Source organism: Streptomyces sp. NPDC001137, from assembly GCF_040298885.1.
Taxonomy (GTDB): Bacteria; Actinomycetota; Actinomycetes; order Streptomycetales; family Streptomycetaceae; genus Streptomyces.
Map to the genome: position 1 here is coordinate 1 of NZ_JBEPBA010000041.1, position 56,159 is coordinate 56,159.

Annotated in this window: 51 protein-coding genes and 1 pseudogene (1 of these 52 running past the window's edge); 27 read left to right on the plus strand and 25 right to left on the minus strand. The window is 71.9% G+C overall.

Annotated elements, in window-relative coordinates; genetic code table 11:
- The 4 genes and pseudogenes from ABT254_RS43870 to ABT254_RS43885 form a co-directional block, all read left to right on the plus strand.
- Positions 1 to 280 (plus strand): annotated as a pseudogene (locus ABT254_RS43870) (aldo/keto reductase); the annotation flags it as partial.
- A complete protein-coding gene (locus tag ABT254_RS43875) occupies positions 271 to 993 on the plus strand; it encodes a FadR/GntR family transcriptional regulator (protein WP_351483320.1) in 723 nt (240 codons plus the stop codon). The pseudogene ABT254_RS43870 and the gene ABT254_RS43875, both read left to right, overlap by 10 nt.
- A 281-nt stretch (positions 994 to 1,274) precedes the next feature.
- Positions 1,275 to 2,072 carry a FadR/GntR family transcriptional regulator gene (locus tag ABT254_RS43880; RefSeq protein ID WP_351483321.1) on the plus strand — a complete coding sequence of 266 codons (798 nt, stop codon included), beginning with the start codon at positions 1,275 to 1,277 and terminating at the stop codon, positions 2,070 to 2,072.
- A 186-nt stretch (positions 2,073 to 2,258) separates the two neighbouring features.
- Positions 2,259 to 2,981 carry a hypothetical protein gene (locus ABT254_RS43885; protein WP_351483322.1) on the plus strand — a complete coding sequence of 241 codons (723 nt, stop codon included), beginning with the start codon at positions 2,259 to 2,261 and terminating at the stop codon, positions 2,979 to 2,981.
- 18 nt (positions 2,982 to 2,999) lie between these two features.
- Here the strand turns inward: ABT254_RS43885 and exaC are convergent, their stop codons facing one another.
- The 8 genes from exaC to xylB form a co-directional block, all read right to left on the minus strand.
- Positions 3,000 to 4,523 (minus strand): acetaldehyde dehydrogenase ExaC, encoded by a 1,524-nt coding sequence (gene exaC / locus ABT254_RS43890; RefSeq protein WP_351483323.1) that lies wholly within the window; start codon positions 4,521 to 4,523, stop codon positions 3,000 to 3,002.
- A 305-nt stretch (positions 4,524 to 4,828) separates the two neighbouring features.
- The gene (locus ABT254_RS43895; protein WP_351483324.1) at positions 4,829 to 6,160 is read right to left on the minus strand and encodes a GAF domain-containing protein; all 1,332 of its coding nucleotides are present in this window, start codon (positions 6,158 to 6,160) and stop codon (positions 4,829 to 4,831) included.
- 111 nt (positions 6,161 to 6,271) lie between these two features.
- On the minus strand, positions 6,272 to 6,871 hold the full coding sequence (locus tag ABT254_RS43900) for an N-acetylmuramoyl-L-alanine amidase (RefSeq protein ID WP_351483325.1): 600 nt from the start codon (positions 6,869 to 6,871) through the stop codon (positions 6,272 to 6,274).
- Positions 6,872 to 6,902: 31 nt separating this feature from the next.
- The gene (locus ABT254_RS43905; RefSeq protein ID WP_351483326.1) at positions 6,903 to 7,916 is read right to left on the minus strand and encodes an acetamidase/formamidase family protein; all 1,014 of its coding nucleotides are present in this window, start codon (positions 7,914 to 7,916) and stop codon (positions 6,903 to 6,905) included.
- A complete protein-coding gene (locus ABT254_RS43910; protein WP_351483327.1) occupies positions 7,913 to 9,403 on the minus strand; it encodes an APC family permease in 1,491 nt (496 codons plus the stop codon). Before ABT254_RS43910 ends, ABT254_RS43905 begins: the two co-directional genes overlap by 4 nt.
- Before the next feature lie 184 nt (positions 9,404 to 9,587).
- Entirely contained in the window at positions 9,588 to 10,130 is a 543-nt protein-coding gene (locus tag ABT254_RS43915) for a nitrobindin family protein (RefSeq protein WP_351483328.1), read from the minus strand.
- A gap of 122 nt (positions 10,131 to 10,252) precedes the next feature.
- Positions 10,253 to 11,461, minus strand: a complete 1,209-nt coding sequence (locus ABT254_RS43920) for an ROK family protein (protein ID WP_351483329.1) — start codon at positions 11,459 to 11,461, stop codon at positions 10,253 to 10,255.
- Between the two features lie 10 nt (positions 11,462 to 11,471).
- Positions 11,472 to 12,914, minus strand: coding sequence for a xylulokinase (xylB, locus tag ABT254_RS43925; RefSeq protein WP_351483330.1), 1,443 nt, complete (start codon positions 12,912 to 12,914; stop codon positions 11,472 to 11,474).
- A gap of 194 nt (positions 12,915 to 13,108) precedes the next feature.
- Here xylB and xylA point away from each other — a divergent pair, with 194 nt between their 5' ends.
- The 9 genes from xylA to ABT254_RS43970 all read left to right on the plus strand — a co-directional run bounded on the left by xylA (position 13,109) and on the right by ABT254_RS43970 (position 24,756).
- On the plus strand, positions 13,109 to 14,275 hold the full coding sequence (xylA, locus tag ABT254_RS43930; RefSeq protein ID WP_351483331.1) for a xylose isomerase: 1,167 nt from the start codon (positions 13,109 to 13,111) through the stop codon (positions 14,273 to 14,275).
- Between the two features lie 168 nt (positions 14,276 to 14,443).
- Entirely contained in the window at positions 14,444 to 14,857 is a 414-nt protein-coding gene (locus ABT254_RS43935) for a hypothetical protein (protein WP_351483332.1), read from the plus strand.
- Between the two features lie 106 nt (positions 14,858 to 14,963).
- Positions 14,964 to 15,284, plus strand: a complete 321-nt coding sequence (locus ABT254_RS43940; RefSeq protein WP_351483333.1) for a DUF6191 domain-containing protein — start codon at positions 14,964 to 14,966, stop codon at positions 15,282 to 15,284.
- Positions 15,285 to 15,632: 348 nt separating this feature from the next.
- A complete protein-coding gene (locus ABT254_RS43945) occupies positions 15,633 to 17,240 on the plus strand; it encodes a hypothetical protein (protein ID WP_351483334.1) in 1,608 nt (535 codons plus the stop codon).
- Between the two features lie 8 nt (positions 17,241 to 17,248).
- Complete coding sequence (locus tag ABT254_RS43950) at positions 17,249 to 19,018, plus strand: FHA domain-containing protein (protein ID WP_351483335.1); 1,770 nt, start codon at positions 17,249 to 17,251, stop codon at positions 19,016 to 19,018.
- Positions 19,015 to 20,580, plus strand: coding sequence for a serine/threonine-protein kinase (locus ABT254_RS43955; RefSeq protein ID WP_351483336.1), 1,566 nt, complete (start codon positions 19,015 to 19,017; stop codon positions 20,578 to 20,580). The genes ABT254_RS43950 and ABT254_RS43955 overlap by 4 nt, the downstream gene beginning before the upstream one ends.
- Positions 20,581 to 20,636: 56 nt before the next feature.
- Positions 20,637 to 22,256: a hypothetical protein gene (locus ABT254_RS43960; protein WP_351483337.1), complete on the plus strand. Its 1,620-nt coding sequence runs from the start codon at positions 20,637 to 20,639 to the stop codon at positions 22,254 to 22,256.
- A 97-nt stretch (positions 22,257 to 22,353) separates the two neighbouring features.
- Positions 22,354 to 22,923, plus strand: coding sequence for a PadR family transcriptional regulator (locus ABT254_RS43965; RefSeq protein WP_351483338.1), 570 nt, complete (start codon positions 22,354 to 22,356; stop codon positions 22,921 to 22,923).
- 108 nt (positions 22,924 to 23,031) lie between these two features.
- Positions 23,032 to 24,756: an acyl-CoA dehydrogenase family protein gene (locus tag ABT254_RS43970; RefSeq protein ID WP_351483339.1), complete on the plus strand. Its 1,725-nt coding sequence runs from the start codon at positions 23,032 to 23,034 to the stop codon at positions 24,754 to 24,756.
- A gap of 118 nt (positions 24,757 to 24,874) precedes the next feature.
- Here ABT254_RS43970 and ABT254_RS43975 read toward each other — a convergent pair whose 3' ends face one another.
- On the minus strand, positions 24,875 to 26,143 hold the full coding sequence (locus ABT254_RS43975) for an SWF or SNF family helicase (RefSeq protein WP_351483340.1): 1,269 nt from the start codon (positions 26,141 to 26,143) through the stop codon (positions 24,875 to 24,877).
- Positions 26,140 to 29,004 (minus strand): SCO1167/SCO6262 family helicase, encoded by a 2,865-nt coding sequence (locus tag ABT254_RS43980; protein ID WP_351483341.1) that lies wholly within the window; start codon positions 29,002 to 29,004, stop codon positions 26,140 to 26,142. Before ABT254_RS43980 ends, ABT254_RS43975 begins: the two co-directional genes overlap by 4 nt.
- A gap of 248 nt (positions 29,005 to 29,252) precedes the next feature.
- Here ABT254_RS43980 and ABT254_RS43985 point away from each other — a divergent pair, with 248 nt between their 5' ends.
- Both ABT254_RS43985 and ABT254_RS43990 read left to right on the plus strand, forming a co-directional pair.
- Positions 29,253 to 30,305, plus strand: coding sequence for a fatty acid desaturase family protein (locus tag ABT254_RS43985; protein WP_351483342.1), 1,053 nt, complete (start codon positions 29,253 to 29,255; stop codon positions 30,303 to 30,305).
- A gap of 131 nt (positions 30,306 to 30,436) precedes the next feature.
- On the plus strand, positions 30,437 to 30,619 hold the full coding sequence (locus ABT254_RS43990; RefSeq protein WP_030931554.1) for a tail-anchor membrane protein: 183 nt from the start codon (positions 30,437 to 30,439) through the stop codon (positions 30,617 to 30,619).
- 4 nt (positions 30,620 to 30,623) lie between these two features.
- On the opposite strand, the gene ABT254_RS43995 is transcribed toward ABT254_RS43990, so the two are convergent.
- From ABT254_RS43995 to ABT254_RS44005, 3 genes are all read right to left on the minus strand, one after another.
- Positions 30,624 to 32,015, minus strand: a complete 1,392-nt coding sequence (locus ABT254_RS43995; protein ID WP_351483343.1) for a tannase/feruloyl esterase family alpha/beta hydrolase — start codon at positions 32,013 to 32,015, stop codon at positions 30,624 to 30,626.
- 428 nt (positions 32,016 to 32,443) lie between these two features.
- Positions 32,444 to 33,307 carry a hypothetical protein gene (locus ABT254_RS44000; RefSeq protein WP_351483344.1) on the minus strand — a complete coding sequence of 288 codons (864 nt, stop codon included), beginning with the start codon at positions 33,305 to 33,307 and terminating at the stop codon, positions 32,444 to 32,446.
- A gap of 136 nt (positions 33,308 to 33,443) precedes the next feature.
- The gene (locus ABT254_RS44005) at positions 33,444 to 33,740 is read right to left on the minus strand and encodes a hypothetical protein (protein WP_351483345.1); all 297 of its coding nucleotides are present in this window, start codon (positions 33,738 to 33,740) and stop codon (positions 33,444 to 33,446) included.
- A gap of 99 nt (positions 33,741 to 33,839) precedes the next feature.
- On the opposite strand from ABT254_RS44005, the gene ABT254_RS44010 reads away from it, so the two are divergent.
- On the plus strand, positions 33,840 to 34,736 hold the full coding sequence (locus tag ABT254_RS44010; RefSeq protein WP_351483346.1) for an oxygenase MpaB family protein: 897 nt from the start codon (positions 33,840 to 33,842) through the stop codon (positions 34,734 to 34,736).
- Here the strand turns inward: ABT254_RS44010 and ABT254_RS44015 are convergent.
- Positions 34,722 to 35,246 carry a PadR family transcriptional regulator gene (locus ABT254_RS44015; protein ID WP_351483347.1) on the minus strand — a complete coding sequence of 175 codons (525 nt, stop codon included), beginning with the start codon at positions 35,244 to 35,246 and terminating at the stop codon, positions 34,722 to 34,724. The two genes, ABT254_RS44010 and ABT254_RS44015, sit on opposite strands and share 15 nt — an antisense overlap.
- A 123-nt stretch (positions 35,247 to 35,369) precedes the next feature.
- Between ABT254_RS44015 and ABT254_RS44020 the strand changes: the two genes are divergently transcribed.
- Positions 35,370 to 36,125, plus strand: coding sequence for an alpha/beta fold hydrolase (locus ABT254_RS44020; protein WP_351483348.1), 756 nt, complete (start codon positions 35,370 to 35,372; stop codon positions 36,123 to 36,125).
- A 3-nt stretch (positions 36,126 to 36,128) separates the two neighbouring features.
- On the opposite strand, the gene ABT254_RS44025 is transcribed toward ABT254_RS44020, so the two are convergent.
- A complete protein-coding gene (locus ABT254_RS44025; protein ID WP_351483349.1) occupies positions 36,129 to 36,728 on the minus strand; it encodes a class I SAM-dependent methyltransferase in 600 nt (199 codons plus the stop codon).
- 153 nt (positions 36,729 to 36,881) lie between these two features.
- Here ABT254_RS44025 and ABT254_RS44030 point away from each other — a divergent pair, with 153 nt between their 5' ends.
- The 5 genes from ABT254_RS44030 (at position 36,882) to ABT254_RS44050 (ending at position 41,760) form a co-directional block, all read left to right on the plus strand.
- Positions 36,882 to 37,658: an MHYT domain-containing protein gene (locus ABT254_RS44030; RefSeq protein ID WP_351483350.1), complete on the plus strand. Its 777-nt coding sequence runs from the start codon at positions 36,882 to 36,884 to the stop codon at positions 37,656 to 37,658.
- Positions 37,659 to 37,701: 43 nt separating this feature from the next.
- On the plus strand, positions 37,702 to 40,221 hold the full coding sequence (locus tag ABT254_RS44035; RefSeq protein WP_351483351.1) for a sensor histidine kinase: 2,520 nt from the start codon (positions 37,702 to 37,704) through the stop codon (positions 40,219 to 40,221).
- Positions 40,218 to 40,655 (plus strand): roadblock/LC7 domain-containing protein, encoded by a 438-nt coding sequence (locus ABT254_RS44040; protein WP_351483352.1) that lies wholly within the window; start codon positions 40,218 to 40,220, stop codon positions 40,653 to 40,655. The genes ABT254_RS44035 and ABT254_RS44040 overlap by 4 nt, the downstream gene beginning before the upstream one ends.
- A 22-nt stretch (positions 40,656 to 40,677) precedes the next feature.
- On the plus strand, positions 40,678 to 41,091 hold the full coding sequence (locus ABT254_RS44045) for a DUF742 domain-containing protein (RefSeq protein ID WP_351483353.1): 414 nt from the start codon (positions 40,678 to 40,680) through the stop codon (positions 41,089 to 41,091).
- A 63-nt stretch (positions 41,092 to 41,154) separates the two neighbouring features.
- Positions 41,155 to 41,760, plus strand: coding sequence for an ATP/GTP-binding protein (locus ABT254_RS44050; protein ID WP_115914234.1), 606 nt, complete (start codon positions 41,155 to 41,157; stop codon positions 41,758 to 41,760).
- Positions 41,761 to 41,785: 25 nt separating this feature from the next.
- Here the strand turns inward: ABT254_RS44050 and ABT254_RS44055 are convergent, their stop codons facing one another.
- On the minus strand, positions 41,786 to 42,214 hold the full coding sequence (locus tag ABT254_RS44055) for a PPOX class F420-dependent oxidoreductase (protein WP_351483354.1): 429 nt from the start codon (positions 42,212 to 42,214) through the stop codon (positions 41,786 to 41,788).
- A gap of 93 nt (positions 42,215 to 42,307) precedes the next feature.
- Between ABT254_RS44055 and ABT254_RS44060 the strand changes: the two genes are divergently transcribed.
- Positions 42,308 to 42,721 carry a roadblock/LC7 domain-containing protein gene (locus tag ABT254_RS44060; protein WP_351483355.1) on the plus strand — a complete coding sequence of 138 codons (414 nt, stop codon included), beginning with the start codon at positions 42,308 to 42,310 and terminating at the stop codon, positions 42,719 to 42,721.
- 126 nt (positions 42,722 to 42,847) lie between these two features.
- A complete protein-coding gene (locus ABT254_RS44065; RefSeq protein ID WP_351483356.1) occupies positions 42,848 to 43,903 on the plus strand; it encodes a DUF6397 family protein in 1,056 nt (351 codons plus the stop codon).
- 1 nt (position 43,904) lies between these two features.
- Here the strand turns inward: ABT254_RS44065 and ABT254_RS44070 are convergent, their stop codons facing one another.
- Entirely contained in the window at positions 43,905 to 44,771 is an 867-nt protein-coding gene (locus ABT254_RS44070) for an acyl-CoA thioesterase (protein WP_351483357.1), read from the minus strand.
- A gap of 31 nt (positions 44,772 to 44,802) precedes the next feature.
- Positions 44,803 to 47,316: a DEAD/DEAH box helicase gene (locus ABT254_RS44075; protein ID WP_351483358.1), complete on the minus strand. Its 2,514-nt coding sequence runs from the start codon at positions 47,314 to 47,316 to the stop codon at positions 44,803 to 44,805.
- A gap of 145 nt (positions 47,317 to 47,461) precedes the next feature.
- Between ABT254_RS44075 and ABT254_RS44080 the strand changes: the two genes are divergently transcribed.
- Positions 47,462 to 48,256, plus strand: a complete 795-nt coding sequence (locus tag ABT254_RS44080; protein WP_351483359.1) for a metal-dependent hydrolase — start codon at positions 47,462 to 47,464, stop codon at positions 48,254 to 48,256.
- Positions 48,257 to 48,318: 62 nt separating this feature from the next.
- Here ABT254_RS44080 and ABT254_RS44085 read toward each other — a convergent pair whose 3' ends face one another.
- The 5 genes from ABT254_RS44085 to ABT254_RS44105 all read right to left on the minus strand — a co-directional run bounded on the left by ABT254_RS44085 (position 48,319) and on the right by ABT254_RS44105 (position 51,124).
- Positions 48,319 to 48,798 carry a carboxymuconolactone decarboxylase family protein gene (locus ABT254_RS44085; protein ID WP_351483360.1) on the minus strand — a complete coding sequence of 160 codons (480 nt, stop codon included), beginning with the start codon at positions 48,796 to 48,798 and terminating at the stop codon, positions 48,319 to 48,321.
- A gap of 94 nt (positions 48,799 to 48,892) precedes the next feature.
- Positions 48,893 to 49,147 (minus strand): type B 50S ribosomal protein L31, encoded by a 255-nt coding sequence (locus ABT254_RS44090; protein ID WP_275774518.1) that lies wholly within the window; start codon positions 49,145 to 49,147, stop codon positions 48,893 to 48,895.
- 28 nt (positions 49,148 to 49,175) lie between these two features.
- The gene (locus ABT254_RS44095; protein WP_266952019.1) at positions 49,176 to 49,646 is read right to left on the minus strand and encodes a DUF5709 domain-containing protein; all 471 of its coding nucleotides are present in this window, start codon (positions 49,644 to 49,646) and stop codon (positions 49,176 to 49,178) included.
- A 247-nt stretch (positions 49,647 to 49,893) separates the two neighbouring features.
- Entirely contained in the window at positions 49,894 to 50,538 is a 645-nt protein-coding gene (locus ABT254_RS44100; protein WP_351483361.1) for a cupin domain-containing protein, read from the minus strand.
- The gene (locus ABT254_RS44105; protein ID WP_351483362.1) at positions 50,525 to 51,124 is read right to left on the minus strand and encodes an RNA polymerase sigma factor; all 600 of its coding nucleotides are present in this window, start codon (positions 51,122 to 51,124) and stop codon (positions 50,525 to 50,527) included. Before ABT254_RS44105 ends, ABT254_RS44100 begins: the two co-directional genes overlap by 14 nt.
- Positions 51,125 to 51,228: 104 nt before the next feature.
- On the opposite strand from ABT254_RS44105, the gene ABT254_RS44110 reads away from it, so the two are divergent.
- On the plus strand, positions 51,229 to 51,735 hold the full coding sequence (locus ABT254_RS44110; RefSeq protein WP_351483363.1) for a COG4315 family predicted lipoprotein: 507 nt from the start codon (positions 51,229 to 51,231) through the stop codon (positions 51,733 to 51,735).
- A 48-nt stretch (positions 51,736 to 51,783) separates the two neighbouring features.
- Here the strand turns inward: ABT254_RS44110 and ABT254_RS44115 are convergent, their stop codons facing one another.
- Together ABT254_RS44115 and ABT254_RS44120 are read right to left on the minus strand one after the other, a co-directional pair.
- Entirely contained in the window at positions 51,784 to 53,565 is a 1,782-nt protein-coding gene (locus ABT254_RS44115; RefSeq protein WP_351483364.1) for an ABC transporter ATP-binding protein, read from the minus strand.
- Entirely contained in the window at positions 53,562 to 55,367 is a 1,806-nt protein-coding gene (locus ABT254_RS44120) for an ABC transporter ATP-binding protein (RefSeq protein ID WP_351483365.1), read from the minus strand. The genes ABT254_RS44115 and ABT254_RS44120 overlap by 4 nt, the downstream gene beginning before the upstream one ends.
- A 133-nt stretch (positions 55,368 to 55,500) precedes the next feature.
- Here ABT254_RS44120 and ABT254_RS44125 point away from each other — a divergent pair, with 133 nt between their 5' ends.
- Positions 55,501 to 56,159, plus strand: the 5' portion of a protein-coding gene (locus tag ABT254_RS44125) for a L,D-transpeptidase family protein (protein WP_351483366.1). Its footprint extends 79 nt past the window's final position; the window shows 659 of its 738 coding nt (coding positions 1–659); the start codon lies at positions 55,501 to 55,503; the stop codon falls past the right edge of the window.

The following is a 56,159-nucleotide window of genomic DNA, read 5'->3' on the forward strand; positions in this document are numbered from 1 at the left end:
CGCCCCGACAGAGCTCGTGCAGCGGGCATCGGCCATCGCCGAGGTCTGCGAGGCCCACGGCACCACCCTGCCCGCCGCCGCCATCGCCTTCCCCTACACGCATCCCAGTATCATCAACGTCACCCTCGGCATGCGGACTGCGGAACAGGTCGGACGAAACGTGCAACTCCATGATCAGCGCGTCCCGGACGCCCTCTGGGACGATCTCCGCGCTCAGGGGCTGATCAGGTCGGACGTGCTCGCGGGGCACGGTGGCGGGAGGGATGCGCGGTGTCTCTGACGGACAAGGCCATCGAGCAGATCCGGGAGCTGATCCGCACCGGCGCGCTGCCGCCGGGCTCGAAGCTCCCCCCGGAGCCGGACCTGGCCGCCCAGCTGGGGCTGTCCCGCAACCTCGCTCGCGAAGCGGTCAAGGCACTGGCCGTCGCCCGCGTCCTGGAGGTCCGGCGCGGCGACGGCACATATGTGACCAGCCTGCAGCCGAGCCTGCTCCTGGAGGGGCTCGGTGGTGCGGTGGAACTGCTGCAGGGCGACTCGGTGGCCCTGCAGGACCTCATGGAGGTACGGCGGCTCCTCGAGCCGCTCGCCACGGCCCTTGCCGCGACCCGGATCTCCGATGCCCAACTGGCCGAAGTCAAGAAGCACTTGGACGCGATGCGCGAGGCCAGCGACGACGTCGAACAGCTCAACGCGCACGACGCAGCCTTCCACCGCGCCGTCGTCTCGGCCACGGGCAACGAGACCCTCCTCACCCTCCTGGAAGGGATCTCCGGCCGCACCCTGCGCGCCCGTATCTGGCGCGGTCTGGTCGACGACAAGGCCGCGGGCCGCACCCTCGCCGAGCACGAGGCGATCTTCAACGCCCTGGCCACCCGCGACGCGGCCCTCAGCCAGGCCGCCGCACTGCTGCACGTGAGCAACACCGAACAGTGGCTGCGGGAACACCTGCGCTCGGGCGAACCCCTCCCCTTTGGGACGGCAACACGGAAGTGACGGTGCCCGGGCGATGGTGCCGCACCTGTCCCGGACCGAAAAATTAGCCGCCTTATCAGGTCTTCCCTCAAGTGGGTGGGCGACTTTTCTTACCGAGAATTGATGGCGGGCGCGGGCGATGGAAGGCGGTAAGTCCAGAAAATCGGGTATACCGGGTTCTTGGTTGACGGGGCCGGGGGTCGACCCTCGGATGAGTACGACTCATGTGTCTCTGCGGTATGATGCCCTTGGCTCCGCAGCGATCAGTCGCTGTCTCAGAAGTCACCCTGGAGGCAGAACCGATGAACGACACGCCCGCAACCGAAGCGGTCTTGCCGGAGCAGGCCGCTTCTGCCGTGCCGCCGGCGGCGAACGGTGCGGGTGAACAGCGCGAGTACCGCCCCGGCTACGAGATCGTGGCGGAGCAGATCCTCGAGTTCATCGCCGAAGCACGTCTGGAGGCGGGCGACCGGCTCCCCACCGAGAACGACCTGGCCCAGACGCTGAACACCAGCAGGGCGGTGGTGCGGGAGGCCGTGAAGATCCTCTCCGCGCTGGGGAGGGTGCGGGCCCACAAGGGGCGCGGGCTGTTCGTCGCGGACGACGAGGGGATGCTCGTCACCAGCCGGTGGGGAGGGTTCTTCCGTCCCGTCGACCTCGACCACGTCCTCATGCTGTTCGAGTTCCGCAGGGTGCAGGAGATGTCCGCGAGCAGCCTGGCGGCCACTCGTGCCACACCGGCCGAGCTGCGCACCATCGAGGTCGCCATGCAGCAGTGCCGCCACGGATTCGAGCACGGTCAGGTGGACGTGTTCAACCAGGGGGACGAGGACTTCCACGGGGCCGTCGCAACCGCGTCGCACAATACGTTCCTCGTCAGCGCCGTGCGCGACGCACGGCGTCTGCAGCGGCAGTCCAGTGCCATCGGTATTCACGACACCTTCAGCGCGGGTACGCAGCTCGCGGTCGAGGAGCACGAGGCCATCTACCGGGCCATCCGTGACGGTCGTCCCGACGAGGCCGCCGAGGCCACCGCCGTACACCTCGACCGGACGCTGGAGGACTACCGGCGGGAGATCCAGCGCCGCCTGTTCGGATAACCGCCCCCACCCGCGCAGTTCACTCTCAGAGGTGCTGTTCAAGGAGCTCACCTAGGATCTGCCCGGCGCGGCCGGCAAGCCCGCCTCCTCCATCCGGCACGCGGGCGGCGACTGGGTCGACTCCGTCACCGGCTACGACAGCGGGGATGTGAGCATGAGCGTCGGGACCAGACCGAGGAAAGGGCCATGGCGAAAGAGCGAGTGACGGTGTGCCTCCCCCCGTGCGACCCGGGGGACGTCGTCGAGGCCATCGGCGCGGCCATGGCCCGGTACGACTACAACCGTGACGACGGAGTCGGCGACCCGGACGACGAGACCTGGTGGGACTCCTGGCAGATCGACGGCCGGGGCTGCGAGTTCCTGGTCCTCCCCGGGCACGAGGACGATCCGCGCCTCGTCCGAAGTGCCAAGTCCCTGACCGGAGAGCCGCGCGACGTTCCGCCTTCACTGTGCGACGGCGGGCCACGCGCGCTGCTGGACCTTGAAACGCCGCGTGCGCAGGCGGCCTCAGAAGCACGCCGAGCCTTCGAAGCGTGGCAGGACTTCTCCGCCGCCTACCCGCCGACCCGGCCGTCGAGCCATTTCTGGGCCAGGCACTACGCCGATCCCGAGGGCTACCCGCGGGCACAGCTCCTGGAGGACTACCGCACCCAGCCGGCCATTGTGGCGCTCAGGGACGACCCCGAGCTCCGGGAGCTGATCGGCGGCGACCCGGCCGCCCGCCTGACCGGTGACGTCGAAGCGTACGCACGGGCGGCCGCCGACGAAGCCCTCCCCTCCAACGCCCTGCTGACCCTGGACGGCCGCTGGCTGGACGTCGCGAACGCCGAGCGGCGTCGCTACTTCAACGACTACCTGGACGCACTACCGGCCGACGCGTACATCGTTCGCGTGCTGTACCACGGCTGAGGTTCGCGTCCGCCCCCTCTAGAAGAACCCGAGTTTCTTCGGGCCGTATGACACCAGAATGTTCTTCGTCTGCTGGTAGTGCTCCAGCATCATCTTGTGCGTCTCGCGCCCGATCCCGGACTGCTTGTAGCCGCCGAAGGCCGCGTGCGCCGGATAGGCGTGGTAGCAGTTCGTCCAGACGCGGCCCGCCTGGATCGCCCGGCCCGCCCGGTAGGCGGTGTTGATGTCCCGCGTCCACACACCCGCACCGAGGCCGTACAGCGTGTCGTTGGCGATCTTGATGGCGTCGTCGAAGTCGTCGAAGGACGTCACGGAGACGACCGGGCCGAAGATCTCCTCCTGGAAGATCCGCATGCGGTTGTCGCCCTCGAAGATGGTGGGCTGGACGTAGTAGCCGCCCTTCAACTCGCCGTCGTACTCGATGCGTTCACCGCCCGTGAGGACCCGGGCGCCTTCCTGACGGCCGATGTCGAGGTACGAGAGGATCTTCTCCAACTGGTCGTTGGAGGCCTGGGCGCCGATCATCGTGTCGGTGTCGAGGGGGTGACCGGGCTTGATCAGCTCGGTGCGGGCGACCGCCGCCTCGAGGAACTCGGCGTAGTTGCCGCGCTGCACGAGCGCCCGGGACGGACAGGTGCACACCTCGCCCTGGTTGAGCGCGAACATGGTGAAGCCCTCGAGGGCCTTGTCCCGGAAGTCGTCGTTGTGCGCCCAGACGTCGTCGAAGAAGATGTTGGGCGACTTGCCGCCGAGCTCCAGGGTGACCGGCTTGATGTTCTCCGAGGCGTACTGCATGATCAGCCGCCCCGTCGTGGTCTCACCGGTGAACGCCACCTTCGCCACCCGCGGGCTGGACGCGAGCGGTTTGCCCGCCTCCACGCCGAAGCCGTTGACGATGTTCACCACACCCGGCGGCAGCAGGTCCGCGATCAGGCTCATCCAGTAGTGGATCGAGGCCGGGGTCTGCTCGGCGGGCTTGATGACGACCGCATTGCCCGCGGCGAGGGCCGGGGCGAGCTTCCACACCGCCATCAGGATCGGGAAGTTCCACGGGATGATCTGCGCGACGACGCCGAGCGGCTCGTGGAAGTGGTACGCCACCGTGTCGTCGTCGACCTCGCCGAGTGAGCCCTCCTGCGCACGGATCGCACCCGCGAAGTAGCGGAAGTGGTCGATGGCGAGGGGGATGTCGGCGGCCAGCGTCTCACGTACCGGCTTGCCGTTCTCCCAGCTCTCGGCGACCGCCAGCTTCTCCAGGTTCGCCTCCATCCGGTCGGCGATCTTCAGCAGGATGCCGGAGCGTTCGGTCACCGACGTGCGGCCCCACCCGGGGGCTGCCGCGTGCGCCGCGTCCAGCGCCCGCTCCACGTCCTCCGCCGTGCCGCGCGCGATCTCCGTGAACGGCCGCCCGTTCACCGGCGACGGGTTCTCGAAGTACTGCCCGCGGGCCGGCGGCACGTACTCGCCCCCGATGAAGTGGTCATAGCGCGCCTGGTAGGAGACGATCGCGCCCTCGGTGCCGGGCGCCGCGTAACGGGTCATGCTGGTCTGCCTCCCTCGAAGCGCTGCCCGCCGTTGGGCAGCTCCCGTCGGGAGGCTAGGCACGGCGACGTTGCAACTACGTTGCCGCGAGCACCGGGGGATCCACGCCGGGCTACGCCGATGCGACTCCCTGGCGGCCGGTGCGGCGGGCTCGCAGGCGAGCTCAGGCGGCTTGGGCGGTTGGCGTGGCGGTGGTCAGCGCCGGGGGTTGGGAGTGCTACGGCACCGTGGTTCCTCGGCGCTCGGTGTGGCCGGTTCGTTCTCAGTGTGCCGAGGCGGCCTCGGGTGGCTGTCGGGGCGGGTGGTCACCGCCGTGGGCCGGCAGTGCTGCGGCGGCGTGGTTCTCCGCCGATCGGTGCCGTCAACTCACCCTCCAGTGCGGCCAGTCGGGCTCTGACCGTCGCCGTCGGCCGGACCGCGGCGAGAGCGCGCCACACGTCGAGGTCGTCCTCGCCCCACGGCGCGTGCGCCCAGTCGGCCAGCAGGTCGGGGTCGCGGCGGGCGATCAGCGCCGTGCGCAGGGCGTCGGCGAGCCGGTGCCTGAGCCGCACCACCGCCGGGGCCTGGGAGCCGGGCAGCAGCGGACCCGCGTACGCCGTCGCGGCCGCCGTGACCGCGCCGGTCTCCAGGCGCCGCTCGACGACCGCCACGTCGCACTCGACGGGCACGGTCAGCCGGTAGGGCCGCGAGGCCAGCAGCCCCGGGCCCAGGAGCCTGCGCAGCCTGGCCAGTTCGGCGCGGAGCGTCACCGGCGTCACCGACTCGTCCTCGTACAGAGCGCACAGCAGCTCGTCTCCGGTCAGTCCCTCCGGGTGACGGGCCAGCAGGACGAGGATCTCGCTGTGCCGGCGGCTGAGTCTGAGCCTGCGCCTGCCGGTGAGAAGGTGCGCCTCGTCCCGGCCCAGCGCCGTCAGCTCGGGGACGTCGGCGGCGGGCCGCTCCGGGGTGAGCAGCGCCAGCTGGGACTCGGCGGCGCGTGCGACCGCCTGTACGAAGCCCAGGCTGTGCGGATGCGCGAGACCGTCACCGCCGGTGATGTCCACGGCGCCGAGCACCCGCCCGGTGCGCGGATCGTGCACCGGAGCCGCCGCACACGTCCAGGGCTGCACCTGCCGGATGAAGTGCTCGGCCGCGAAGACCTGCACCGGCCGGTCGACTGCGACCGCGGTCCCCGGCGCGTTGGTGCCCATCGCCGTCTCCGCCCAGCGGGCACCCGGAACGAAGTTCATCCGCCCCGCGTCCCGCCGGGTGGCCGGGTGCCCCTCGACCCACAGCAGCCTGCCGTTGGCGTCGCACACCGCGAGCAGATGCTCCCCGTCGGCCGCGAACGTCCCCATCAGCTCACGGAACAGTGGCATCACCCGCGCCAGCGGATGCTCGGCCCGATAGGCGCCGAGGTCTCCGTCCGCCAGCTCCACGCTCGCCGTGCCGTCGGGCCCCACGCCGGCCCGGGCGGAGCGCCGCCACGACTCGGCCACCACCGCACGCACCGGACGCGTCACCGTGCCCGCCTCGGTGAACGTCTCGTGCGCGCGACGCAGCATCCGCGCATGCTCGGCAGGGTCGGCCCCCGGCTCCAGGGCCACCCACGGATCGGTCAACTCGGCCTCCCCGAAAGGTGTTGCGGCTGAGGACATCGTCACTCCCGGTGCCCGCGCCGACAACCGTTTCGACCAGGCCACCCGAATGACGGCCCGCCCACCCGGCCCAACGGTCCCTCCGCCGGGGCCAACCCTCTCCCGCGGCGGTCAGCCGAGGCCGACGAGCCTCATGTAGCGCGTCCAGTCCCAGTGGGGCCCGGGGTCGGTGTGGTCCGTCCCCGGCACCTCGTAGTGCCCGATGATGTGGTCCCGGTCCTTCGGGATGCCGTACTTGGTGCAGATCGCCGCGGTGAGTCTGGCCGACTGTCCGTACAGGGCGTCGGTGAAGAATGCGGGCCGGTCCACCCAGCCCTCGTGTTCGATACCGATGCTGCGCGTGTTGTAGTTCCAGTCGCCCGCATGCCAGGCGATGTCGGCCTCCCGCACGCACTGCGCCACATGCCCGTCCGCCGAGCGCACCAGGTAGTGCGCGGTCACCTTCTTCTCCGGGTTACGGAAGATGGTGAGCGTCTTGGCGTACGTCTCCTGCGTGACATGGATGATCACGCAGTCGAGGGGATAGGACGCGGGGCGGTCCGACGCCGTGTAGTTGGACCTGCTCGCCGGCTGCCACTCGGCGCCCGGGTAGTCGACGGTCTGGTCCTGTGCCCCGGCCCGCGCGTCGTGAAGCGACGCGTACGGGACGGCGGCCAGGGCGGCGCCCTTCAGGAACCGCCGTCTGGATGTACTGGGTCCTGCCCGTTCCATGAAGCCGTGCCTTTCGATCCGTGGGGGAGGCTCAGCCCCGCAAAGTCGTCGCGATCTCGCGCAGCTGTGCGTGCACGCCGCGATGAGTCTCGCGCGCGGGCAGCCACTGTTTGCGGATCTTGGCCACGCAGGTGTAGTTGGTGTCGCACACATTGGCCAGCGGTGACTCGACCGCCTGGGTCGCGAACTGGTAGGCGTCCAGCTCACTGAAGCCGTAGTCGCGCACCAGCCACTGCACCAGGTCGAGCTGCGATATCCGGAAGGCGTCCTCCAGCGGGCGGGCCGAGCCCGTCGAGATGATGTGCGTGTCCGACTCGATGCGCGGCCAGGGCGTGGCGAGCCCCTTGAGGAGTTCCACGATCACCACGGTGTTCATCGCGCACTCGACGGCTACCCCGCAGGTCTCGCCCTCGCCCTGCCGCGCATGCCCGTCGCCGAGGCTGAGCAGCGCGCCCTCCACATTCACCCCGAGGTAGCAGGTCACGCCGGCCCGCATCTCGGGCGTGTCCATGTTGCCGCCGTGCGCGTCGGGCACCAGGGCCGAACGGACCTCGAGATTGGCGGGGGCCACGCCCACGGTGCCGTGCATCGGGTCCATGGGCAGCTCGGCCTCGATGTCGCTGTCATGCGCCCGGAACAGCGCCGTGCGCCGGGCACGGTCGAGCTGCCAGATCCACACCGTCTCCGGCAGCGGCGGCTGCAGTGTGGCCGTGGTGTGCGTGGAGGTGAGCGCTCCGAACAGCGGGACCGTGGTCGACGCGGCCCAGTCGCGGGCCGGTTCGACGGACACGAAGTGCACGGCGACGGTGTCACCCGGCTGGGCCCCCTCGACGTGGAACGGCCCGGTCTGCGGATTGAGGAAGGGGAACTCGCACACCTCGGACACCAGGTCCTTCTCGGAGCGCACCCGCCCGGCGAAGCAGTCCTCGGTGTACAGGTCCAGGACGGTGCCGGGAGCGATGCGTGCCACGGGCGGTGCGCCGCCGAACGTCCAGGCGTACTCGCCCGGCCGGGGCCGGACGGTCAGGATGCGGGGGTCGCTCATGGGCGTGCTGCTCCGTTCTGTGCAGGATGGGTGGGGGAGGGGTCGTCGAGGTGGACGCGGGCGGTCTCGGACATCCGCTCGGGATGCCGCCGCATCAGCACCACCAGTACCAGGACGCCGGCAGCCATCCACACGGCGACGATCGGTCCGGCGTAGGACACCGGTGCGGTCAGCTCGGTGACGAAGTCGAAGACGGGCAGGCCGGCCGCGGTCAGCAGCGCGGGCACGAAAGCGAGGATGCCGAGCAGCGGCAGCAGCAGATGCCGTACCGGTTTGAGCAACTCCCGTCTGCGGCGCAGGAAATAGCCGGCGCAGGCGAGGTTGACGACGATGTAGACACCGATCACGACCGTGACGATCACCGTGGCGAGCAGCAGGAAGGCCGTCACCGGGTCGTAGCCGAAGCCGAGCCCCAGCGCGGCACCGACCGCCACGACGGTCTGCACGGCGATCCCGGCGACGGGCGAGCGGTATCTGGGGTGAAGGGCGGTGAAGAGGCGGGGCAGGACGCCGACACGGGCCAGGGCGAAGGCCGTCCGGGTGGAGACGTTGGCGCAGGCGTTGGCGTTGGCGATCGTCGAGTTCACCACGGCCAGGAACACCAGCACCCAGAACAGGCCGAACGACGCCTGTGCCACCCCCTCCCAGGACGCGGCGCCGGAGGCCCCGAACTTCGCGAACCGGTCCGGCCCGAAGTACACCGTCATGGCGTAGGTGGTGACCACGTAGAACAGGCCGATCCCGAGCGCCGCGCCGAGCACCGCCCGGTGCATCGTGCGGCGCGGGTTGCGCGTCTCCTCGGCGAGCGGCGCCGCGGCCTCGAACCCGGCGAAGGCCAGCACCGTGTACACCGACCCGGCGAAGACCCCGCTGAATCCCTGGTAGCCCTCGGCCGTGTGTGAAGTGCCGAACACCGTAAGGGTGTTGGCCGCTCCCGCTCTGCCGATCAGCCAGACCGCGAACACCAGGAGGACCAGGACCTCGAAGACGCCCAGGACAGTGCCGAAGCGGGCCGAGGCACGCACCCCGAAGTACCCCGCGGCCGCGATGGTCGCCGCACCCGCGAGCGCCCAGGGCCACCACAGGTCCGCCGGATACGAGGACCACTCCTGGTGCAGTGTGCCCGCCGTGGTGAAGCCGAGCTGCAGGAGGAGCAGCGGCGGCACCAGCGCCTCCACGAACACATAGCCCCAGCCGACGAGGAAGCCGACCGCCGGATGCAGTCCCTGCGCCGCATACGTCGACACCGAGCCCGCCGCCGGCAGCTCACGCGCCAGCTCGGCCACGCAGGACGCCGTGAACAGACAGGCCACCAGCGCGATCAGCACGGCCAGCGGCAGAGACCCGCCGGCGAAGGCCGCACCCGACGGAATGGACGCGGCGACGGCTGCGGCCGGCGCCATGGCCGTGATGCTCTGGAACAGCACTTCGCGCAGCCCGATCGCGTCGCGCCTGAGACCTGCGTCCGCCGCCCCATCCCCCGACATGTGAATCCCCCTCAATCCACGCCGACTTGCCCGACACCGCCCGACCCGGCGGGAGGGCCTCGCGTGAATCACGGTACGGCGCTTGCGAGTTGGGCAGAAGGGCGCAGCGTGCTTCGGTGGACGACGGCGGAAATGTGGAAAACCCGGTCACCCGCAAGGGTGAAGCCGAGCGGCTGGGAGCGATCTATCGCGTACGCCGCAGGCTTGCCGAGAGGTGGTGCTGCAACGGCCGGCCGACCGCCGCGAGGTCGAAGGCGAAGGTGAGGGTGTCCTCGTCGGCGAGGGTGTAGCGGCGGCGGGTGGCGGTGACCTCCTTCGCGGTGGGGGTGAGGGCCACGTCGTGGGTGGAGAGGTCCACCGCGCCCTCGCCCGCCTGACCGACGGCGATCTCCGCGATCCCCGTGGGCTGGGTGATCAGCGCCTCCACCCGGCCCTCGGGCTGAAGCCGCCACCAGCCGCTCTCCCGGGCCGCCGGACGCAGCGGCGCGCCGTCGGCATCGAGCAGCCAGGCCCGGGCCTCGTAGCGGAGGAAGGGGCGCCCGTCATGACTGAAGACGACCTCCTGCCCGTACGCGAAGTCCCCGTCGAGCGTCGGGTAGCCGCCCTCGCCCCGTCCCCGCCAGATGCCCAGCAGACCGAGTACGGGCGCGAGCAGTGGGTGCGGTGCGGGCGGTGCAGCCGGCCGGTGGCTGTCGGGGTACGGGTGCTCCGCTGCGGGGTCGAACACGGTTGCGCTCCTCGGGTCGTGCCGGTGCCGGGGAAAGCCTAGGCGGGCGCAGGGTGCTCATCGGGAACAACAGGGCGGGTGCCGGGATCAGATCCGTTCGGCCACCGCCGCGGGTACCGCGGTCAGGCCCTTTCGGCCACCGCCGCGGGGTCGTCAAGAACCGCCCGCACCACCGAGTGCGCCGCGCCGAGCAGCGGCCCCTCCGGGCCCAGCCGCGACACGGACACCGGGCAGGCCGGGCCGGCGGTGCGCCGGTCCAACTCGGCCTCCAGCGAGGGCAGCAGCCAGGGCGCGAGCCCGGCCAGCGCGCCGCCCAGCACCACGCTGTCGGGGTCCAGCAGGTTGACCGCCCCGGTCAGCGCGATGCCGAGCGCCCTGCCCGCGTCGCGCAGCGCGCCCCGTACCGCGTCGTCGCCCTCTGCGGCACGGCCCGCCAGCAGCCCGACCCGGTCCTCGCCCGGCTCCAGGCCCGCCGCACGCAGCACCGCCTCCTCACCGGCGTACTGCTCCAGACAGCCGCGCCCGCCGCACGGGCACGCGGGCCCCTCCGGCTGCACCGGCACATGCCCCAACTCGCCCGCGAAACCACGTGTCCCGCGCAGCAGACCCCCGGCCACGACGACCGCCGCGCCGATACCGATCTCCGCCGACACGTGCAGGAAGTCGTGCGGGGTGCGCTCGCCGAGCCAGAGTTCGGCGAGCGCACCGAAGTTGGCCTCGTTGTCGACGGCCAGCGGGATGTCGGTGGGCAGCAGCGCCCCGATGTCGGTGTCGTGCCAGTCGAGGTTCGGGGCGCGTACGACGGTGCGGGCGTCGCGCGCCACCAGACCCGGCACCGCCACCGCGAGGCCGGCGGGCCACAGCCCCTCGCGCTCCGCCTCGGCGACCACCCGACGTACCAGCCCGGTGAGTTCCTCGATCACCGGCTCGGGCAGGCGGCCGCGGTTGGCGCCGTGCCGCACGGCACGCGCGCGCACCTGCCCGCGCAGGTCGACCGCGCAGACCGCGAGGTGGTCCACGCCGATCTCGGCGCCGATGCCGGCGGGGCCGTGCCCGCTGACGGCGAGTGCCGAGCCGGGACGGCCCACCCGTCCGGGCCGCTCGGGGCCCAGCTCCTCCAGCAGTCCGGTGCGTATGAGCTCGTCGACGAGGGTCGACACCGCCGCCCGGGTCAGGCCGATGCGCGAGGCCACGGCGGCACGGGAGAGCGGTCCCTCGGCGCTGACCGTGTGCATCACCCGGGCCAGATTGCGGCGGCGCATGCCCTGCTGGGTGTCGGGCAGCACCCGACCCGGGCCGGTCGGGTGGGCCTCGTGCAGCGGTGCGGTCATGCCCCCGTCCTCAGCTGTCGGTGCTCCGCTCCAGCAGCGGGGCCGCGTCGGAGAGTACCCCGGCGATCCTCGCCAGCGTTGCCTCGTCCCGCTCCACGGCATCGAGCACCGGGCCCGCGGCGGTGTTCCAGCGCCGGGCGACCGCGGCCGGATCCTCCCCGGTCAGCAGGCCCGCCGCCTGCGCCGCGGCGCCCAGTGCGACCAGCTCCTTGGCCTGGGGCACCTGGACCGGGCGGCCCGACAGACGGCGTACGGTCTGCTGCCAGGCCGTGCCCCGGGCGCCGCCACCGATCAACAGCAGCGGGACCGAACGGTCCGCGTCCTGGTCGAGGACCAGGTCCAGCGCGCCGAGCAGGGAGTGCACGGCCCCGTCGTAGGCGGCCTGCAGGAGCTGGCCGCCGGTGGTGTCGTGCCGCAGTCCGTGCAGCAGACCGGAGGCGCAGGGCAGGTTGGGGGTGCGCTCGCCGTCCAGGTAGGGCAGCAGCGTGACGGCGGTGGTCGGCTCGACGGCCTCGCGGTCCAGGCCCAGCAGCGCCGCCACGCGGTCCACGGCGAGCGTGCAGTTCAGGGTGCAGGCCAGCGGCAGCCAGTCGCCGTGGGCGTCGGCGAAGCCCGCCACCGTGCCGGTCGGGTCGGCCGGGCGCCGCTTGGAGACCGCGTACACCGTGCCCGACGTGCCCAGACTGAGCACCGGGGTGCCGGGACGCAGCCCGAGGCCGAGCGCCGCGGCGGCATTGTCACCCGTCCCCGGAGCGACCAGGGTGCCCTTGGAGAACGGCAGGTCGTGGCTGTCGCGCACGGTGCCGGCCACCTCGCCGGGCCGGACCACACGGGGCAGCAGCGCGGGATCGAGCCCCACGTGCGCGAGGGTCTCCTCGTCGTAGGATTCCGTGCCCGAAGCCCACCAGCCGGTGCCGGAGACATCGCCGCGGTCGGTCGTGCCCTGCCCGGTCAGCCGCTCGGTGAGGTAGTCGTGGGGCAGGCGCACCGCCCTGGTCGCGCGGACCGCCTCCGGCTCGTTCTCCGCCAGCCAGGCCCATTTGGTGACCGTGAAGGACGGGCCGGGCACGCTGCCGGTGCGCTCCGCCCAGGCCTTCGGGCCGCCCAGCTCCTCGATCAATCGGCGGGCCTGCGGCGCCGAGCGCACGTCGTTCCACAGCAGCGCCGGACGCACCGGCTCGCCCCGCTCGTCCAGTGTGACCAGGCCGTGCTGCTGCCCGCCGATCGAGACGGCGGCGGCCTCGTGCGCCGCGTCGCCGCACTGCTTGAGCGCCTGGCACAGGGCGTCCCACCACTGGCGCGGGTCGCTCTCGCGGCCGGCCCCGGAGGAGACGGTGTGCGGTGCCTGGCCGCTCGCGACGACCTGACCGGTGGCCGCGTCGACGACGAGCGCCTTGGTGGACTGGGTGGACGTGTCCACGCCGACGACGAGCGGACCCTCGGCTGCTGACATCGGGCTCTCCCTTTTTCCGCGGCTCTGCGGCTCTGACCTGCTGATTCGAGGGTTCCCGGGCCATGGCGACCCGGAACCTCACCCCTTCGGGGACATCTTGTCCCTTCCCAGGGATGCGTCCGCATACTAATTTGTAAACCGCCATGACGAAATAGTCGCAAGGCAACGGTCGCAAACGAGCAAGGAGCCGCGGCATGAGCTACCAGCCCACCCCCGAGGACAGGTTCACCTTCGGCCTGTGGACCGTCGGCTGGCAGGGAAGGGACCCGTTCGGCGACGCCACGCGGCGTGCCCTCGACCCGGTCGAGACGGTGCAGCGCCTGAGCGAGCTCGGCGCCTACGGGGTCACCTTCCACGACGACGACCTGATCCCCTTCGGGTCCTCCGACACCGAGCGCGAGTCGCACATCAAGCGCTTCCGCCAGGCCCTCGACACGACCGGCATGACCGTGCCGATGGCCACCACCAACCTCTTCACCCACCCCGTCTTCAAGGACGGCGCGTTCACCGCGAACGACCGCGAGGTGCGCCGCTACGCCCTGCGCAAGACCATCCGCAACATCGACCTCGCGGCCGAGCTCGGCGCCAAGACCTACGTCGCCTGGGGCGGCCGCGAGGGCGCCGAGTCCGGCGCCGCCAAGGACGTACGCGTCGCCCTCGACCGCATGAAGGAGGCCTTCGACCTCCTCGGCGAGTACGTCACCTCCCAGGGCTACGACCTGAAGTTCGCCATCGAACCCAAGCCGAACGAGCCCCGCGGCGACATCCTGCTGCCCACCGTCGGCCACGCCCTCGCCTTCATCGAGCGCCTGGAGCGCCCGGAGCTGTACGGCGTCAACCCCGAGGTCGGTCACGAGCAGATGGCGGGACTGAACTTCCCGCACGGCATCGCGCAGGCCCTGTGGGCGGGCAAGCTCTTCCACATCGACCTCAACGGCCAGTCCGGCATCAAGTACGACCAGGACCTGCGCTTCGGCGCCGGCGACCTGCGCGCCGCGTTCTGGCTGGTCGACCTCCTGGAGAGTGCCGGTTACGCGGGCCCGAAGCACTTCGACTTCAAGCCGCCGCGGACCGAGGACCTCGACGGCGTGTGGGCCTCGGCCGCCGGCTGCATGCGCAACTACCTCATCCTCAAGGAGCGCGCGGCCGCCTTCCGCGCCGACCCGGAGGTCCAGGAGGCCCTGCGCGCCTCGCGCCTTGACCAGCTCGCCCAGCCGACCGCTGCGGACGGACTGCAGTCCCTGCTCGCCGACCGCAGTGCCTTCGAGGAGTTCGACGTCGAGGCGACCGCCGCGCGCGGGATGGCCTTCGAGCACCTCGACCAGCTGGCCATGGACCATCTGCTGGGGGCTCGCGGCTGAACGGCACGCGTACGCGTGCGCATGCGTACTTGATCTGTATGCGCACGCGCGCGTGCCCGACAGATCCCCGCTCGGAATGCCCCGGAACCGTTCGGTCCATGGCATGGAGCCGTACCAACTTCCGAGCGGGGGTCGCTGCCTGCCCGATCCGCGGCGACCCTGGACGGTATGGCCATACCGCCAGTACCGCCTCAACCGCCCGGACCGCCGGGTGACGCCCCGCCACCGGGCGGCGGGTTCGGACCACCTCCCACCTACGGCGACGGGCAGCCGCCCCCTCCACCGCCCGGGCGCCGACGCAACCCGCTCTTTGTCCTGCTGGTCGCCCTCGCGGCGGTCGCCGCTGTGGTCGTCGTCGTCCTGATGGCCTCCGGCCACGACGACTCGCCCGACAGGAAATCACCCGACACTGCCAGCGCGAGCTCCGGCCGCACCCCCTCGCCGTCCCTGACCATCCCGACAGAACTGCCGAGCAAGCTGCCCAGCCGTTTGCCGTCGACACTGCCCAGTGGACTGCCGAGCAGTGTCCCGAGCGACCTCGAATCGCTGATCCCCTCCCTGGGGGACCTCGACCTGCCGTGACATGAGGCCCGGCACCGTGAGTAGACACCACGCGATGCCAACGTCCAAGCAGGGAAGGTGAGTTCAGGCGGTGACCGGCCACACGTTCGGCTCGGATACTGGGGACATGCAAATCGTCTTCTTCATGACCCTGCCCGGGCTGGTCATCGTGCTGACCCTGTTGGCCTTCGTCGACCAGCTGCTGATGCGCGCGGGTCGGGCCGGAGTGCTGCCGTGGCGCAACAGCGCACGCCAGGGGCAGATATCGGCGACCGGATTCGAACAACTGCATGCGAGCCTTTCCCCGGGCAAGCAGCATGAGCTGAAGGAACGGCAGTCGTCACTGGTCATGCCGGACAACGAGGACGACGGCGCCCCGCCGAACAGGACGACGGTGGACCTGACCGCGGGGACGGCGGTCGTACGGATGCCGCGCTCCACGCGGTAGGTATCGCCCGACCGGCGCCGGCACCGCGCTTTGGGTCGTCGTCGCAGGACATGTGGTGGTTCGTCGTAGGTGCGGGGGCACAACTGACCGACCGGGGTGTTCGCCATTTCGTCGGCTGGCCGGTGGGTCGGTGGCCGTATCTGATGGGTGGGCACGGGGACGCGGTTGGTGCCCGGCGCCCGTCAACTGCCCTGGTCGCTGCACTTGCGCCGTCCATGCCAAGGCTCTATAACGTCTCCTGCAGGTATCGGCGGGGATGGCCGGAAATGGCAGTTGCCGCCGACCAGGGGGGATCCTCGGCTCCGTCGCCATCGGCATCACTGCCCGCAGACCGACGGAGACCGAACCATGACCGACGACGCATACCGTGCCGCTCTGACCCGCCTTGCCGTCGAGCCGGCCTTCCGTGCCGAACTCGACGGTGACACCGGGGAGGTGGCGCGAAGACTCGGCCTGTCGCCCGCCCAGGTCGCGGAACTCCGCTCCCTCCGCGTCGAGTCCGCCACCGACGGGGGACCGGCCGCTCTCGACCCACGGCTGTCCAAGTCGTCCCTGTTCTTCGGAAGCGCGGCGCACGCGCTGGCGCACCACGACGTCGCGGCTGACCCCGCCGTCCAGGTCGACCACGAGGCCGCGGTGACGCACGAGGCCTCCACCACCCACGCCGTTCCGGCGGAGCAGATCTCGGGCGACCACGATGCCGGCGCCCCGGCCTCCCCCGAGCAGGGCTACGACCTGTCAGGTCACGCCGAGCACCCGGCCGCGCCGGGAACCCACAGCCTGCTCGGCGGCTCCCTGCTGGACCGCTCCCAGGCCGAAGTGACCGGCGGGCTGGACCAAACCGGCAACTTCGGGGACTTCGGAGGGTTCGGGGAGCATGTCGGCGGTGGCGCCGAGGGGGGCTTCGGTGACTTCGGGGCCGGGGGCGACGCCGGGTTCGGTGGTTCCGAAGGGGACTTCGGCGGGTTCGGTGGCGGTGCCGATGGCGGATTCGGCGGCGCGGGCGGCGGTTTCGGAGACGGGGGTTTTGGCAGCGAGGGCCTTGGTGACGGCGGCGCCGGTTTCGGTGGGTTCGGGGACGGCGGCGCCGGTTCCGGTGGCTTTGGCGACCTCGGGGGTCACGGCGGCTTCGGCGGTGCCGGCGGGGAAGGCGGGGACGCCGGTCACTTCGGTCACGGCGGTATCTACGACCGTGACGGCGGCGAAGGCGAAGGCGGCGGCGGTGGTGGCGGCGAGGGCGGTGGCGACTCGGAGAACAGCAATCGTCCCAGTGGTGGCGGTGGCCACGGTGGTGGTGGCGAGGGTGGTGGCGGCGGTGGCGAGGGCGGCGGCGACTCGGAGAACTCCAATCGTCCCAGCGGTGGCGGTGGCCACGGCGGTGGTGGCGAAGGCGGCGGCGGTGGCGGCGGCGGCGAGGGCGGCGGCGACTCGGAGAACTCCAATCGTCCCAGCGGTGGCGGTGGCCACGGCGGTGGTGGCGAAGGCGGCGGCGGTGGCGGCGGCGAGGGCGGCGGCGACTCGGAGAACTCCAATCGTCCCAGTGGTGGCGGTGGCCACGGTGGTGGCGAGGGTGGCGGCGACTCCGAGAACGGCAACCGCCCCAGTGGCGGCGGTGGCCACGGCGGCGGTGACGGTGGGGGCGACGGAAACGGCGGAGGCAGCGAGGAGAACGTCGGTCGGCGTCCCGGCGGTTTCGGTGAGCCCGGCGGTGGCAACCGCATCATCGTCCAGGGTGGCCTGCCCACTTCGGACGGCGGTGACCATGGCATCATCGTCCAGGGCGGCCTGCACGCCTCGGGCGGCGGTGACCACAGTGACCACATCATCGTCCAAGGTGGCCTGCCCGCCTCAGGACCCGGAAACGCCGCCACGCACCTGCCGGACTCCGGCCCCGCCGCGGAAGGCGACGAAGGCTTCAACGGCGGTACGTTCCTCAGCGGTTCCGGCGCAGGCTGAGCCAACGGATGCTCTGCCGTGTCTGCCGCGTCCATGTGCGGCGCGACTTCCCGTACTGCCTGCACTGCGGCACCCCGCGCCGGGGCGCCGCACCGACCTCGTTCGCCGCACCCCAGCTGCGCGGCCTCGACGACCCCACGCTGTTCGTCGCGCTGACCGGCCCGGTCACCACACTGGGCCGGGGCGAGGACAACGACCTGGTCCTGTCCGACACCAGCGTCTCGCGCCGCCACGCCCGCATCGTCCGCACTGCTGAGGGCTTCCGGGTCGAGGACCTGGACTCCTTCAACGGCACCGCCGTCGGCGGCGTCGACCTGCACGGAGGCGCGGCCGGCCTCGCCGACGGCACCGAGCTGTCCGTGGGCGACGTACGCCTGGTGTTCGAGCAGCCTCGCGACACCCGGATCGGCTCGCGCACGATGGTCGTCGGCACCGAGCTGACCCATTTGCCCACTGCCGGACAGGCGGGGCAGGAAGAAGCCCCCGAGGCGAACGGCCCCCTGACCGCGCGCCCCCGCCGCCGTTCCGGCTGGGCCCTCAAGCAGATCCCCACCGAACGCGGCGCCCCCCGCTGGGTGCTCAGCAGCACCCGCACCGGCCGCTATCTGGAGCTCGACGAGCGCCAGGTCTTCCTGTGGCATGCCGTCGACGGCGAGAACACCGTACGGGACCTTCTCTTCGCCTACGCCGATCGCTACGGCGAACTCGCCCTGCCCCGCATCGAGTCCGCGCTGGCCGCGTTCGCGGACGCCGGGCTGCTGCGCGGCCTGCCCGGGCGGCCGGAGGAGGAGCGGCCGAAGGGCTGGCGGCGGGTGGCGAGTGCCGTCTACCGGGCGCTGCTGAAGCTGGAGGTGTCCGTCCCCGGCCTCGACCGGCTGGTGACGCGGCTCTACCAGGCTTTCGGCTGGCGGCTGTTCACCCGGACCGGTGTGCTGCTGGCCTGGCTGTCGGTGGCCGGCGGCCTCGTCGCGTTCTTCGCCGCGCAGGGCCGGAACCGTCTGCTGGACTTCGGCGGAGCGGGCGTATGGGGCCCGGTCCTGCTGGCCGCCGGATATGTGAGCGCGCTGCTGGTCCACGAGCTCACGCACGCGCTGGCCGTGAAGTCGTACGGCCGCAAGGTCAGGCGCGGCGGGTTCCTGCTGATGATGGGCATGCCGTTCGCGTTCGTGGACACCAGCGACATGTGGTTCGGCTCCCGCTGGTCGCGGGTCGTGGTGGCGCTGTCCGGACCGTTGTCCACGGCGGCGCTGGCCGGCTGGTGTGCCACGGGCGCGGCCCTGCTGCCCGCGGGACCCGCCTCGGCCGTCCTCTACCATCTGGCCTTCGGCCTGTACCTGAACACCCTCTACAACTTCAACCCGCTGATGCCGCTGGACGGTTACCAGGCGCTGACCGATGCCCTGCGGGTGCCCCGGCTGCGCGAGGAGGCGAGCGCCTACTTCCGCACGGGCCTGTGGCGGGACCTGCGGGCGGGCAGCCGACCCGGCCCCCGTCAGGCAGGTCTCGCCGCCTACGGCCTCGCGGTCGTGGTGGGCACCTACGGCTTCCTCGGCCTGGCCCTGCTGGCCTGGCGCTCCCGCATCGGTGACCTGCTCGACGGCCGCCTGGCCGAGCCGTGGCCCACGGTGATCGAGGCGGCCGTGGTCGCCCTGGTCGCCTTCCCGGTGTGGTCCGCGCCGGCCCGCCGGCTGCTGCGCCTGATACGGCGCCGACGGGACGCGAAGGACGTACGGCAGGAGGGCGCCGGGCTGCCCGCGCCGGTGGAGAGGACCGCATGACCCAGGACACGCACGCCGGGGGCGGCTGGGCCGTACCCGGCTACACGCCCGTCCGGACGCTCGGCGAAGGAGCCGGCGGCCGGGTCGTCCTCGCCCGGCACACCGCGACCGGCGTCCCCGTCGCCGTCAAGTACCTGAGCGAACGCCTGCGCGCGGACCGGGAGTTCCTGGCCCGTTTCCGCGCCGAGGCCCGGCTGCTCGGCGAGCTGCGGCACCCGTGCGTGGTGCGGCTGTACGAGTACGTCGAGGCCCGCGACGGCGCCGCGATCGTGATGGAGGCGGTGGACGGCGTCAGCCTGCGCCACCTGCTGCGCCGGCACGGCGCGACCGGCCCCGAGGCCGCGCTCGTCCTGCTCAAGGGCTCCCTGCTGGGGCTGGGCGCGGCTCACACGGCCGGGGTCGTGCACCGCGACTACAAGCCCGAGAACGTCCTGGTCCGCGCGGACGGCACCAGCGCGCTCGCCGACTTCGGCATCGCCGTGCGCAGCGGCCGGGAGACAGACGTCGAGGGCACGCCCGCTTATATGGCGCCCGAACAGTGGAACGGCGAGCCCGCCGGCCCGGCGGCCGACGTCTACGCGGCGTCCGTGGTGTTCTTCGAGTGCCTGACCGGCCGGCGCCCGTTCCCCGGCGACGACATGACCGCACTGCGCCTCCAGCACCTGCGCGCACCGGCCCCGCTGGACGACGTACCCGCGCCGGTGCGTGCGCTGCTGCGCGCGGGCCTGGCGAAGGACTCGGCGCACCGGCCCGGCGTCGAGACGTTCCTCGCCGACCTCGAACGGTCCGCCGCGGAGGGCTACGGCGCCGACTGGGAGGAGCGCGGCCGCCGCCGGCTGGCCGAACTCGCCGCACTGCTCGCCCTGCTGTTCCCGTTCACCACGACCGCGACCCTGGAGAGCCCGGCCAGTGCGCTGACCCTGCTGGGCCGGCTGAAGCGCGGGGGATGGAGGGTGGCGACCGGCGGGGTGGCCGCGCTGGCGGTCGTCGCGGGCGGAGCGACGTACGCGACGGGCCGCCCGCACGAGACGTCGACGACGGTGGCGAGTTCGACGCCCACTCCGGTCGACTCACCCTCGGCACCCGGCACTTCACCCTCTCCGTCCACCTCGGCGAGCAGCGCCCCGCCAACGGCCGACACCTCGCCCACCACCACCCCCTCGGACAGCCCGTCGTCCTCGCCCACGCCGTCCACGAAGACGACCGCACGGGCGGGGACGCCGACCGCCGAGTCCCCCGGCCCGGCCACCCCCGGCACGGTCACCCTCACCATCGGCTCCTGGCAGCGCGGACAGAGACCCGGCACGCTGATCGCGGCGGTGACGGTCGAGACGACGGGCACCGGTCCGCTGACCGTCACCGCGAACTACTACGTCGACACACCCGCCGACTCGTATGGCTCCCGGTCCCAGAGCCTGTCCGGCAGTACGCGGTACGACCTGACCTTCGAGGCCGACTTCTCCAACCACCCTTGCCGCGGCACCTGGTACGTCTCGCTCAGCAGCGACCCGGCGGCAGCGAACGGTCCCCAGACGGCCTCCCTGGACGCACCGCCCTGCTGACGCGGCTCCCGAGAGACCCGAGAAGCCCTTCCCCGCCGCCATGAGAACGGATCGACATGACGACAGCCACCACAGTGGCCGGCCGGCCCCTGTCCGGCTGGTCACGGCACACGCCCCACGGCACCTGGTACGCCCTGCTCCCCGCCCGGTCCGGCGAACGCACCCTCGGGGCGCTGTGCGTCGACCGCGCCCTGCTGGCGCCCGAGGGCACACGCGAGCGCCTGGCGGCCGTGGTGCTCGCCACGGCGAAGCTCAGGCTGCCCGGACTGCTCGGCACGGTCGACCTGGTGGCCGAGGCCGGTGAGGTGTGGCTGCTCACGGCCCAGCCGCCCGCCCCCACCCTGGCCGACCTCCTGTCGTCGGCAGGCGGCCCCCGCCAGGACGCGGGCAGCGCGGCCAGCATCCTCAACGAGACCGCGCAGACCCTCCTCGCCCTGCGCACGGCAGGCCTGCCCCACGGCCCGCTCGGCCCCCACACCGTCGTCATCGCCCCGGACGGGGTCGCGCTGCTGGCCGAGGCGGAACCGGGCGCGGTGCTGGGCGACGCGGCCGCCGCACCGGTGTCGGGCGACGCGCCGCACGCCGGCCGCGGGGCAGCAGCCTGGGCCGCTCTGGCCCGCACTCTCGGTGCCGCCTGGACGCAGCCCGGAACACCCGCGGCGGACCTGTTCGCCCGCTGTGCCGCCACCGCCGAGTCGCAGGGGCTGGCGGCGGCCCGGGCCGCGCTGGTCGCCGGGCGGGCGGCGCTCCCGGCGGACTTCCTGCGCCGCACGGCGCTCCGGGCGGCGGCGGCCGCGTCGACCCCGGAGTTCGCGCCGCCGAAGGCCCCGGCACCCTCCGTCGCCGTGGCCCCCGCTCGCCCGGCTCCACCTACGGACCCTCGCCCGGCGCCGAACACAACCGAATCCGCACCGCGCGCTACCGCCCCCGCCCCTTCGTCCCGCCCCTCAGCCACCGTCGGCCAACCGCCCACGGCGGACCACGCCCACACCGCCACACTCCCGGACCCGCGCGCCTCCGTGGCCGCCCCCGGATCTCACCCTTCAGCCGCCGCGGACCAGCCCACGAGGGTCGGCCGCGCTCACCGTTCCCGTGCCGCGGACGCCCAGGCGACCGTCCTCGGCAAGCGCAACCGTGTCGTGCTGCCTCCGGTGGAGGCAGGGGAGGACTCAGGCGGGATCCTGCTCCGGTTCGGGCCGGGGGTTCCGGTGGAGGAGCAGGACGACCTGCGCGCCCGATGGCGGACCGAGGCCGCGGTTGCTGCCTCTTCCCGCCCGCGGCGCGGACGACGGGGCTGGATCGTCAGCACCGCGGTCATTGCGGTCGCCGCCGTCCTGCTCTGGCTGCTGCTGCGCCCGGACCCCGCTCCGGAGGTGGTCGCCGTCCGGATCCAGGCCCCCGCCGGGCCGTTGCACTGCGGTCAGACGGCCGACCTGGTCGGTGTCCTCACCACCGACGGGCACGGCGGCCCCGTCACCTACCGGTGGCTGCGCGCGGACGGTCAGGACTCGGGGGAGCTCGTCCGCACCGCCGACCGCGGTGAGCGCCGGGTCAAGGTGCACCTGCGCTGGACGGTCCGCGGTCCGGGCCGCTTCCGGGGGACCGCCCGCCTGAGGATCGCCCACCAGCCGGCCCCGATGGAGGCGAAGGCGAGCTTCACCTATGTCTGTCCCTGAGGCGTCTCTCCTCAGGCCTGCGTTGCCGACGTGAGCCGCGTCGCATCGGAGCAGGCGAGACTTGCTATGCAACGAGTTGCATAGAAGGATCGACGGCATGGCGCTCGAACACGCGATCTTGGTGTCGCTTCTGGAGAAGCCAGGTTCCGGCTACGAGCTGGCCCGGCGCTTCGAGCGGTCCATCGGCTACTTCTGGACCGCGACCCACCAGCAGATCTACCGCGTGCTCAAGCGCATGGAGAACGACGGCTGGGTCGACGTCCGGGACGTCCCGCAGCAGGGCCGGCCGGACAAGAAGGAGTACTCCGTCGCCGACCTCGGCAGGGCCGCGCTGTCCTCCTGGCTGCAGGATCCGATCGAACCGGAGAGCGTCCGCCACGACCTGGCCGTGAAGATCCGCGGCGCCGCCTTCGACGACCCGGCAGCCCTCGTCCGCGAGGTGGAGCGGCACCGCCAGGCGCACCGGGACCGGCTGACGCACTACCTCGCAGGAGAAGCGCGCGACTTCACATCCGAAGCAGGCGCGGCCGCTCCTGGTGCGCCGCCCGACGCGGAGCGAGAGCTCCAGCACGTCGTGCTGCGCGGTGGCATCGCGTACGAGCGGATGATGATCGACTGGCTGGACGACGTCCTCGCCACCCTGGCCCGCTTCGGTCCCGGCCGCTGATCGCCGCCGCTCCTCCCGAACCGCCGCTTCTCCCGGTCCCGGATCCGGCCCGTCCAGCCGTCCAACCTCCCGTCTCCCGCCCGTCCACCAGCCGAAAGGCGTCATCCCATGGCCGACCAGCTCCTGTTCAACCCGCGCACCTACGACCCCGCGCACTTCGACCCCGAGTCGCGCCGCTTGCTGCGCGCCACCGTCGACTGGTTCGAGGAGCGCGGGAAGAGGCGGCTGATCGAGGACTACCGGACCCGCGCCTGGCTCGGCGATTTCCTCTCCTTCGCAGCGAAGGAGAACCTGTTCGCCACCTTCCTGACGCCGTCGTCCGCCGCGGGGGAGAAGGAGTCCGACAAGCGGTGGGACACCGCCCGGATCGCCGCGCTCAACGAGATCCTCGGCTTCTACGGCCTGGACTACTGGTACGCCTGGCAGGTCACGATCCTCGGCCTCGGCCCGGTCTGGCAGAGCGACAACGCCGCCGCCCGCGCCCGCGCCGCTGAACTCCTCGCCCAGGGCGAGGTGTTCGCGTTCGGCCTGTCCGAGAAGGCCCACGGCGCCGACATCTACTCCACCGACATGCTGCTCGAGCCCGACGGCAACGGCGGCTTCCGCGCCACCGGCTCCAAGTACTACATCGGCAACGGCAACGCGGCCGGACTCGTCTCCGTCTTCGGCCGCCGAACCGACGTCGAGGGCCCCGACGGCTATGTGTTCTTCGCCGCCGACAGCCGTCACCCGGCCTATCACCTGGTCAAGAACGTCGTCGACTCCTCGAAGTACGTCAGCGAGTTCCGCCTGGAGGACTACCCCGTGGCGGCCGAGGACGTCCTGCACACCGGCCGCGCCGCCTTCGACGCCGCCCTCAACACCGTCAACGTCGGCAAGTTCAACCTGTGCACCGCCTCGATCGGCATCTGCGAGCACGCGATGTACGAGGCCGTCACCCACGCCCACAACCGCATCCTCTACGGCCGCCCCGTCACCGCCTTCCCGCATGTGCGGCGTGAGCTGACCGACGCGTACGTCAGGCTCGTCGGCATGAAGCTGTTCAGCGACCGCGCCGTCGACTACTTCCGCTCCGCCGGCCCGGACGACCGCCGCTACCTCCTCTTCAACCCGATGACGAAGATGAAGGTGACCACCGAGGGCGAGAAGGTCATCGACCTGATGTGGGACGTCATCGCGGCCAAGGGCTTCGAGAAGGACAACTACTTCGCCCAGGCGGCCGTGGAGATCCGCGGTCTTCCGAAGCTGGAGGGCACGGTCCACGTCAACCTGGCGCTGATCCTGAAGTTCCTGCGCAGCCACCTCCTCGACCCGGTCGACTACCCCGCCGTACCGACGCGACTCGACGCGGCCGACGACGACTTCCTGTTCCGGCAGGGCCCGGCCCGCGGCCTCGGCTCGGTGCGCTTCCACGACTGGCGGCCCGCCTTCGACACGTACGCGCATCTGCCGAATGTGTCCCGTTTCCGCGAACAGGCCGACGCACTGTGCGAGTTCGTCGCCACGGCCGCGCCCGACGCGGAGCAGAGCCGGGACCTCGACCTCCTGCTCGCGGTCGGTCAGCTCTTCGCCCTCGTCGTGCACGGACAGCTCGTCCTGGAGCAGGCCGCCCTGACCGGCCTCGACGAGGACGTGCTCGACGAACTCTTCGCCGTTCTCGTACGGGACTTCTCCGCGCACGCCGTCGAACTGCACGGCAAGGACTCGGCGACCGAACAGCAGCTGGCATGGGCGCTCGGTGCGATCAGGCGGCCGGTCGTCGACGAGGCACGCACGGAGCGGGTCTGGCAGCGGGTCGAGGCGCTGTCCGGCGCGTACGAGATGGCCCCGTAAGCGCGCGCATCGCAGCCGGTGACCGAGCCGCGTGGGCCCGGCCACCGGTCCGCAAGGGGTGTTGCAGGCGGCATCCGCGGTGACGCGACTACCGCCTCCCAGCCGACCGCACAGCCCATCAGGAGAGCTCATCCCCGGGGGCCGGCTCCACCGAGGCCAGAGCCGTCGCCGGATCCTGGCAAGCGGCTCCGGCGGGCACCCAGCGGCCGCGCTCCTTGCGGTACGGCCACCAACGCCCGTCCCGTCCCAGGCGCAGTTGGGCCGGTGCGCCGACGACCGTCCACCGGTTGCCGCTCGCCCGCAGCGACGGTCGCTCGTCCTCGTCCCAGGCCGACTCCAGGGCGGCACGCGCGCGTGCGAGAGCCTCGCCCGGGACGGCCCACTCCTCCTCCAGCACGGACAGCGCGGCCGCCCCTCCGAGGCGCCACGCGCGCGTGGCGCGCGCCAGCCCCTGCCGGTCGCGTCCCGACCCCTCGGCCAGCCGGCCCGCCCAGGCCGTCTCATCGGCTCCCGCGGCGAGCCGGACCGCATCCTGGGCGAGCGTCAGCTCCTCTTCCTGCGCCTGCTGTCCGGCCTGGGCACGGAGCGCCTCGGCGAGCAGGCGATGTGCCTCTGCGGCGGTTCGCGCGGCGAGATACTCCAGGGCGGCCGGGTCCACGCCTGGTCCGGGCGGGGCCTCGGTGTCCAGGGACGGCGGTATCCCGGGTTCCGTGGGCAGCTCCGGCGGGGCGGGCAGGGGCGGCAGGATGCCGCCGGTCCGGTACGCCTCGGCGGCGTCCACACCCTCCGGTCCGGTCGGCTCCTGGGCGGGTGCGGCGCTGCGGGCCTGGAGGTCGTCGAGCAGGGCCCGTTCGCCCCGGCCGCGGATCAGCAGCAGCACCAAGGGATCCTGGTCCAGCAGCCGCGCCACCTGGTAGCACAGCGCCGCCGTGTGCCCGCAGTGGTCCCAGGCGCCGCAGTCGCACTCCGGCTCCAGATCGCCCATGCCCGGCAGCAGGTCGACGCCCGCGGCCGCCGCGTCCTCGACCAGATGCGGCGGCATCTCGCGGTCCAGCAGCGCCGCGACGTGTCCGGCCCGCTCGACCGTCATGTCCAGGAATCGGCTCCACTGGTCGCCGTCCAGCTCCTCCAGCAGGACATCGGCCCGGTGAGGCGTGCCGTCGCGGCTGCGGACCACTGCGGTGATACGTCCCGGGCGTACGGAAACCGCACCCACAGCCCCCGAACGCGCGAGTCTGCGGCCGCTCTTGAGCTGTTGGGAGTCGAGCGCCGTGTCCTCCAGGGCTTTGAGCCAGGCCTGGCCCCACCAGGTGTGCGCGAAGCCCCGCCCGTGCGCGGGGGGCAGCGCGGCGAACGTGCGCTCCGTGTCGTGGTCGTGCCGGTTCATCGGGTGCTCCCTCGCAGTTCCACCAGATCGGCCAGCTCGGCGTCCGTCAGCTCCGTGAGCGCGGCCTCGCCGGAGCCCAGCACGGCGTCGGCCAATTCCCGCTTGCGGCCGAGCATGTCGGCGATGCGGTCCTCGACGGTCCCCTCCGCGATCAGCTTGTGGACCTGTACGGGCCGGGTCTGGCCGATGCGGTACGCACGGTCGGTGGCCTGCGCCTCGACGGCGGGGTTCCACCAGCGGTCGTAGTGCACGACGTGCTCGGCCCGCGTCAGGTTCAGCCCGGTGCCCGCGGCCTTCAGCGACAGCAGGAAGACGGGGACCTCACCGCCCTGGAAGCGCCGCACCATCGCCTCGCGCTGGGCGACGGGCGTCCCGCCGTGCAGGAACTGCGAGGTGACGCCACGGACCGTCAGGTGCTGTTCGATGAGGCGCGCCATGCGCACGTACTGCGTGAAGACCAGAACGCTCGCGCCCTCGGCGAGGATGGTGCCGAGGAGTTCGTCCAGCAGCTCCAGCTTCCCCGAACGACCCTCGATCCGCGGCCGTTCCTCCTTCAGGAACTGCGCCGGATGGTTGCAGATCTGCTTCAGCCCCGTCAGCAGCTTCACGATCAGTCCGCGCCGCTCCATGCTGTCGGCCGCGGAGATCTCGGCGAGCGTCTCGCGCACCAGCGCCTCGTACAGGCCCGTCTGTTCCTTGGTCAGGGACACGGCACGGTCGGTCTCGGTCTTCGGCGGCAGCTCCGGCGCGATCCCGGGATCCGACTTCCGGCGCCGCAGCAGGAACGGTCGTACGAGACGGGCGAGGCGCTCCGCCGCGGCCGGGTCCAGGCCGCCCTCGACGGCCTGCGCGTACCGTGTGCGGAAGGTGCCGAGCCGGCCCAGCAGCCCGGGAGTCGTCCAGTCGAGGATCGCCCACAGCTCGGAGAGGTTGTTCTCCACCGGGGTCCCGGTGAGCGCCACGCGTGCGCGTGCACCGATGGAACGCAGCTCCCGCGCGGTCGCCGAGTACGGGTTCTTCACGTGCTGCGCCTCGTCCGCCACGACCATGCCCCACGCCGTCTCCCCGAGCCGGCGCGCGTCCAGGCGCATCGTCCCGTAGGTGGTGAGCACGAACTCCCCGTCGGCCACCCCGTCCAGGCTGCGCCGCGCCCCGTGGAAGCGGCGCACGGGCGTGCCGGGCGCGAACCTCTCGATCTCGCGCTGCCAGTTGCCCATCAGCGACGTCGGGCACACCACGAGGGTGGGACCGGCCGTCGACGCCTCGCTCTGCCGGTGCAGGTGCAGTGCGATCAACGTGATCGTCTTGCCGAGTCCCATGTCGTCGGCCAGGCAGCAGCCCAGGCCCAGGGAGGTCATCCGGGCCAGCCAACTCAGGCCTCGGCGCTGGTAGTCACGCAGGGTGGCCGCGAGAGCGGCGGGCTGTGCGACCGGCTCCTGCCCCTCCGGGGCCGCGAGCCGCTCCCGCAGGGCCGCCAGCCACCCCGTGGGCTGTACGTCGACCCGGCGGCCGTCGACCTCCGTCGAGCCCGTCAGCGCCGCTCCGAGCGCGTCGATGGGCGTGACCTTGCGGTCCTGCCGGGCGCGGGCGCGGCGCGCCTGCTGGGGGTCGATGAGGACCCATTGGCCGCGCAGACGCACGACGGGCCGGTCGGCCTCGGCGAGCCGGTCCAGCTCCGCGCGTGTGAGCTGCTCGCCGCCCAGTGCGAACCGCCAGTTGAAGGCGAGCAGCGCGTCGGCGGACAGGAACGACGGCGTGTCCGAGGCGGCCCGGGCGCCCACCGGCTCCTCGTCCGGCGGGCCGATGACCGCGCGGGCCGTCAGCGTCCGGGCCAGTTCCTTCGGCCAGTGCACGTCGACTCCGGCGGCGGCGAGGTCCCGGGCGCCCGGTCCGAGCAGTTCGGTGACCTCCTCGTCGGCGAGTCCGACGGCGTCCGGCACGCTCGCCGACAGCAGGGGCGTCAGCGGCGGCCAGGACCGGGCCGCCCGGCGCAGCGCGAGCAGGGCGTCCATCCGCGCCCGCGGACCGAAACCCCGGCTCCCGTCCCCGGAGGTGCCCCACACTTCGGACGCGTCCGCCACCAGCGCCGGATCACTGACGCTGTGCACCTGCAGCACGGCCCGGAACGGCACCGAGGCATCCTCCTGGGCCAGCTCGGCAAGGCCGGGCACCTCGATCCGCAGCGAGAGCCTTACGCCCGCGTCGTGGCCCGCGGCGACATCGGTGGCCCATGCCCGCTGCCCGGGCAGGTGCTGCGGCGCCTGTGCCGCGTAGGCGGGCCCGCCCGTCACCAGGGAAGCCGCGGGGGAGCGCGGGAGCGTGTCGGCCACAGCGTCCAGGAAGGCCCGCAGCAGCCCTTCCGGGGTGGGCAGCCGCGGCGGCCCGGAACCGCCCACCGGGATGGCGTGCGCCTCGGGCGGCATCGCCGCGGCCAGCCCGCGGATGCGGTCGACGTCGTCCGGGGCCAGGGGGCCGACGCGCCAGGCGTCGTGATCGCCGGGGGACAGACCCGGCAACAGCAGCCCCCGCGAGAGGAGTTGCAGGGCCAGCACGGCGGCCGAGCCCCAGAAGACGGACCCCCGGTGTGCGTGCGCATCGGCACGCGCACGCGTGAGGACGGGAAGCGCCGCATGTACCGGCAGCAGGACGACGGGAACCCGGGCCGGCTGGACGCTGTCGCCGTCGGGCAGGACCACGGTCAGATCCTGGGCGGACCCGGCCGCGTGAGGCGGAGGGGCGCTGCGGTCGGGCCGCCAGAAGGCGACCCGGCCGGTGCGGGCCGGGTCACCGGGCACGAAAACGGCGCAGCAGCGGGCCAGTTCGGAGATCTCGGACGGTGTTGCCGCAGGGATCCTCTGCACAGCGAAGCCGTATTCCTCAAATTTGACTACTGGGGTCGGGGTCGCCGAGGGTACAGCAATCGGCGGGCCACCGGGACAGAGCCGGGCGGCCGCCCGCCCGTCCCGCGTCCGGGGGTGTTGTCAGCCCCCCGACGCACCACCGGCTGGCCCCCGCGCGTACACGGGTGGTGGCGTCATGGTCGCAACAGGTCGTCGCTTCGTACGTTTCCTCAGGTCAGCCCGTTGCCCGAGAGACCCGGAGACCGGACATGCCCGAGTCCACCACAGCCCTGGCCGAACCCCTGCGGGGGACGCGTGACGCACGGCCCGGAAGCGAGTTCGCGCCCCTCCTGCGCATGGTCCGGGGCCAGGGACTCCTGGACCGGCGCCGCACCTGGTACGCGCTCACCATCGCCACCAACGCACTCGCCCTCGCCGGCATCGTCACGGGCCTCGTCCTGACCGGTGATTCCTGGTGGTCGCTGCTCCTGGCACCGCTGCTCGCCGTGTTCTGTGCCCGCACGGCCTTCATCGGCCACGACGCGGGCCATTCCCAGATAACCGCCGGCAAATCGGCGGCCCGGGTCATCGGCCTGATCCACGGCAACCTGCTGCTGGGCATGAGCTACGCCTGGTGGAACGACAAGCACAACCGCCACCACGCCAACCCCAATCACATCGACAAGGACCCGGACGTCGTCGCCGACGTCCTCGTCTTCACCGGTGCACAGGCCGAGCAGCGGTCGGGATTCCGTCGCTGGCTGACCCGCAACCAGGCCTGGCTCTTCTTCCCCCTCACCCTTCTCGAAGGTGTTGCCCTGAAGATCCACGGTTTCCAGGACCTGCGCCGGCAGACGCCCCGTGAGCGCACCGTGGAAGGCCTGCTGCTGGTGACCCATGTCGCCGCCTACGCGACCCTGCTGCTCACCGTGGTCTCCCCGGGCAAGGCCCTCGCGTTCGCCGCCCTCCACCAGGCACTCTTCGGCCTGCACCTGGGGCTGGCCTTCGCCCCCAACCACAAGGGCATGCAGATGCCCGACCCGAACGGAGAGCGCTGGGGCCATCTGCACCGGCAGGTGCTCACCTCGCGCAACATCCGCGGCGGCGTCCTGACCGACTGGTTCCTCGGCGGCCTCAACTACCAGATCGAGCACCACCTCTTCCCCAGCATGCCCCGCCCCCATCTCCGGCTCGCCCAGCCCCTGGTGCGCGCCCACTGCCGGGAGTTGGGTATTCCCTATGCGGAGACCGCACTCGTCGACTCCTACCGGCAGGCCCTGCGTCACCTGCATGCAGTGGGGGAGCCCCTCAGGGCGGAATGACGGACAGTGTTCTCAGGGACGAGTCGGGGTCGCACCTCAGGGACGTCTCAGGGTCGAGCTCCGGAACCGCGGGAGGCGCGGGCCCGTTTTCAGGACAGAGAGCGGCACAGGCCGCGAAGGAGGCGACGTACATGTCGAACAACGCGAAGATCGCCATAGGAGGTGTGGCGCTCGGGCTCTTCCTGTGGATCTGGCTGCCCTTCTGGGCGGTGGTCCTGATCGTCCTCGGAATCCCGACCGCCGCATACCTCACGCTGGACCCCTCGCAGCGGCGCAGGCTGCGCCGCATCACCCGCAAGGAGCTCGGCCGCTGAAGCACTACCGCACGGGATCGGCCCGGTCGGCCAGCGCGCAGGAGTCGACCACATCGCCGTCCGCGGGCCGTGCGACGGTATGGTCCGCGGGCGGCTGCGCGCCCGTCTCCACCCAGGAGACCAGCGCGTCGAACGCGGAGCGGTAGCAGGGCAGGATCGGCCGCAGCCGGTCCGGATAGGTGTCGTACAACCCGTCGACGTGCGTGCCGCCCTGGATCGTGTAGTAGCGGTGCAGCGCACCCCGGCCTCGCGCGGCGACCATGCGCGTGTACACATCCGAGTCGGCGGCCTTGGGCAGCAGCGCGTCCAGGTCGCCGTGCAGCGTGATCAGCGGCCTTCCGATGCGCCCCGTGAGTGCCACGCGGGCCACGGCGCGATGGACGGACGGCGGCCGCGACGCATAGTCGTACACCGCGTCCGCGGGGCAGGGCGACAGGATCTGCTCCACGGTGCCGCCGGCGGACGGGCCGGGGCAGCCGGGGTCGTACGTCGGGTCGAACTCGGCGCGGTAGATCTTCTGTGTGACGCCCCAGTACGCCTTCTCGTGGTACGGCCACAGAAACTCCGAGCCGCGCGCGAAGCCCACCGCATACAGGTCCTCGTCGCGCGCCGAGCCCAGCATCCGTGCCACCGCCGTCGGCAGCGAGGTGAGCAGGCTGGGGCCGTCCGCGGTCCACAGCGCGCCCTCCCAGTCCACGCCGCCGTCGTACAGCTCCGGATGGTTCTCCAACTGCCAGCGGGTGAGATAACCGCCGTTGGAGATGCCGGTCATGTACGTGCGGCGCGGGGCGTGCCCGTACCGCTGGGCCACCGCGCGCCCGGCCGCCCGGGTGAGCTGGGTGGTCCGCGCGTTCCACTCGGCGACCGCGTCACCGGGCCGGGATCCGTCGCGGTAGAAGTCGGCACCGCTGTTGCCCTTGTCGGTCGCCGCGTACGCGTATCCCTGGGCGATCACCTGGTCGGAGATCGCCGTGTCCGTCGCGTACTGCCTGCGTGTGCCGGGAGCGCCGGTCACCACCAGGCCGCCGTTCCAGTGGTCGGGCAACCGGATCACGAACTGCGCGTCGTGCCGCCAGCCGTGGGTGGTGTTGAAGTGCGAGGAGTCCGGGAAGTAGCCGTCGATCTGCACCCCCGGCACCCCGGACGGGGTGCGGGTCGCCTTGGCCGTCAGTCCCGTCTGATCAGCCAGGTCGGTGTACGGAGTGCCGGCGAGCCCGCTCGTGGTCAGGTCGGGCAGACAGGCGCTCTGCTGGAAGGCGGCGCCCGGCACGTGCACCCGCTCCTGGTGGACACAGTGGCCCCCACCGACTGCCGTGGCCTGGGCGGGAGCCGGCCAGGTGAGGGCCGCTGCCACCAGGGCGGCGGCAGCGAGCGGAACACCGCGGGACGGACGCATGACGGACCTCCGGGACAGGACGGCAGGGAACGGCGCCCACAGACGAGCGGGCGCCGACGGCTGCCCCATCGTGCGGTCCGGCCTCCACGGCATCCATGGGCCGGGACCACATGGAACGCGCCCGCCACATGGCGGCTCAGTACAGGGGCCGCGGGTGAAGTGCCGTGCGAGGGAAGGAGATCGACCCCTTGCGGCCGGTGCACGCTTCACGGTGAGCGACGACGATCGGCGGCGTGCCGTCGCAGCACCTGCCCCCGACCGCCTCACGCCCGGCCGCCCGCCCCGGGAAGAGTCCGCACCTCGGAAGGAGGTCCTGTTCGCCGACGTGCCGTGCCCAGGTGCAGGCCTACGGGCCCGTCAGCTCCCGGGAGGCGCGGCCCCGGGCCCCCGCCCAGGCAGCGCCTGCCGAGGCGCGGGTCCGCGCTGCCTCAACTGGGCCGCACGGCCATCTTGTCGAGCGCCTCCAGCAGACCCGGCAGCTCCGGCCCGCGGCCGACCGGCAACACCTCGCCGGGCTCCGCGTCGAGCAGGACGAACGCGATGTCGTCGGTCCGGGCGACGAGCGACCACCCCGGACCGTCGGCACGCAGGGTCCGCGCGTCGCCCGGGGCGAACGAGGACCGGACCCGGCCGAGGGGCGGCGGAGTGTCCACATACGCGCGCGCCTCGGCGAGTACCCGCCGGATCCCGCCGTGCCCCGGCTGCCCGTCCGCCGGCTCGCCCGCCGCGGCCGAAGCGTCTTCCTTCCCCGCGGCCTCCGCGGCATCGGAAGCCCCGTCCGCGGTCGAGAAGGCGTCGTCGTCGATCTGCTCCCGCCACAGCGTCCACTGCAGCGCGATCTCGTCGGCACCCAGGCGCCGCTGAGCCGGCCCCCACCTGCTGGTGTCCGGCGGCGTCAGCGTCGGACCGTCCGCCAGCTCGGGGTCGGGATCGTGCGGCTCGGGCACGCCGGGAGCCGCCACGGCGACCGCCAGGGGCCACCCCGGCAGTGCGGCGACGACCGAGCGCTCGTCCGGCGAGAGGTCGTACTCCATCCCGCAGTCCCAGGACGCGATCGCCACTGCGACCAGGGACACGTCGTCGACCACGACCGTCCACCGGGCGCCGCCACCGTCCTGGCCGAGCACCAGGCCGTATCCGTCGGCAAGCGGCGCGAGGCCGAGCGCCGCGCAGGCTTCCGGATAGTCGTCGCCCAGCACGCTCGGGAACTTCGCCGGCGTCAGAAGTACCGCCGTCAGCACATAAAGCGCATCGTCCGCGGCGGCGACGGCGTCCTCGTCCGTCCCGGCCATCCCAGCCTCCCCATCGATTCATCCGATCGCGCGCACCCTAGTGCGAGCGGAAGCAGCTTGTCACGACTCACAAGCACACCCGGAGCTGCAGTTTTCCGGCTGGACGGGGCGAATCGACCGCTTCTGACCCGACGCCTCAGGCCGCCGGGAGGCCCAGAAGCGCGCGGGCCACCGTTCCCGGCGACTCGTCGCGCTCCCGCGCCAGCGCGATGACCGCACGGCACGCCAGCTCGTTGACCCCGAAGGACAGCGCCTCCGGCGACACCCAGCCTGCTGCCTCCTCGATCCGGTCCTGGTCGTCCTCCGCGCACGCCGAGACATACGCCGCCGCGGCTTCGAAAAGATTGTGTGTACGTTTGTCCCGGCCGTCGCCGATGTCCGCGCGAACGGCGTTGAGGAATCTCGCACAGGACTTGCGCACCCTGCCCCACATGCTGACCACCTTCCCCCTGCGTGGTTGCCCTGGCCGACCTGTCATCTCCTGCTGTTCAACGTAGAGTTGGACTTCCGGCGGCAGAAGGGGGGCGCTACGGTGAAGCGCTTCCAGCGGCTCGAACAGATCCGGCGGATGGACCCCGAGAAGGACGCTTCCGAGATCTACCGGCTCAGCGCGGCCTACGAGTTCCCCTGGGACTTCACCCGATCCCTTGAACTGGCTCTGTACCGCACCTATGCCGTACCCGGCATCGGGGGGCTGCTCGCCGAGACGGCGGAACTCACCCGGCGGCCCCAGAAGCGCTACGACGACACCACCCTGCTCCTGGACGCCGTCGTGGAGCCCGGCTTCGGCAGCCCACAGGCCGACACGGCGATCCGCCGCATCAACCAGATGCACCGCGGCTACGACATCTCCCAGGACGACATGCGGTACGTGCTGTGCACCTTCGTCGTGATGCCCAAGCGGTGGATCGACGCGTACGGATGGCGCCGGCTGTCGCGCCACGAGACCGTCGCCGCCGCGGTCCACTACCGCACGCTGGGACGGTACATGGGCATCAGGGACGTCCCCGAGTCCTACGAGGAGTTCGAGGCCTGCCTCGACGCCTACGAAGAGGCCCACTTCGACTGGGACGAGAACGCCCGCCGTGTCTCCGACGCCACCCTCGCACTGATGGCCTCCTGGTACCCGCGCCCGCTCGCCCCTCTCCTGCGCACATCGATTCTCGCTCTGCTCGACGACCACCTCCTGAGCGCCTTCCGCTACCCGCCCCCGAGCGCCGCCACCCGCGCACTGGTGCGCCGCGCGGTACGGACGCGTGGACGCGTCGTGCGCCTTCTCCCGCCCCGGCGCGCGCCGCACTACGCGCGGCAGAACTGGGAGGTCAAGGGCTATCCCAACGGCTACGAGCTGAACGAACTGGGCACCCGCCCGGTTCCCGGGGTGCGCGGATGTCCCGTGCGTGGCGTGAACGGCTCAGCCTTCGAGTGACCCGATCGTCTCCCGCAGCCAGGTGAGTTCGGCCCGGGACGTGGCCCGCGCGATGGTCAGCAGCCCGCGGCGGAAAGGATCGTCCAGCTCCTCGGCGCGCAGCGGCCGGTCACCCTCGTAGAAGAAGCTGGCCGGTTCCTCCAGGAAGGCCAGCCTGCGCCGGAGCACGGCCGCCTGCGCCGCCGGGTCGTCGAGGTGACGCAGGAAGGCGAGCACGGTGAACCACCGGTTCTCGTCGGTGATGTCGCGCCGGTCGGGCTCGGCGAGCCGCCGACGCAACTCGCCTCTGCCCTCCTCGGTGAGCGTCAGGACGTGACGTGGGGCGGCCACGGCGCCGGGTTCCGTGGCGCGCGCCAGCAGACCAGCCTTCTCCATACGCTTGATCGCCGGGTACAGCGTGCTCTCGGCGACGGGTTTCACATGGCCCGTCAGCGCGGTGATGCGTTTGCGCAGTTCGTAGCCGTGCAGGGGGGCGTCGTACAGGAATCCGAGGATGGCCAGCTCCAGCATGCCCGCATTCTCGCGCACCGGCGCTGTACATCGCCAGATTGATATATCGGAGTCGTAATACATCGGTTGCGAGGTATAGTTCGGTCGGGTCGGAAACGACCGTGGCGCACGAGGGAGGACGCGATGAAGCAGGCGGAGTTCGACGGCAGGGGAAGCTGCATCCGCTGGACGGAGACGCCCGGCGGGGAACCCGCGCGCGTGTATGTGCACGGCTTGGGTTCGATGTCGGCCGTGTACCACGCGCACATCGCGACCCGCCCCGAGCTCGCCGGCCGGCGCAGCCTGTTCGTCGATCTGCCCGGGCACGGCATCAGCGACCGCCCGGAACACTTCGGCTACACCCTCCAGGAGCACGCCGACGCACTGGCCGCCGCCCTGGACGCGAGCGGCCTGACGGGGGCCGAGCTGGTGGGCCACAGCATGGGCGGGGCCGTCGCCATCGTGCTCGCCCACCGGCGGCCCGACCTGGTCTCCCGGCTGGTCCTCACGGAGGCCAACCTCGACGCCAGCCCGCCGCCCACCGCGGGGAGCAGTGGCATCGCCGCCCACGAGGAGGACGCGTTCGTGGACGGGCACCACGCGCGCGTGCTGGAAGAGGTGGGCCCCCTGTGGGCGGCGACCATGCGGCTGGCAGATCCGCGCGCCCTGCACCGCTCGGCCGTCGGCCTGCGGCGCGGCTCCGAGCCCGTCATGCGCAGCATCCTCGAACAGCTGCCGATCGAGCGCGTCTACCTGCAGGGCGGGCTCAGCGGTGAACTCGCGGGCAGGCACGCCCTGGAGGCGGCAGGGGTGCGGGTGGTGATGGTGCCCGGTGCGGGCCACAACGTCATGTTCGACAACCCCGACGCCTTCGCGGCAGCCGTCGCGGGCCGCTGCTGAGACTCAGCCCTCCCGCACGGCCAACGCCAGAAAGCGGGCGTCCTCGTCGACGTACGAGGTCATCCGCCAGCCCGAACCCGCCAGCAGCGGACGGAGGTTGGGCTCCGCGCGCAGATCGTCCGGGGTGATCTCGCGTCCTTGGCGTGCCGCCAGTGCCGCCCGGCCGATGGGGTGGAACAGCGCCAGTGTGCCGCCGGGGCGGACGACGCGGGCCAACTCCCGCAGGTTCTCCGACGGCTGGGGCAGATGAGCGATCAGCCCGGCGGCGAACACGGCGTCCAGCGCCTCGGACCGCAACGGAAGTGCGGCGACGTCGGCGAGCACCAGCTGCCCCTCGTGGCCCCTTCCGGCCCGTACGGCGGCCTGGAGCATGGCAGGGGTCAGATCGGCCCCGACGACCACTCCCGAGGGCCCCACGGCGGCGCGCAGCGGCGTCAGGGCCCGCCCCGTGCCGCAGCCCGCGTCGAGCACACGGTCGCCCTCGCGCAGCCCGAGCTCGGCGACCGCGGCGGCATAGGCGGGACCGTCGTCGGGGAACCGGCTGTCCCAGTCGGCGGCGCGGGCGCCGAAGAATTCCTGGACATGTGTGTGGTCGTCGCTCATGTTCCGCATGATCCCTCACCGAAACGGATGGGTGCCGCTGTGCACACGTTCGAGCGGGGCGCGATCGTTCAGGTACCTCTCTGTGTCATATTCCAACAGCTTTCGAAATGCGCGCCCTTGGTGCGCCCCTGCCAGGACTAGCGTCCCGGGGCCATGGGACACCTGGACCACGCCACCTTCGGCTGGCTTACCCCCGTACTGTCGTATGTGATGGCCTGTATAGGCGCCGCGCTGGGACTGCGCTGCACGGTCCGCGCGCTGGGCGCCACCGGGCGCTCGCGCCGCAACTGGCTCATCACCGCGGCCTCCGCGATCGGCACCGGCATCTGGACCATGCACTTCGTGGCCATGCTCGGCTTCGGCGTGAGCGGCACCGACATCCGCTACGACGTCCCACTCACCATCGTGAGCCTGCTCGTCGCCATGATCGTCGTCTGGGCCGGCGTCTTCGCCGTCGGCTACAGCCGTGACCGCACGCGCGCGCTCTTCCTCGGCGGACTGACCACCGGGATCGGCGTCGCGAGCATGCACTATCTGGGCATGGCCGCCGTGCGACTGCACGGGCACGTCAGCTACGACCCGGCGCTCGTCGCACTCTCCGTCCTGATCGCCGTGGTGGCGGCGACGGCGGCCCTGTGGGCGGGGCTCAACATCAAGTCGCCCATTGCCGTCACCGTCGCCTCCCTGATCATGGGCGCCGCGGTGGCCAGCATGCACTACACCGCGATGTTCGCGGTACGCGTCCACGTCACACCGTCCGGCCATGCCCTGCCCGGGGCCACGGCGATGCAGTTCATCTTCCCCCTCGCCGTCGGCCTCGGCTCCTACCTGTTCCTGACCTCGGCCTTCGTCGCGCTGTCGCCGACGACCGGGGAGCGCGAGGCATCCGCCTCGGCCCAGCGGCCGGTCGAGAGCGCCGCCGCCCACTAGCGACGGCCCGGCCCGCCCCCGACCACTCCCGAGCGAGGAGGCCATGCGTACACCCCGTAGGACCCCCCGCCCCAGCCCCGAGGCGCCGCCCCAGCCCCCTGTGCGCGGCCGTCGCGCCCATGCCGGCCCGCCCGCCGACGAGGTCCCGGACGAGTTCGCGGGCGCGGCCCCGGCTGATGCACCCATGCCCGGGAGCCGCTGGCGGATACGGCCGCGCACCGTCCGCGCGAAGATCGTGTGCCTGCTGATGGTTCCGGTCGTCTCGCTGCTGGCCCTGTGGGCGTACGCCACCGTCAGCACCGCCCAGGACGTCGCCCGGCTACGGCAGTTGCAGCGCGTCGACGCCCAGATCCGCACCCCGGTCGCCACGGCCGTCGCCGCACTGCAGGCCGAGCGCTCGGCCGCCGTGCGCTCCGCCACAGCCCCCTCGGCCGGACGCAGCGACGACTACAAGAAGCTCGCTGACCGCACCGACCAGGCCGTGGCAGGGCTGCGGCTCGGGGACCACAACACCGTCGCCGACAGCGAGGAACTGCCCTCCGGAGTGGCCCAGCGGCTCAAGACCTTCGTCGCCGGCGCCGAACAACTGCGGTCCCTGCGCACCGCGGTGCTCGACCGGCGCGCGAACTGGGCCATGACGTACGGGCAGTACACCAAGGCCATCAACAGCGCCTTCGCGGTGGGCGGCGCGCTCACCGGCATCCAGGACGCCGATCTGGGCTCCGACGCGCGCGTGCTGCTCGAATTCTCCCGCGCGGGCGAGGCGTTGGCCCAGGAGGACTCGGTGCTCTCGGGTGCCCGCCTGACCCATGGCCTCAGCGGCGAGCGGCTACGGCTGTTCACCGGAGCCGTCGACACCCGCCGCACGCTCACCGACGCCGCCGTCGCCGACCTGAGCGGCCCGGAGCGCACCGCCTGGCGCACCCTCGCCGAAGGCGGTGACTACGCCGCCCTGAGCCGCACGGAGGACCGGATCCTCACCGCCGCCCCGGGCGGACGCGCGATCGCCGCCGCACCCGAGGCCGACTGGAACACGGCACACGCGCGCGTACAGGGCGGGATGCGGACGATCGAGCAGGACGCCGGGAGCGGCGTCGCGCACCGCGCCGACCCCTTCACCCGCGGCCTGCTCACCCCGGCCGGCGCCGCGGTGCTCCTCGGCCTTGCCGCGGTGGCCGCCTCGCTCGTCATCTCGGTCCGCATCGGACGCGGCCTCGTCGTCGAACTGGTCAGCCTGCGCAACAGCGCCCTCGAGATCGCCCGCCGCAACCTCCCCGAGGCCATGCGGAAGCTGCGCGCCGGCGAGGAGATCGACATCCAGGCCGAGGCCCCACCGGGGCCGCCCGCCGAGGACGAGACCGGACAGGTCGCCGAGGCCCTCACCACGGTCCACCGCGCCGCCCTGCGGGCCGCCGTCGAGCGCGCCGAACTCGCCAGCGGCATCTCCGGGGTCTTCGTCAACCTCGCCCGCCGCAGCCAGGTCCTGGTCCACCGCCAACTCAGCCTCCTCGACAGCATGGAGCGCCGCTCCGACGACCCGAACGAGCTCAGCGACCTCTTCCGCCTCGACCACCTCACCACCCGCATGAGGCGCCACGCCGAGAGCCTGATCATCCTGTCCGGAGCGGCACCCGGCCGAGCCTGGCGCATGCCGGTGTCCCTGACCAACGTGGTGCGCGCGGCCGTCTCCGAAGTCGAGGACTACGCGCGCGTGGAGGTACGGCAGCTCCCAGAGGCAGCGGTCATCGGCTCGGCCGTCGCCGACCTCACCCACCTCCTGGCCGAGGTCGTCGAGAACGCGGCCCAGTTCTCGCCACCCCACACGCGCGTGCGCATCATCGGCGAACCCGTCGGCAACGGCTACGTCATCGAGGTCGAGGACCGCGGCCTGGGCATGGGCCCGGAGACCCTCACCGAGGCCAACCGGCGCATCGAACAGTCCGAGGCCCTCGACCTCTTCGACAGCGACCGCCTCGGCCTCTTCGTGGTCAGCAGGCTCGCGGCCCGCCACGGCATCAAGGTGCACCTGCGCACCTCCCCCTACGGCGGCACCACCGCGGTCGTCCTGCTGCCCACCGCCCTGCTGCACGGCGGCGCGGCGGAACGTTCCCCCGGCAAGGCCGAGGACCCGCAGCGGCCGACGGAGCGCGAGTACGCGCGCTTGCCCGGCGGCGGCCCGCACCAGGACTCCGTCCCGGCGACCGAGCGGCCCGCGCTGGTGGCCCACGCGCCGGCCGCGGTGGACACGGCGTCCGACACCCCACCCCCCGGAGTCACCACCTTGCGCCTGCACCGTCCCCCGGAGGACACCGAAGAGTCCGACGACCTGCCCCGCCGGGTACGCCAGGCAAGTCTCGCCCCCCAACTGCGCGAACAGCGCCCCGAGGAGCCCGCCCACGCGCCGGCCTCCGCCCGCGACGACCGGCGCACCCCCGAGATCGTGCGGGACCGCATGGCCGCCTACCGCGACGGCTGGACACGCGGCGGCGGCAGGCAACCCGGACGCGGCGTGGGACCGAATCCCACACCGCGCAGCGACAGCACCGAAGGAGACCGCGCATGATCCAGGATCCGAGCACCAGGGCCGACCGGCGATCCGGCGAACTCGACTGGCTGCTGGACGACTTGGTGCTGCGTGTGAGCGAGGTACGGCACGCCGTGGTGCTCTCCAACGACGGACTCGCCGTGGGCGCCTCGTCCGACCTGCGTCGCGAGGACGCGGAACACCTCGCCGCCGTGGCCTCCGGCTTCCACAGCCTGGCCAAGGGCGCGGGACGGCACTTCGGTGCCGGCGGTGTGCGCCAGACCATGGTCGAGATGGACGACGGCTTCCTGTTCGTGGCCGCCGCGGGCGACGGCTCCTGCCTCGCCGTACTCACCGCCGTCACCGCAGACATCGGCCTGGTGGCCTATGAGATGGCACGACTGGTCAAACGCGTCGGCGAGCATCTGTACACGCCGACCCGTGTCGCAGCGCGGCCGCCGGCCGCCCGATGAGACACGAGGGTGGCGCGCGCACATGAACGCGGACAGCACCGGCACCCCGCCCGAACCGGGCAGTCAGTGGTACGACGGCGAGGCCGGGCCCCTCGTCCGCCCGTACGCCATGACGGGCGGACGCACCAGGCCCGGTCCCACCGGGGTCCGCTTCGACCTGATCGCCCTGGTCACCCTGGACACCGGCGCACCCGGCGTCGACGACGACATCGGGCTCGGGCCGGAACACCGGGCCCTGATCGACCTGTGCCGCACCGAGACCCAGTCCGTCGCCGAACTCGCCGCGGGCGCCGACCTGCCCGTGGGCGTGGTCCGGGTCCTCCTGGGCGACCTGCTGGAACTCGGCTGCGTCACCGTCAGCCGACCCGTACCGCCCGCGCAGCTTCCTGACGAACGGATTCTGCGCGAGGTGATCGAAGGGCTGCGGGCCCTGTAGATGACAGTTCACCACCACCCGGTCCCGTACGGGGCAAGCCGGTACTCCCGAGAGAAGTGATCGATGGTCTCCGAGCACTCCGACGCGCAGGACGGCGAGACGGCCGCACTGGCGTTGAAGATCCTGGTCGCCGGCGGATTCGGCGTGGGCAAGACCACCCTGGTGGGTGCGGTCAGCGAGATCAGGCCGCTGCGCACCGAGGAACTGCTCAGTGAGGCAGGTCAGTTGGTGGACGACACCGACGGCGTGGACCAGAAGGTCACCACGACCGTCGCCATGGACTTCGGACGCATCACCATCAGGTCCGGTCTTTCCCTGTACCTCTTCGGCACTCCGGGCCAGGACCGCTTCTGGTTCCTGTGGGACGAACTGTCGCAAGGAGCCCTGGGTGCCGTGGTCCTCGCCGACACCCGACGCCTGGAGGACTGCTTCCCGGCGGTGGACTACTTCGAGCACCGGCACATCCCGTTCGTGGTCGCCGTCAACTGCTTCACCGGCGCCCGCACCTACGGCGCCCAGGACGTCTCACGCGCCCTCGACCTCGACCGTGGAACACCGGTGGTGCTGTGCGACGCCCGTGACCGCGACTCGGGGAAGGAAGTACTGATCCGGCTCGTCGAGTACGCCGGGCGGATGCACACCGCCCGGCTGCTCGACTCGGTCGGCTGACAAAACTCCGGCGGGCGCGCCCCGCTCAGCTCGCGACGGCCTTCTCCGCCAGCACCTTGTCGACCGTGACCCGGACGAGGAGTTCCCCGGGCACCCCGTTGCGGGCCCCGAACTCCTCGGCACGCTCCTCGCCCATGTAGCGCGCCCCGATGCGGGTGGCCCACTGCCTGAGCTCGTCGAGGTCCTCCGAGATCCGGGCCCGGCCCCGGAGGACGACGAAGTCGAAGGGTGGCCTGTCGTCGTCCACACACAGCGCGACCCGGCCGTCACGCACGACATTGCGTCCCTTCACGCTCGTGCTCGCGGTGTTGAACACCACGTCGTCCCCGTCGAGCACGAACCAGATCGGGGTCACGTGCGGACTGCCGTCGGCCCGGACGGTTGCCAGCTTTCCGGTGCGGGTGCCGTGCGAGACGAAGTCCCGCCATTCCTTGTCGGTCATCTTCTGCGCCATGCCCCCATCCTCCTTGCCCGTGCCGCAGTCGTGGTGAAGGCTGGCGTGGAGATCCTCCGGCCAGGGGGAGTCATCACGCGGGGAGACCGGATCATGGTGCAGAACCAGGGACTTGGCTGGCTGTTGGACGACCTGACCGAACGCGTCGAACACGTACGGCACGCACTGGTCCTGTCCAACGACGGCCTGGTGACGGGAGCGAGTACGGGGCTGCGGCGCGAGGACGCCGAGCATCTTGCCGCCGTCTCGTCCGGACTGCACAGCCTGGCCAAGGGCTCGGGACGCCACTTCGGCGCGGGCAGAGTGCGCCAGACGATGGTCGAGTTCGACGACGCGGTGCTGTTCGTGACCGCCGCCGGCGCGAGCAGCTGTCTGTGCGTGCTCAGCGGTGCGGAGGCCGACATCGGTCAGATCGCCTACGAGATGACCCTGCTGGTCAACCGAGTCGGTGAACACCTCGGCGTGGAGACCAGGCAGCCCGAGCGAACCCCGACCACAGAGGCCTGACCTGCATCTTTTCCCTCTCCTGAGGACTTATCCACAGGCTCGCCACGAGATCTGCCGAAGCGGCTACGGTTTTTCCCGAGGCCGCGCGAACAGCGCGAGCCACCGACTCCACGGGGGAGACCGGCCATGTCAGGCAACACCGTCGCACCACCGCACAGCACCTCCTGCACGCCGAGCCGCGCTGCACGCGAACTGGGGCTCAGGCGAGGCGAGTTCGACCTCGCGGTGGACCTCGGATGCATCCGCACCGTGCCTGACGAAGGGGGCGGGGGCCGGCGGGTCACCCGCACCGAGATCGACCGACTGCACGCCGAGGACGGCTTCCCCGAGGCCCTGAAGCAGCGCGTCGAAACCGTGGGCACGAAGGAAGGAGCGGGCCTCCTGCAGGTGACGCCCGGCAAGTTCACACGGCTGGCCCGGCTAGGTGTGGTCAAGCCCGTCAAGTTTTACCTGAACCGGTACAGGGCCGTGGTCTGGCTCTATCTGGCAGAAGAACTTCGGCAGTTCGCAGCCGATGAGAACAACGCGCCGCTGCTGACGGGCCGAACACCCACCGGTGCGCGGGAGCAGCTCGCGGCGGGGCTGGATCTGCGGCCCCGCAACTGGCGCTCGCGGCACCTCGGGTTCCTGCTGCGGCGGGCCGACAGCCATCCCTGGGCGTGCGCCGCGGCCGTGGCCTCCCTCCTCGACGCCGTCCAGGTCGCGGAGATCGTCCAGGACCCCTATGAGCGGGTCCACTTGAACCGTTTTCGGCCCAGGCCGCCGGCGCACGGCGCGCCGGGCTCGCCTGCCGCGCACCTGGCCGAGAGCCTCACCGTGGCGGAGGACCCGGACGAGATCGACTGGCTGCGGGCCGACCTCGCACAGGCAGTCAGCCATGCGCGCGCCGTGCAACCGGCGCCGCGGCCGACTGCCCGGCCGAGGCCGGCGGAAGCAGCGGAACACAAGCGCCCCGCACCGCAGGCGGCTGCGGAACACAAGGCGCCCATGCCCTCCATGGCCGCGGCACTCAATCCGACCGTGCCGTCGACGGCTGTGGCACAGGATCCGCCCCTGCCGTCGACGAACACGGCGCAGGACCCGCCCGCGCCCTCGACGGCCGTGGAACAAGACCTGCCCGTCCCCGAGGCACCGGGACGCTCACACGGCCTGCTGGGCTGGCTGCGCCGCAGAACTCCGTGACCTACAGCGCCCGGAACAGACCTTCCTGGACCACCGACACCAGCAGCCGGCCCTCGACATCGTAGATCCGCCCGCGTGCCAGGCCCCGGCCGCCCGTGGCGATCGGCGACTCCTGGTCGTAGAGGAACCACTCGTCCGCGCGGAACGGCCGGTGGAACCACATGGCGTGATCCAGCGAGGCGATGTCGAAGCTCCGCGGGCCCCAGAGGGGTTCGACCGGGATGCGGACGGCGTCCAGGAGGGTCATGTCGCTGGCGTAGGTCAGCGCGCAGGTGTGCACGACGGGGTCGTCGCCCAGCGGCCCGACCGCGCGCATCCACACGGCGCTGCGCGGCTCGGCGTCCTTGGCCTCCGCCACGGTCCAGCGCAGCCGGTCCACATAGCGGATGTCGAAGGGCTGGCGGCGCGCCATCCGCTCGTAGCGCTCGGGCAGCGCACCCAGATGCTCCCGGATCTCCTCGGTGACCGTCGGCAGGGACTCCGGGGCCGGGACCTTGCGGGCCGGCGGCAGCTGGTGCTCGAAGGAACCTTCCTCAGGCTTGTGAAAGGAGGCGGTGAGATTGAAGATCGTGCGGCCCTGCTGCACGGCGGTGACCCGGCGGGTGGTGAACGACCGGCCGTCCCGTACCCGTTCGACCTGGTACACGATCGGCTCACCCGGCCGGCCCGGGCGCAGGAAGTACGCGTGCAGCGAGTGCACCGGACGCTCGCCGTCCGTGGTGCGGGCGGCCGCGACCAGTGCCTGGCCCGCCACCTGGCCACCGAAGACCCGCTGCAGGGACTCCTGCGGGCTCAGGCCGCGGAAGATGTTGACCTCGATCTGCTCCAGGTCGAGCAGGTCCACCAGTCTCTCGGCCGGGTTCGTCATGCGTGGCATTCTCCTTGGCTCACGACTTGGCTCACAGCTGGCCGACGTCGGTGACGCGGACGACAGCACGGCCCTCGGCGTCGGAGGCCGCGAGGTCGACCTCCGCGCTGATGCCCCAGTCATGATCGCCGTTCGGGTCGGCGAAGATCTGGCGAACGCGCCACAGACCGTGCTGCGGCTCCTCCTCGATGAGCAGCAGCTTGGGCCCGCGGGCGTCGGGGCCGGTGCCCAGGTCCTCGTACTCGTCCCAGTACTTGTCCATCGCCTCGCCCCATGCGTCGGCGTCCCAGCCGGAGTCGGCATCCAACTCGCCCAGTTCCTCGACCTGGTCGAGAGCGGCGAGCTCGACGCGGCGGAACATGGCGTTGCGGACCAGGACCCGGAAGGCGCGGGCGTTGGAGGTGACCGGCTTGACCTCGTCGGCCTTCTCCTGGGCCTCCTCGGCCGTCATCTCCTCCGGGTTGGCGAGCTGTTCCCACTCGTCCAGCAGGCTGGAGTCGACCTGGCGGACCATCTCGCCGAGCCACTCGATGAGGTCCTGCAGGTCCTCGGACTTGAGATCGTCGGGGATGTTGTGGTCGAGGGCCTTGTAGGCGCTGGCGAGATAGCGCAGCACGATGCCCTCGGTGCGGGCCAGCTCGTAGAAGGACACCAACTCCGTGAAGGACATGGCGCGTTCGTACATGTCCCGGATGACGGACTTCGGCGACAGCGGATGGTCGCCCACCCACGGGTGGCTCTTGCGGTAGGTGTTGTAGGCGTGGAAGAGCAGCTCCTCCAGGGGCTTGGGGTAGCTGATGTCCTGGAGGCGCTCCATGCGCTCCTCGTACTCGACCCCGTCCGCCTTCATCGCGGCCACGGCCTCGCCCTTGGCCTTGTTCTGCTGGGCGACGAGGATCTGCCGCGGATCGTCCAGCGTCGACTCGACGACGGACACCATGTCCAGGGCGTAGGACGGCGAGTCCGGGTCGAGGAGTTCGAAAGCGGCGAGGGCGAACGTGGACAGCGGCTGGTTGAGCGCGAAGTCCTGCTGAAGGTCCACGGTGAGGCGGACGATGCGGCCGGTGGCGTCCGGCTCGTCGAGCTTCTCGACGATGCCGCCGTCCAGCAGCGAGCGGTAGATGGCGATCGCCCGCCGGATGTGCCGCAGTTGCTGCTTGCGCGGCTCGTGGTTGTCCTCCAGCAGATGGCGCATCGCCTCGAAGGCGTTGCCCGGACGGGCGATCACCGACAGCAGCATCGTGTGCGTCACCCGGAAGCGGGAGGTCAGCGGCTCCGGATCGGAGGCGATGAGCTTCTCGAAGGTGTTCTCCGTCCACCCGACGAAGCCCTCCGGCGCCTTCTTGCGGACGACCTTGCGGCGCTTCTTCGGGTCGTCGCCCGCTTTGGCGAGCGCCTTCTCGTTCTCCACGACATGCTCGGGGGCCTGGGCGACGACAAAGCCCGCCGTGTCGAAACCGGCCCGCCCGGCACGGCCCGCGATCTGGTGGAACTCACGGGCGCGCAGCGTGCGCACACGGCTGCCGTCGTACTTGGTCAGCGCCGTGAACAGCACCGTGCGGATGGGCACGTTGACGCCCACGCCGAGCGTGTCCGTTCCGCAGATCACCTTCAGCAGACCGGCCTGCGCGAGCTTCTCCACCAGGCGCCGGTACTTGGGCAGCATGCCGGCGTGGTGGACGCCGATGCCGTGCCGCACGTACCGGGAGAGGTTGCGGCCGAACTTGGTGGTGAAGCGGAAGTTGCCGATCAGCTCGGCGATCTGCTCCTTCTCCTGCTTCGAGCACATGTTGATGCTCATCAGGGCCTGCGCCCGCTCCACGGCCTGCGCCTGTGTGAAGTGCACGATGTAGACGGGCGCCTGCCGGGTCTCCAGCAGCTCGGTCAGCGTCTCCGTGAGCGGGGTGAGCCGGTATTCGTAGGACAGCGGGACCGGGCGGGTCGCGGAGCGGACCACCGCCGTGGGGCGGCCGGTGCGCCGGGTGAGGTCCTTCTCGAACATCGAGACGTCGCCGAGCGTGGCCGACATCAGGACGAACTGCGCCTGGGGCAGCTCCAGGATCGGGATCTGCCAGGCCCAGCCGCGGTCCCCCTCCGCATAGAAGTGGAACTCGTCCATGACGACCTGGCCGACGTCCGCGTCCTTGCCGTCGCGCAGCGCGATCGAGGCGAGGACCTCGGCGGTGCAGCAGATGACGGGCGCGTCCGAGTTGACGGACGCGTCGCCGGTGAGCATGCCGACGTTCTCGGTGCCGAAGATCTTGCACAGTTCGAAGAACTTCTCCGAGACGAGCGCCTTGATCGGGGCGGTGTAGAAGGTGACCTCGTCCCGGGCCAGAGCGGCGAAGTGGGCGCCCGCGGCGATCATGCTCTTGCCGGAGCCGGTCGGCGTCGACACGATCACGTTCGCACCGGAGACCACCTCGATCAGCGCCTCCTCCTGATGGGGATAGAGGGTGAGACCTCGCTCCTGGGCCCACGACTCGAAGGCTTCGTAGAGGGCGTCGGGGTCGGCGGTCGGCGGCAGCTGATCGATGAGGGTCACGGACCCATCTTGCCTGGCCTCCTCCCCCAGGGGGGAATCGGTTGCCGGCAGGAAGATCACGACCAGTACGCTGGGGCGCCGACGGAGCGTCAGCGCACCCGGTCAACTGGACAGCGGCACACGAGGAATGGGGCGGGCAACGGCCATGATGGGACCAGCACACTCACTGTCGGGCGCCGCCGCCTGGCTCGGCGTCGGTGCGGCGGCCGCAGCGACCGGGCACCCGATGCCCTGGCCGGTCCTCCTGGTCGGCGCTCTGATCTGCGCCGGAGCCGCTCTCGCCCCGGACCTGGACCACAAGGCGGCCACCATCTCCAGGGCCTTCGGCCCCCTCTCGCGCGGGCTGTGCGAGATCGTCGACAAGCTCTCCTACGCCGTCTACAAGGCGACGAAGAAGCAGGGCGACCCGCGCCGCTCCGGCGGCCACCGCACGCTCACCCACACCTGGCTGTGGGCGGTGCTGATCGGTGCGGGTACGTCGGTCGCCGCCATCACCGGTGGCCGCTGGGCGGTGCTGGCCATCCTCTTCGTCCACATGGTGCTGGCCATCGAGGGCCTGTTGTGGCGGGCGGCCCGCGGTTCCAGCAGCGACGTGCTGGTGTGGCTGCTGGCCGCGACCAGCGCCTGGATCCTCGCCGGCATCCTGGACAAGCCGGGCAACGGCTCGGACTGGCTGTTCACCGAGCCCGGCCAGCAGTACCTGTGGCTGGGACTGCCGATCGTGCTGGGCGCGATAGTCCACGACATCGGGGACGCGCTGACGGTCTCCGGCTGCCCGATCCTGTGGCCGATACCGGTGGGCCGCAAGCGCTGGTACCCGATCGGCCCGCCGAAGGTCATGCGCTTCCGGGCCGGCAGCTGGGTCGAGCTCAAGGTGCTGATGCCGGTGTTCATGCTGCTGGGCGGGGTGGGCTGCGCGGCCGCGCTGAACTTCATCTGAGGAAACCGGTCCGCAGGGGTGGGGCACGTCTGCCGCCGCCCCACTCCTGCGGGTGCTCGGAGTCAGTCCCTCCACTGCTGGGCGGGGGAGACACCCGGCAGCGGCCTGCCGATCACCGCGAGGGGAATGAAGAAGCAGACCTGGCCTATCGCGATCGTCAGCGTCGTGAGTGCCGTCTCGTCATAGTGCTTGGCCGCCTCCGCATACAGGTCGTCCGGGACCCGCTCACCGTGCGGGTTCGGGGTGAGCACGGCCTCCACCAGCGCCAGCGCGACCCGCTCGGCATCGGTGAAATAGGGGGCGTCCGTCCAGGTCGCCACACCCGTGATCCGCTCCTCGGACTCGCCGGCCCTGCGCAGGTTGCCGCTGTGCATCACGGTCAGATACGTGTTGCCGACCAGCTGGCCGGCGCGCAGCTGCACCAGGCTGATGGTGCTCTGCGGAACCGAGCCGTTGCCGGTGGCCTTGAACAGCGCCCCGGCGACCGGACCGAACTCGGGGACGAGCTTGACGGGGTTGGACAGGCGCGGCTGCGTGGTCATGACGTTTCCTTCCGCAATCTTCGGTGCTTCCGTCGTACTGACGGATCCCGAAGGGCGGATGTGACCGCCTGCGTCATGAGTGGCCGCGGGGAGCTCACGCGTCCTTTCCGCCGCCGTAGCGCCGTTCGAACTGGGCGATGCGTCCCTCCGTGTCCACGGTCCTTGCCTTGCCGGTGTAGAACGGGTGGCTCTCGGAGGAGATCTCCACGTCCACCACGGGATACGTCTCGCCGTCGTCCCACTCGATGGTCTGGTCGCTGCTCGCGGTGGACCGGGTCAGGAAGGCGTAGCCTGCGGCGCGGTCACGGAAGACGACCTGGTGGTAGTCGGGGTGCTTGTCCTGCTGCATACGGGGCTCCTTGGCTGGTCGCGGCTGGTCAGCCGGACAGGGCGTCCTCGTCGACGATGTGCATGGCGGCCTCCTCCGCGGAGGCCGCCGCGCCGTCGATGCCGACGTCCCGGGCCACCAGGGCGCTCTCCTCGTCCTCGTGCGCGCCCTCGTCCGGTGCCACGAGACGGCCGGAGCGGACGGCGCCGACCTCGTTGTCCAGGAGTTCGCCGTCGGTGCCCTCGCAGTCGCCGATGCCGTCGGTGTCGGGCATCACGAGGTCCGGCAGTTCCTCGGCGAGCCGCTGGTCCAGGGTCTCCCCGTGCTGCCGCTCCGCCGCCGTCACATCGGGGCGCTCCACCGCCCATGGTCGGTCCGGAGGGGACCAGCCCCGGTCGAGGGGGTCGTCGACACCGTCGTCCACCAGGGTGTCCTCCACGTCGAGCAGCCCGGAGTCCTCCTGGATCTCGGATCCGTCGGGCTGGTAGACGTCGTCTCCCCATCCGTCGGCGCTGTTCACGGGTACCTCCAGGTGGGTGGGGACGGGCCCGTTGCTCACCGCGCGGGGCGTCGGTGCGCCATGACGCGGAGCACAGGCTGCGCCCGGGAGGAACCATTGCTCCCACGGCGCTCCCCGAGCCGGTGCCGATATCCAGCCTTCCACCCCTTTTCGCGACTGCGCAACGGCACGGCACCAAGAGGTACACAGGCAGGGGAGAAGCGGCCTCGTGGGGGTATGCGCGGGTGGCGCGGGGCCGGGGTCGACGTCAGCCGCGCAGCACGGCCGACGACCAGACATGGCCGTCGTCCGTCACCAGGTCGACGCGGTCGATGGCGCGGGCCGATCCGTAGGCGATCCAGGTGGCCCGCCCGGAGGGGGGCATCCACCACTGGCCGGCGTCGCGGGCGGAGCCGTCCTTGAGCAGGAGCCGGCAGGTGTAGTGGGTGCCGGGCCGGCCGGCCGTGATCTGCATGACCACGACGCGCTCGCCCCCGGCCCGGCTCGGTTCGACGGTGCCCACCCGCGCCCCCGAGCCGGTGAGCAGCAGGCCTCCGTGATCGCTCGCGGTCACCTGGGCCGGGGCCGAGTCGTGGTGCAGGAGCGCGGTGCCGGCCGTGCCCAGGCACAGTCCGGCCGCGGCGGCCGCGGCGACCAGCAGCGGGGTGCGGCGGCGCCGGCGAACGGGCGAGGGGCGGCGCAGTTCCAGGCGGTCGAGGACCCGGGCATCGAAGCCGGGCGGGGCCGTGACCGCAGGAGCCGCGGGCAGCACCCCGTCGACGGCCGCCGAGAGGTCGTCGTAGGCCGTGCGGCAGGTGGCGCAGACGGTGAGGTGGCGCAGCAGCTCCGCCGGTGCGCCGGGGAGGGTGCCGAGGGCCAGGGCGGTCAGTTCGTCCTCGTCAGGGTGTTCCATCGCGGCTTCCCTCCTTCAGCACGTCGCGCAGCCGGCGCAGGCCCGTGCGGATGCGGGTCTTGGCGGTGCCCAGGGGGATGTGCTCGTGCCGGCCCACCTCGGCGGCGGTGCAGCCGCCGAGCACGGCGAGCGCCACCGCCCGGGCCTGCTCTACCGGCAGGGCCCGCAGCCGGTCCAGGGCACGCTCGCTCTCCAGGGCGATCAGGGCCAGCCGCTCCGGGCCGGCGGAGTCGTTCTCGGCCCGCAGCGTCACATCGAGGAGCCGTTCCAGGGTCTCGGCCAGGACGGGAGTGGAACGGCGCGCCCGCACGGCGTCGATCGCGGCGTTCCGCGTGATGGTCAGCAGCCAGGTGAGCACCGAGGCCCGCCGCGGGTCGAAGTTCCCCGCGGCCCGCCAGGCCCGTACGAACACCTCCTGGCTCACGTCCTCGGCGAGTACCGGATCGCGGGTCACCGACAGCGCCAGCCCGTACACCGCGTCCTGGAAGCGGCGCACGAAGGCGATCGCCGCCTGCTCGTCGCCCAGCCCGAATCCGGCGACTAGAGCGGCGTCGTCGACCCGATCGGCACGTGAGAACAACTCCACGCACACAGGTACGCACGGGAGCACCGAAAGGATTGAGTGCAATCCACCTAAATCCGTCCACATCGCTCGCCCGTACAACCTCTGTCGGAAGGGACGGAGAGATCATGAGGGGAACCAGGATCACCGTGGCGGGCATCGCACTCGCAGGTCTGGCGCTCGCCGGCTGCGGCGGCGGGGGCGGCAGCGCCCACAGCGCCCGCCCGGCAGCGGCCACCATGAACACCTCGACGATCGGGATCAGCCACTCACCGGTCGGGGACATCCTCGTCGACGGCGGCGGGCGCACGCTGTACCTGTTCACAGCGGACGGCAAGAACACCGACTCGATGAACTGTGACGCCACGTGCATGAAGCTGTGGCCGCACATGGAGGGCAGGCCGCACGCGGGCGCAGGCGTCGACGCGCACCTGGTCGGCCACACGAAGGGCTCGGGAAAGCCCCAGGTCACCTATGCCGGACACCCGTTGTACTACTACGCCAAGGACCGCAAGGCCGGCGATCTCAAGGGCCAGGGCATCGACAGGGTCTGGTACGTCCTGAACGCCAAGGGCACCGCTGTCAAGAAGGCGGTACCGGCGTCGAACAGCAGCGGTGGTGGTTACGGGTACTGACCCGGTCGGAGGCCGCCGAACGGCAGCCCCCGACCGGGCCGGGAACGCTCACCCGTGCCAGGACCGCCACAGCGCCGCATACGCCCCCTGCGCCGCGACCAGCTCGTCGTGGCTGCCGAGCTCGCTGATGCGGCCGTTCTCGACGACGGCGATCACATCGGCGTCATGGGCGGTGTGCAGCCGGTGGGCGATGGCGACCACCGTTCGGCCGTCGAGGACGCGGGCGAGGGAGCGCTCCAGGTGGCGTGCCGCACGCGGGTCCAGCAGCGAGGTCGCCTCGTCCAGGACCAGTGTGTGCGGGTCCGCCAGCACCAGCCGGGCCAGCGCGATCTGCTGGGCCTGCGCCGGGGTGAGCGCCAGCCCGCCCGAGCCGACCTCGGTGTCCAGACCGTCGTCCAGCGCACGCGCCCACCCCTCGGCGTCGACCGCGCCCAGGGCCGCCCACAGCTCGGCGTCCACCGCACTCGTGCGGGCCAGCAGCAGGTTGTCGCGCAGGGAGCCCACGAAGACGTGGTGCTCCTGGTTGACGAGAGCCACATGGGAGCGGACGCGTTCGGCGGGCATCCGGGACAGCTCTGCGCCGCCGAGGGTGATGCGGCCCTCCCGCGGCGCGTAGATACCGGCGAGCAGCCTGCCCAGCGTGGACTTGCCCGCGCCCGAGGGGCCCACCAGCGCCAGCCTGGTGCCGGGCGCGACCCGCAGCGACACCTTGCGCAGCACGTCCACGCCCTCGCGGTAGCCGAAGTGCACCCGGTCCGCGTGCACGTCGCGCCCGTCGGGGGCCAGCGAGTCCTCACCCGCATCGGGCTCGATGTCCCGCACGCCGACCAGCCGGGCCAGCGACACCTGGGCCACCTGCAGCTCGTCGTACCAGCGCAGGATCAGGTTCACCGGGTCGACGAGCATCTGCGCGATGAGCGCGCCCGTCGTCAGCTGGCCCACCCCGATCCAGCCCTCCAGGACGAACACGCCGCCGATCATCAGGACCGAAGCGAGGACCGTCACATGGGTGAGGTTGATGACGGGGAAGAGCACGGACCGCAGCCAGAGCGTGTAGTTCTCCCATGCGGTCCATTCCCGCACTCGGCGCTCGGACAGTTCGATCCGGCGCTCGCCGAGGCGGTGGGCCTCCACGGTGCGGCCGGCGTCGACCGTCTCCGCCAGGGCGGCGGCCACGGCCGCGTACCCGGCGGCCTCCGAACGGTAGCCGGAAGGCGCTCGCTTGAAGTACCAGCGGCAGCCCGCCACCAGCAGCGGCACGGCCACCAGCACGGCGGGCGCGAGCGGCGGCACCGTCACGACGAGACCGCCGAGCAGCAGCACCGCCCACACCACGCCGATCGCCAGCTGCGGCACCGCCTCGCGCATCGCGTTGGCGAGCCGGTCGATGTCCGTCGTGATCCGGGACAGCAGGTCGCCCGTGCCGGCCCGTTCCAGGACGCCCGGCGGCAGCCCGACCGACCGTACGAGGAAGTCCTCGCGCAGATCGGCCAGCATCCGCTCGCCGAGCATCGCCCCGCGCAGCCGCACCTGCCGCACGAAGACGGCCTGGACGAGCAGCGCGAGCACGAACAGCGAGACGGTGAGCGGGAGATGAAGCTCCCGTGCGCCGTCCGACACCCGCTCGACCAGGTCGCCCAGCAGCCACGGGCCCGCCATCGAGGCGAGGACGGCCGCCGTGTTGACGGCGATCAGGACCAGGAAGGCACGGCGGTGCCGGCGGAACAGCTCGGCCACATAGGCGCGTACGGTCGCGGGGGCGCCGACGGGCAGGGTGTGCGCCGTCGTCGGGGCCGCCGGGTCGTACGCCGGTGGCGCCACGCCGATCATGCTGTCTCCTCGATCTCTTCCAGTTCCTTCAGAACGTCGTCGTCTTCGAGTACGCCGCTCAGGGCGGCCTCTTCCTCGGTCTCCCGGGTCACCACGGCCCGGTAGCGGGGTTCGGTGTGCACCAGTTCGCGGTGCACGCCGACCGCGGCGACCTCGCCCTCGTGGACCAGCACGACACGGTCCGCGTGGTCCAGGAGCAGCGGCGAGGAGGTGAACACCACCGTCGTGCGCCCCTCCCGAAGCGCGCGCACTCCCTCCGCGATCCGTGCCTCGGTGTGCGAGTCGACGGCCGAGGTCGGCTCGTCCAGGACGAGCACCTCCGGGTCGGTGATCAGCGAGCGGGCCAGCGCGAGCCGCTGTCGCTGCCCGCCGGACAGCGATCGTCCGCGTTCGGTGATCCGCGTGTCCATCGGGTCCGCGGCGTCCAACGACCCCTGGGCGAGCGCCTCCAGGACGTCCCCGCACTGCGCGGCCGCCAGCGCGTCGCGCGCCGAGACATGACCCGAAGCGGGCACGTCGAGCAGCTCGCGCAGCGAACCGGACAGCAGCACAGGGTCCTTGTCCTGGACGAGGACCGCTTCACGCGCGGCCTTCAGCGGCAGCTCGTCGAGGGGTACGCCGCCCAGCAGGACGGAGGTGCCCTGCTCGGCGGGGTGTCCGCCCAGCCGTTCGGCGAGCAGGCCCGCCGCGTCCGGGTCGCCGCACACCACGGCGGTCAGCCGGCCCGCGGGGGCGAGCAGACCGGTTGCCGGGTCGTACAGGTCCCCCGAGGGGACGTCGGCCGTGCGGGAGCCCTCGGTGTCCGTGGCCCGTTCCAGCGACAGCACGCGCGCCGCCCGTTTGGCGGAGGGCCGCGAGAAGGAGTAGGCCATCGCGATCTCCTCGAAGTGCCGCAAGGGGTACGTCAGCACCATCACCGAGCTGTAGACGGTGACCAGTTCTCCGACGGTGATGCGGCCCTGGCGGGCCAGGTGGACGCCGTACCAGACGACCGCGACCATCAGCAGGCCCGGCAGCAGCACCTGGATCGCGGAGATCAGGGACCACATGCGGGCGCTGCGCACGGCCGCATGGCGGACCTCCTGGGAGGCGCGGCGGTAGCGGTCGAGGAACAGCTCCTCGCCGCCGATGCCGCGCAGCACGCGCAGTCCGGCGACGGTGTCCGAGGCCAGTTCGGTGGCCCGTCCCGCCTTCTCGCGCTGGAAGTCGGCCCGACGGGTCGCCCGAGGCAGCAGCGGCAGCACCGCGATCGCCAGCAGGGGCAGACCCGCGGCGACGACCACGCCGAGTGCCGGCTGGTAGACGAGCAGGGCGACGCAGACCAGTACGACGGTGAGGGCCGCCGCGGTGAACCGGGAGACGGCCTCCACGAACCAGCCGATCTTCTCGACGTCACCGGTGGAGACGGCCACCACCTCGCCGGCCGCGACGCGCCGCGTCAGCGCCGAACCCAGCACGGCGGCCTTGCGGGCGAGCAGCTGCTGGACGCGGGCGGCGGCCGTGATCCAGTTGGTGACCGCGGCACGGTGCAGGAACGTGTCGCCGAGTGCCGTGCCGAATCCGGCCAGCGCCAACAGGGCGCCCGCCAGGGCGAGTCGGGTCCCCGAGCGGTCGACGACGGCCTGGATGGCCGTGCCGACGCAGAAGGGCAGCGCGGAGACCGACGCGAAGTGCAGCAGGCCCCAGGCCAGCGACTTGAACTGACCGCCCAGTTGATTACGGCCCAGCCACCACAGGAATCGGGGACCGGAGCGTGCGTCCGGCACACCCGGGTCGGGATACGGAAGGTCTTGAATCTGCATGACGACTGACGTCCCAGTGGCTCGTGTCAGGGGGTGGGGGGAGCCGCGAACGGCGGCAGCAAACCGTGACAGGTTCGCGTCGGAGCGTGGTCGGAAGCAAACGGTTTTCCGTGGCGCCGTACAAAATGGGGCGATGCGAAAGATCGGTGCACCGCGTGCGGCGGCCGCGGTGGCGGCTCTGGGAACACTTTTGACGGCCTTGACCGCGTGCGGCGGGGCGCAGGACAGCAGTACCGCACAGACAGGGGCCGCGGGCAACACGGCCGCCACGCGCGCGCGTACCGCCGAGGGCACCCGCATCCCCGGCATCGGCGACCGCCTGGGCCGGCGGATTCCCCGGGACTCCCGCCAGGTCGTGGCGGTCTACGGGGCAGGGAGGGACTCCGCGGACTCCACCGTCGTGCTGTACACCAAGCACGGCTCGACCTGGGAGCGGTCCCGCAGCTGGCCGGCACACAACGGCAAGAAGGGCTGGACCACCGACCACCACGAGGGCGACCGGCGCAGCCCCGTCGGAGTGTTCACCCTCACCGACGCGGGCGGCGTCCTGCCCGACCCCGGCACCCGGCTCCCGTACACCCGCGACGCGTCCTTCGCGGCCCCGCGCCGCTGGGCCGCCTCGCACTGGCACGACTTCGACTACGTCATCGCCATCGACTACAACCGCGTCAAGGGCACCGCGCCCAACGATCCGACCCGTCCCGAGGGCGACGCGAAGGGCGGCAGCATCTGGCTGCACATGGACCACGGCAGCGGCACGTCGGCCTGCGTCAGCCTGTCCAAGGCGGCGAT

Coding starts and splice junctions, on each gene's coding strand:
- ABT254_RS44120 (WP_351483365.1), bottom strand. CDS start 55,367: ATGCAGATTCAAGACCTTCCGTATCCCGACCCGGGTGTGCCGGACGCA.
- ABT254_RS43905 (WP_351483326.1), bottom strand. CDS start 7,916: ATGAGCGACCCCCGCATCCTGACCGTCCGGCCCCGGCCGGGCGAGTAC.
- ABT254_RS44110 (WP_351483363.1), top strand. CDS start 51,229: ATGAGGGGAACCAGGATCACCGTGGCGGGCATCGCACTCGCAGGTCTG.
- ABT254_RS44025 (WP_351483349.1), bottom strand. CDS start 36,728: ATGAGCGACGACCACACACATGTCCAGGAATTCTTCGGCGCCCGCGCC.
- ABT254_RS43895 (WP_351483324.1), bottom strand. CDS start 6,160: ATGTCCTCAGCCGCAACACCTTTCGGGGAGGCCGAGTTGACCGATCCG.
- ABT254_RS44080 (WP_351483359.1), top strand. CDS start 47,462: ATGATGGGACCAGCACACTCACTGTCGGGCGCCGCCGCCTGGCTCGGC.
- ABT254_RS43965 (WP_351483338.1), top strand. CDS start 22,354: ATGGCGCTCGAACACGCGATCTTGGTGTCGCTTCTGGAGAAGCCAGGT.
- ABT254_RS43970 (WP_351483339.1), top strand. CDS start 23,032: ATGGCCGACCAGCTCCTGTTCAACCCGCGCACCTACGACCCCGCGCAC.
- ABT254_RS44005 (WP_351483345.1), bottom strand. CDS start 33,740: ATGTGGGGCAGGGTGCGCAAGTCCTGTGCGAGATTCCTCAACGCCGTT.
- ABT254_RS43920 (WP_351483329.1), bottom strand. CDS start 11,461: ATGACCGCACCGCTGCACGAGGCCCACCCGACCGGCCCGGGTCGGGTG.
- ABT254_RS43960 (WP_351483337.1), top strand. CDS start 20,637: ATGACGACAGCCACCACAGTGGCCGGCCGGCCCCTGTCCGGCTGGTCA.
- ABT254_RS43975 (WP_351483340.1), bottom strand. CDS start 26,143: ATGAACCGGCACGACCACGACACGGAGCGCACGTTCGCCGCGCTGCCC.
- ABT254_RS43945 (WP_351483334.1), top strand. CDS start 15,633: ATGACCGACGACGCATACCGTGCCGCTCTGACCCGCCTTGCCGTCGAG.
- ABT254_RS43985 (WP_351483342.1), top strand. CDS start 29,253: ATGCCCGAGTCCACCACAGCCCTGGCCGAACCCCTGCGGGGGACGCGT.
- ABT254_RS44060 (WP_351483355.1), top strand. CDS start 42,308: ATGGTGCAGAACCAGGGACTTGGCTGGCTGTTGGACGACCTGACCGAA.
- ABT254_RS43940 (WP_351483333.1), top strand. CDS start 14,964: ATGCAAATCGTCTTCTTCATGACCCTGCCCGGGCTGGTCATCGTGCTG.
- ABT254_RS43995 (WP_351483343.1), bottom strand. CDS start 32,015: ATGCGTCCGTCCCGCGGTGTTCCGCTCGCTGCCGCCGCCCTGGTGGCA.
- ABT254_RS43910 (WP_351483327.1), bottom strand. CDS start 9,403: ATGTCGGGGGATGGGGCGGCGGACGCAGGTCTCAGGCGCGACGCGATC.
- ABT254_RS44090 (WP_275774518.1), bottom strand. CDS start 49,147: ATGCAGCAGGACAAGCACCCCGACTACCACCAGGTCGTCTTCCGTGAC.
- xylA (WP_351483331.1), top strand. CDS start 13,109: ATGAGCTACCAGCCCACCCCCGAGGACAGGTTCACCTTCGGCCTGTGG.
- ABT254_RS44045 (WP_351483353.1), top strand. CDS start 40,678: ATGAACGCGGACAGCACCGGCACCCCGCCCGAACCGGGCAGTCAGTGG.
- ABT254_RS43885 (WP_351483322.1), top strand. CDS start 2,259: ATGGCGAAAGAGCGAGTGACGGTGTGCCTCCCCCCGTGCGACCCGGGG.
- ABT254_RS44100 (WP_351483361.1), bottom strand. CDS start 50,538: ATGGAACACCCTGACGAGGACGAACTGACCGCCCTGGCCCTCGGCACC.
- ABT254_RS44015 (WP_351483347.1), bottom strand. CDS start 35,246: ATGCTGGAGCTGGCCATCCTCGGATTCCTGTACGACGCCCCCCTGCAC.
- ABT254_RS44035 (WP_351483351.1), top strand. CDS start 37,702: ATGCGTACACCCCGTAGGACCCCCCGCCCCAGCCCCGAGGCGCCGCCC.
- ABT254_RS43935 (WP_351483332.1), top strand. CDS start 14,444: ATGGCCATACCGCCAGTACCGCCTCAACCGCCCGGACCGCCGGGTGAC.
- ABT254_RS43950 (WP_351483335.1), top strand. CDS start 17,249: ATGCTCTGCCGTGTCTGCCGCGTCCATGTGCGGCGCGACTTCCCGTAC.
- ABT254_RS44050 (WP_115914234.1), top strand. CDS start 41,155: ATGGTCTCCGAGCACTCCGACGCGCAGGACGGCGAGACGGCCGCACTG.
- xylB (WP_351483330.1), bottom strand. CDS start 12,914: ATGTCAGCAGCCGAGGGTCCGCTCGTCGTCGGCGTGGACACGTCCACC.
- ABT254_RS44030 (WP_351483350.1), top strand. CDS start 36,882: ATGGGACACCTGGACCACGCCACCTTCGGCTGGCTTACCCCCGTACTG.
- ABT254_RS44000 (WP_351483344.1), bottom strand. CDS start 33,307: ATGGCCGGGACGGACGAGGACGCCGTCGCCGCCGCGGACGATGCGCTT.
- ABT254_RS44085 (WP_351483360.1), bottom strand. CDS start 48,798: ATGACCACGCAGCCGCGCCTGTCCAACCCCGTCAAGCTCGTCCCCGAG.
- exaC (WP_351483323.1), bottom strand. CDS start 4,523: ATGACCCGTTACGCGGCGCCCGGCACCGAGGGCGCGATCGTCTCCTAC.
- ABT254_RS44065 (WP_351483356.1), top strand. CDS start 42,848: ATGTCAGGCAACACCGTCGCACCACCGCACAGCACCTCCTGCACGCCG.
- ABT254_RS44115 (WP_351483364.1), bottom strand. CDS start 53,565: ATGATCGGCGTGGCGCCACCGGCGTACGACCCGGCGGCCCCGACGACG.
- ABT254_RS43880 (WP_351483321.1), top strand. CDS start 1,275: ATGAACGACACGCCCGCAACCGAAGCGGTCTTGCCGGAGCAGGCCGCT.
- ABT254_RS44040 (WP_351483352.1), top strand. CDS start 40,218: ATGATCCAGGATCCGAGCACCAGGGCCGACCGGCGATCCGGCGAACTC.
- ABT254_RS44055 (WP_351483354.1), bottom strand. CDS start 42,214: ATGGCGCAGAAGATGACCGACAAGGAATGGCGGGACTTCGTCTCGCAC.
- ABT254_RS43955 (WP_351483336.1), top strand. CDS start 19,015: ATGACCCAGGACACGCACGCCGGGGGCGGCTGGGCCGTACCCGGCTAC.
- ABT254_RS44070 (WP_351483357.1), bottom strand. CDS start 44,771: ATGACGAACCCGGCCGAGAGACTGGTGGACCTGCTCGACCTGGAGCAG.
- ABT254_RS43900 (WP_351483325.1), bottom strand. CDS start 6,871: ATGGAACGGGCAGGACCCAGTACATCCAGACGGCGGTTCCTGAAGGGC.
- ABT254_RS44020 (WP_351483348.1), top strand. CDS start 35,370: ATGAAGCAGGCGGAGTTCGACGGCAGGGGAAGCTGCATCCGCTGGACG.
- ABT254_RS43990 (WP_030931554.1), top strand. CDS start 30,437: ATGTCGAACAACGCGAAGATCGCCATAGGAGGTGTGGCGCTCGGGCTC.